The 57,671-nt window shown below is 72.9% G+C and carries 41 protein-coding genes; 24 read left to right on the forward strand and 17 right to left on the reverse strand.

All coding sequences use genetic code 11. From position 1 onward, the window contains the following. Window positions 1-208: 208 nt before the first annotated feature. Window positions 209-718 (reverse strand): GbsR/MarR family transcriptional regulator, encoded by a 510-nt coding sequence (locus ACIQMU_RS20230; RefSeq protein ID WP_402689353.1) that lies wholly within the window; start codon window positions 716-718, stop codon window positions 209-211. Window positions 719-842: 124 nt separating this feature from the next. Here ACIQMU_RS20230 and ACIQMU_RS20235 point away from each other — a divergent pair, with 124 nt between their 5' ends. The 7 genes from ACIQMU_RS20235 (at window position 843) to kdpC (ending at window position 8,299) form a co-directional block, all read left to right on the forward strand. Next, window positions 843-1,805 (forward strand): ATP-binding cassette domain-containing protein, encoded by a 963-nt coding sequence (locus ACIQMU_RS20235; RefSeq protein WP_402689354.1) that lies wholly within the window; start codon window positions 843-845, stop codon window positions 1,803-1,805. Beyond that, window positions 1,802-3,463: an ABC transporter permease gene (locus ACIQMU_RS20240; RefSeq protein ID WP_402689355.1), complete on the forward strand. Its 1,662-nt coding sequence runs from the start codon at window positions 1,802-1,804 to the stop codon at window positions 3,461-3,463. The genes ACIQMU_RS20235 and ACIQMU_RS20240 overlap by 4 nt, the downstream gene beginning before the upstream one ends. A gap of 135 nt (window positions 3,464-3,598) precedes the next feature. After that, window positions 3,599-3,772, forward strand: a complete 174-nt coding sequence (locus ACIQMU_RS20245) for a hypothetical protein (protein WP_402689356.1) — start codon at window positions 3,599-3,601, stop codon at window positions 3,770-3,772. Further along, window positions 3,769-3,858 carry a K(+)-transporting ATPase subunit F gene (kdpF, locus tag ACIQMU_RS20250; RefSeq protein ID WP_352240858.1) on the forward strand — a complete coding sequence of 30 codons (90 nt, stop codon included), beginning with the start codon at window positions 3,769-3,771 and terminating at the stop codon, window positions 3,856-3,858. Before ACIQMU_RS20245 ends, kdpF begins: the two co-directional genes overlap by 4 nt. An 8-nt stretch (window positions 3,859-3,866) precedes the next feature. After that, the gene (gene kdpA / locus ACIQMU_RS20255; RefSeq protein WP_402689357.1) at window positions 3,867-5,531 is read left to right on the forward strand and encodes a potassium-transporting ATPase subunit KdpA; all 1,665 of its coding nucleotides are present in this window, start codon (window positions 3,867-3,869) and stop codon (window positions 5,529-5,531) included. After that, window positions 5,528-7,681 (forward strand): potassium-transporting ATPase subunit KdpB, encoded by a 2,154-nt coding sequence (gene kdpB, locus ACIQMU_RS20260; RefSeq protein WP_352240856.1) that lies wholly within the window; start codon window positions 5,528-5,530, stop codon window positions 7,679-7,681. The genes kdpA and kdpB overlap by 4 nt, the downstream gene beginning before the upstream one ends. A gap of 6 nt (window positions 7,682-7,687) precedes the next feature. Then, window positions 7,688-8,299 (forward strand): potassium-transporting ATPase subunit KdpC, encoded by a 612-nt coding sequence (gene kdpC / locus ACIQMU_RS20265; protein WP_352240855.1) that lies wholly within the window; start codon window positions 7,688-7,690, stop codon window positions 8,297-8,299. Between the two features lie 57 nt (window positions 8,300-8,356). Here kdpC and ACIQMU_RS20270 read toward each other — a convergent pair whose 3' ends face one another. Further along, a complete protein-coding gene (locus ACIQMU_RS20270; protein WP_352240854.1) occupies window positions 8,357-9,796 on the reverse strand; it encodes a hypothetical protein in 1,440 nt (479 codons plus the stop codon). A 152-nt stretch (window positions 9,797-9,948) separates the two neighbouring features. Here ACIQMU_RS20270 and ACIQMU_RS20275 point away from each other — a divergent pair, with 152 nt between their 5' ends. Beyond that, entirely contained in the window at window positions 9,949-11,220 is a 1,272-nt protein-coding gene (locus ACIQMU_RS20275) for a molybdopterin-dependent oxidoreductase (RefSeq protein ID WP_352240853.1), read from the forward strand. Window positions 11,221-11,611: 391 nt separating this feature from the next. Here the strand turns inward: ACIQMU_RS20275 and ACIQMU_RS20280 are convergent, their stop codons facing one another. The 3 genes from ACIQMU_RS20280 to ACIQMU_RS20290 are packed head-to-tail and all read right to left on the reverse strand — an operon-like array spanning window position 11,612 to window position 13,916. Beyond that, window positions 11,612-12,496 carry a class I SAM-dependent methyltransferase gene (locus tag ACIQMU_RS20280; RefSeq protein ID WP_402689358.1) on the reverse strand — a complete coding sequence of 295 codons (885 nt, stop codon included), beginning with the start codon at window positions 12,494-12,496 and terminating at the stop codon, window positions 11,612-11,614. After that, window positions 12,493-13,170 carry a DUF2064 domain-containing protein gene (locus ACIQMU_RS20285; protein WP_352240851.1) on the reverse strand — a complete coding sequence of 226 codons (678 nt, stop codon included), beginning with the start codon at window positions 13,168-13,170 and terminating at the stop codon, window positions 12,493-12,495. Before ACIQMU_RS20285 ends, ACIQMU_RS20280 begins: the two co-directional genes overlap by 4 nt. Further along, window positions 13,167-13,916, reverse strand: coding sequence for a glycosyltransferase family 2 protein (locus ACIQMU_RS20290; RefSeq protein WP_402689359.1), 750 nt, complete (start codon window positions 13,914-13,916; stop codon window positions 13,167-13,169). Before ACIQMU_RS20290 ends, ACIQMU_RS20285 begins: the two co-directional genes overlap by 4 nt. 124 nt (window positions 13,917-14,040) lie before the next feature. On the opposite strand from ACIQMU_RS20290, the gene ACIQMU_RS20295 reads away from it, so the two are divergent. Both ACIQMU_RS20295 and ACIQMU_RS20300 read left to right on the forward strand, forming a co-directional pair. Beyond that, window positions 14,041-14,862, forward strand: coding sequence for a response regulator transcription factor (locus ACIQMU_RS20295; RefSeq protein WP_402689360.1), 822 nt, complete (start codon window positions 14,041-14,043; stop codon window positions 14,860-14,862). Next, window positions 14,859-15,965 carry a HAMP domain-containing sensor histidine kinase gene (locus ACIQMU_RS20300; RefSeq protein WP_352240848.1) on the forward strand — a complete coding sequence of 369 codons (1,107 nt, stop codon included), beginning with the start codon at window positions 14,859-14,861 and terminating at the stop codon, window positions 15,963-15,965. The genes ACIQMU_RS20295 and ACIQMU_RS20300 overlap by 4 nt, the downstream gene beginning before the upstream one ends. Here the strand turns inward: ACIQMU_RS20300 and ACIQMU_RS20305 are convergent. Beyond that, entirely contained in the window at window positions 15,946-17,043 is a 1,098-nt protein-coding gene (locus ACIQMU_RS20305; RefSeq protein WP_402689361.1) for an NAD-dependent epimerase/dehydratase family protein, read from the reverse strand. The two genes, ACIQMU_RS20300 and ACIQMU_RS20305, sit on opposite strands and share 20 nt — an antisense overlap. An 86-nt stretch (window positions 17,044-17,129) precedes the next feature. Next, window positions 17,130-17,645, reverse strand: coding sequence for a nitroreductase family deazaflavin-dependent oxidoreductase (locus tag ACIQMU_RS20310; RefSeq protein WP_352240846.1), 516 nt, complete (start codon window positions 17,643-17,645; stop codon window positions 17,130-17,132). A gap of 215 nt (window positions 17,646-17,860) precedes the next feature. Here ACIQMU_RS20310 and ACIQMU_RS20315 point away from each other — a divergent pair, with 215 nt between their 5' ends. From ACIQMU_RS20315 to ACIQMU_RS20355, 9 genes are all read left to right on the forward strand, one after another. Then, window positions 17,861-18,364 (forward strand): MarR family winged helix-turn-helix transcriptional regulator, encoded by a 504-nt coding sequence (locus tag ACIQMU_RS20315; RefSeq protein ID WP_402689387.1) that lies wholly within the window; start codon window positions 17,861-17,863, stop codon window positions 18,362-18,364. A 225-nt stretch (window positions 18,365-18,589) separates the two neighbouring features. Further along, on the forward strand, window positions 18,590-19,936 hold the full coding sequence (locus ACIQMU_RS20320; RefSeq protein WP_352240845.1) for a lysine N(6)-hydroxylase/L-ornithine N(5)-oxygenase family protein: 1,347 nt from the start codon (window positions 18,590-18,592) through the stop codon (window positions 19,934-19,936). Between the two features lie 132 nt (window positions 19,937-20,068). Then, window positions 20,069-21,127 carry a FecCD family ABC transporter permease gene (locus ACIQMU_RS20325; RefSeq protein ID WP_402689362.1) on the forward strand — a complete coding sequence of 353 codons (1,059 nt, stop codon included), beginning with the start codon at window positions 20,069-20,071 and terminating at the stop codon, window positions 21,125-21,127. After that, window positions 21,124-22,185 carry a FecCD family ABC transporter permease gene (locus ACIQMU_RS20330; RefSeq protein WP_402689363.1) on the forward strand — a complete coding sequence of 354 codons (1,062 nt, stop codon included), beginning with the start codon at window positions 21,124-21,126 and terminating at the stop codon, window positions 22,183-22,185. Before ACIQMU_RS20325 ends, ACIQMU_RS20330 begins: the two co-directional genes overlap by 4 nt. A 37-nt stretch (window positions 22,186-22,222) precedes the next feature. Beyond that, window positions 22,223-23,065 (forward strand): ABC transporter ATP-binding protein, encoded by an 843-nt coding sequence (locus tag ACIQMU_RS20335; RefSeq protein ID WP_352240842.1) that lies wholly within the window; start codon window positions 22,223-22,225, stop codon window positions 23,063-23,065. A 222-nt stretch (window positions 23,066-23,287) separates the two neighbouring features. After that, complete coding sequence (locus ACIQMU_RS20340; protein WP_402689364.1) at window positions 23,288-24,337, forward strand: iron-siderophore ABC transporter substrate-binding protein; 1,050 nt, start codon at window positions 23,288-23,290, stop codon at window positions 24,335-24,337. A gap of 46 nt (window positions 24,338-24,383) precedes the next feature. Further along, on the forward strand, window positions 24,384-26,171 hold the full coding sequence (locus ACIQMU_RS20345; protein WP_352240840.1) for an ABC transporter ATP-binding protein: 1,788 nt from the start codon (window positions 24,384-24,386) through the stop codon (window positions 26,169-26,171). A 57-nt stretch (window positions 26,172-26,228) separates the two neighbouring features. Next, window positions 26,229-37,157, forward strand: a complete 10,929-nt coding sequence (locus ACIQMU_RS20350; protein ID WP_402689365.1) for an amino acid adenylation domain-containing protein — start codon at window positions 26,229-26,231, stop codon at window positions 37,155-37,157. 5 nt (window positions 37,158-37,162) lie between these two features. Further along, window positions 37,163-38,866, forward strand: a complete 1,704-nt coding sequence (locus ACIQMU_RS20355) for an ABC transporter ATP-binding protein (protein ID WP_402689366.1) — start codon at window positions 37,163-37,165, stop codon at window positions 38,864-38,866. Window positions 38,867-38,926: 60 nt separating this feature from the next. On the opposite strand, the gene ACIQMU_RS20360 is transcribed toward ACIQMU_RS20355, so the two are convergent. The 5 genes from ACIQMU_RS20360 to ACIQMU_RS20380 form a co-directional block, all read right to left on the reverse strand. Beyond that, window positions 38,927-39,808, reverse strand: a complete 882-nt coding sequence (locus ACIQMU_RS20360; RefSeq protein WP_352240837.1) for an SDR family NAD(P)-dependent oxidoreductase — start codon at window positions 39,806-39,808, stop codon at window positions 38,927-38,929. Continuing rightward, window positions 39,805-40,278, reverse strand: a complete 474-nt coding sequence (locus ACIQMU_RS20365) for a MarR family transcriptional regulator (protein ID WP_352240836.1) — start codon at window positions 40,276-40,278, stop codon at window positions 39,805-39,807. The genes ACIQMU_RS20360 and ACIQMU_RS20365 overlap by 4 nt, the downstream gene beginning before the upstream one ends. A 142-nt stretch (window positions 40,279-40,420) precedes the next feature. Beyond that, entirely contained in the window at window positions 40,421-41,530 is a 1,110-nt protein-coding gene (locus ACIQMU_RS20370) for an alpha/beta hydrolase-fold protein (protein WP_402689367.1), read from the reverse strand. A 223-nt stretch (window positions 41,531-41,753) separates the two neighbouring features. Further along, complete coding sequence (locus tag ACIQMU_RS20375) at window positions 41,754-42,281, reverse strand: DinB family protein (protein ID WP_352240834.1); 528 nt, start codon at window positions 42,279-42,281, stop codon at window positions 41,754-41,756. A 138-nt stretch (window positions 42,282-42,419) separates the two neighbouring features. Then, window positions 42,420-42,842 (reverse strand): MarR family transcriptional regulator, encoded by a 423-nt coding sequence (locus ACIQMU_RS20380; RefSeq protein WP_352240833.1) that lies wholly within the window; start codon window positions 42,840-42,842, stop codon window positions 42,420-42,422. A 213-nt stretch (window positions 42,843-43,055) separates the two neighbouring features. Between ACIQMU_RS20380 and eno the strand changes: the two genes are divergently transcribed. Then, window positions 43,056-44,357 (forward strand): phosphopyruvate hydratase, encoded by a 1,302-nt coding sequence (gene eno, locus ACIQMU_RS20385; RefSeq protein WP_402689368.1) that lies wholly within the window; start codon window positions 43,056-43,058, stop codon window positions 44,355-44,357. Window positions 44,358-44,572: 215 nt separating this feature from the next. Here eno and ACIQMU_RS20390 read toward each other — a convergent pair whose 3' ends face one another. Further along, entirely contained in the window at window positions 44,573-45,550 is a 978-nt protein-coding gene (locus ACIQMU_RS20390) for a DUF3048 domain-containing protein (RefSeq protein WP_352240831.1), read from the reverse strand. A 298-nt stretch (window positions 45,551-45,848) separates the two neighbouring features. Here ACIQMU_RS20390 and ACIQMU_RS20395 point away from each other — a divergent pair, with 298 nt between their 5' ends. From ACIQMU_RS20395 to ACIQMU_RS20405, 3 genes are all read left to right on the forward strand, one after another. Further along, a complete protein-coding gene (locus ACIQMU_RS20395; RefSeq protein WP_402689369.1) occupies window positions 45,849-46,928 on the forward strand; it encodes a chitinase in 1,080 nt (359 codons plus the stop codon). 219 nt (window positions 46,929-47,147) lie between these two features. Next, a complete protein-coding gene (gene pgm, locus ACIQMU_RS20400; RefSeq protein WP_352240828.1) occupies window positions 47,148-48,791 on the forward strand; it encodes a phosphoglucomutase (alpha-D-glucose-1,6-bisphosphate-dependent) in 1,644 nt (547 codons plus the stop codon). 170 nt (window positions 48,792-48,961) lie between these two features. Next, a complete protein-coding gene (locus ACIQMU_RS20405; protein WP_352240827.1) occupies window positions 48,962-50,092 on the forward strand; it encodes a mannose-binding protein in 1,131 nt (376 codons plus the stop codon). Between the two features lie 42 nt (window positions 50,093-50,134). Here ACIQMU_RS20405 and rho read toward each other — a convergent pair whose 3' ends face one another. The 4 genes from rho to ACIQMU_RS20425 form a co-directional block, all read right to left on the reverse strand. After that, window positions 50,135-51,274: a transcription termination factor Rho gene (gene rho / locus ACIQMU_RS20410; RefSeq protein ID WP_352240826.1), complete on the reverse strand. Its 1,140-nt coding sequence runs from the start codon at window positions 51,272-51,274 to the stop codon at window positions 50,135-50,137. Window positions 51,275-51,730: 456 nt separating this feature from the next. Further along, window positions 51,731-52,765, reverse strand: a complete 1,035-nt coding sequence (meaB, locus tag ACIQMU_RS20415; protein ID WP_352240825.1) for a methylmalonyl Co-A mutase-associated GTPase MeaB — start codon at window positions 52,763-52,765, stop codon at window positions 51,731-51,733. A gap of 12 nt (window positions 52,766-52,777) precedes the next feature. Next, window positions 52,778-55,003 (reverse strand): methylmalonyl-CoA mutase, encoded by a 2,226-nt coding sequence (scpA, locus tag ACIQMU_RS20420; protein WP_402689370.1) that lies wholly within the window; start codon window positions 55,001-55,003, stop codon window positions 52,778-52,780. After that, a complete protein-coding gene (locus ACIQMU_RS20425; RefSeq protein WP_402689371.1) occupies window positions 55,003-56,865 on the reverse strand; it encodes a methylmalonyl-CoA mutase family protein in 1,863 nt (620 codons plus the stop codon). The genes scpA and ACIQMU_RS20425 overlap by 1 nt, the downstream gene beginning before the upstream one ends. Window positions 56,866-57,132: 267 nt before the next feature. Between ACIQMU_RS20425 and ACIQMU_RS20430 the strand changes: the two genes are divergently transcribed. Continuing rightward, window positions 57,133-57,669 (forward strand): DUF6325 family protein, encoded by a 537-nt coding sequence (locus ACIQMU_RS20430; protein ID WP_402689372.1) that lies wholly within the window; start codon window positions 57,133-57,135, stop codon window positions 57,667-57,669. The last annotated feature ends 2 nt before the right edge of the window (window positions 57,670-57,671 follow it).

Consider the following 57,671-nt stretch of genomic DNA (forward strand, 5'->3'; position numbering starts at 1 on the left):
CCACGCCGGGGGGGGGGCCGGGCCCCCGCCGGGCGGGGGGGCGCATGGCCCCCCGCGGGGGGGCCGCCCCCCCCCCCCCGGGCCGGGGCCCGGGGGGGGGGGCGGGGGGGGCCCCCCCCCCCCGCCCCCGTGTCCCCAGCCCCCTCGTCACCGGCCGGGAAACGGCGGCGCACGTCGTAGCGGCTGTGGAGCGGATGCCCGCGCCGCCTCAGTGGCCGAGGTGTTCGTCCCGGTGCGCGGCCCAGCGCTGCATCAGCGACCCGAACTCCTTGTCCAGGAACCGGAAGAACTCCAGGCTGGTGTTGATCCGGCGTCCCTGCGGGGTGTCGAGGCCGAAGTGGTCCACCCCTTCCCGCATCGTGGCCTGCCAGTTCTTGAGGATGGCGTCCCGTTCGAGCAGCGCGTTGTACCACTGCTCGCTCTGCACGCGGTAGCGCTCACGCCGTGACCCCGGCTCACGCTCGCGGCTGACCATGTTGACCTGGGCGAGGTAGCGAACGGCGCCCGATACGGCCGCCGGGCTGATCTTCAGCCGTTCGCCCAGTTCGGCGGAGGTGAGGGCGCCCCGCTCCGAGACGAGCAGGGCGGCGAAGACCCTGGAGGGCATACGCGGCATACCCGCCTGGACCAGCTGGGCGGCGAAGCGCTCCACGAACCGGGAGGCGGCCGCCTCGTCGTCGCTGCCGTCCGCGCGGCTCTCTTCCTGCCGCTCATCCATGTTCCGACTCCGGTATCCGTGGTGTCCGACGCCCGCGTGCCGCCCGCGCCCCGGGTCAGCCTATCGAGCGATTCATACGCTTTCTTAACTTCACAAGTTTCTGAAATGAGCGTACGTTCGGAATATGAAGAAGGCAATCACAGTCGCCGGACTGCACAAGTCGTTCGGTGCGACGCGCGCGCTGGACGGGCTCGACCTCGCGGTCGAGGCCGGCGAGGTCCATGGCTTCCTCGGGCCCAACGGGGCGGGCAAGTCCACGACGATCCGCGTCCTGCTCGGGCTGCTGCGCGCCGACTCCGGCGCCGTCCAGCTCCTGGGCAAGGATCCGTGGAACGACGCGGTCGAGCTGCACCGGCGGCTCGCCTACGTCCCCGGGGACGTCGAACTGTGGCCGGGCCTCACCGGAGGAGAGGCCATCGACCTGCTGGCGAAGCTGCGCGGCGGCATCGACCGGCGGCGGCGCGACGAGCTCATCGAACGGTTCGACCTCGATCCGGTCAAGAAGGGCCGCGCCTACTCCAAGGGCAACCGGCAGAAGGTCGCCATCGTCGCCGCGCTCGCCTCCGACGCCGAACTGCTGCTCCTGGACGAACCCACGGCCGGCCTCGACCCGTTGATGGAGGTCGTCTTCCAGGACGTCATCCTCCAGGCGAAGGCCGCGGGGAAGACCGTGCTGCTCTCCAGCCACATCCTGGCCCAGGTCGAGAAGCTCTGCGACCGCGTCAGCATCGTCCGGCAGGGACGCACCGTGCAGTCGGGCACGCTCGGCGAGATGCGCCACCTCACGCGCACGACGGTCGAGGCCGAGATCGATCGCCCGGCCACCGGACTCGACGCCATGCCCGGCGTCCACGAACTGCGGGTGACGGGCCGGAGGGTGAACTTCGCCGTGGACGGGGGCCACCTCGACGCGGCGATCCGCGGGCTCGGCGAGTTCGGCATCCGGAGCCTGACCAGCCATCCGCCGACCCTCGAAGAACTGATGCTCCGTCACTACGGCGACGAACTCGCGTCCAACGGCCGTACGGACGACGCCGGAAACACCTCATCCGGCTCCTCGGGCGGAAACGGCGGCGTGGCCCGATGACCAGCACCACCGCCGGGCCCGACGCCCCCGAGAAGTCCGCGCCCGCCAGGACCGTCGCCGACGCCCTGACCGGCACCGGCACCCTGATCCGGTTCGGCCTGCGCCGGGACCGTGTCCGCCTGTCCCTGTGGCTGCTCGCCCTCACCCTGGGCACGCTGGTGACAGCGGCCCAGTACAAGGCGCTCTACTCCACGCCCGCGGAACGCGCCGCCGCCGTCAGCTCCATGGACAGTCCCGCCGCGCTCGCCATGACCGGCCCCCGCCACTATCTCTCCGACTACACCGTCGGGGCGATCCTCGGCCACCAGCTGCTCGGCTTCATGGCCGTCCTGGTCGGCCTGATGAGCGTCCTGATCGTCACCCGGCACACCCGCGACGAGGAAGAGACCGGCCGCGCCGAACTGGTCCGCTCCACCGTCGTCGGACGCCACGCGCAACTCGCCTCCGCGCTGGCGATCGCCGCCGTCGCCAACCTCGTGCTCGCCCTCCTGCTGGCCCTGGGGCTCACCGCCGTGGGCATCGACCGAAGCGGCCCGGGCGGGGCGCTGCTCTACGGCCTCGCGCACGCCGCCATCGGGCTCGCCTTCGCCGGGGTCGCCGCCGTCACGGCGCAGATCACGGCGCACACCCGGGGCGCCACGGGCATGGCGCTCGCCGTGATCGGCGTCGCCTATGTCCTGCGGGTCGCCGGCGACGTGGGCAACGGCGTCCTTTCGTGGCTGAGCCCGATCGGCTGGACCCAGCGCAGTTACGTCTTCGTCGACAACCGGTGGTGGCCGCCGGCCCTCTGCCTGCTCCTCGCCGCGCTGACCGCGGCCTACGGCTTCGTGCTGAGCACCCGGCGCGACGTCGGCGCGGGCCTGCGCTCCGAGCGGATCGGCCGGCGCACGGCCTCCGACGCGCTCGTCCGGCCCTTGGGTCTCGCTCTGCGTCTGCACCGGGCGACCCTGCTGGGCTTCGGGGCCGGACTGTGCCTGATGGGCGTCATGTACGGCTCGATCCTCGGCGAGGCCGCCGACATGGTGAAGGACATCGATCAGGTCCAGGAGGCGCTGGCGGAGATCGGCGGCAGCACGGTGGCCGAGTCGTTCGCGTCCATGGTGATGGTGATCGTCGCGGTCGTCGCCGCCGTGTACGTGGTGATGGCCACGCTGCGTCCGCGGGCCGAGGAGAGCGCCGGCCGTGCCGAACCGCTCCTGGCCACCGGCCTCTCCCGGGACCGCTGGCTCGGGGCCCACGTCGCGGTCGCGCTGGCCGGCGGCACGGTGCTGATGGTCCTCGCCGGACTGGGCTTCGGCCTCGCGGGCGCGGGGCCGGCGGGCGACGGAGACCTGGTGCTCGAACTGGTCGGAGCGGCCGCCGCCTACGCCCCGGCGCTGTGGGTGACCGTCGGCGTGGCCGTCCTGCTCTTCGGCTGGGCCCCCCGGGCGGGGGCTGCCGCCTGGATCGTGCCCGTGTACGCGTTTCTCGTCGGGTACCTGGGGCCGATCCTCCAGCTCCCGGACTGGACGACGAACCTGTCGCCCTTCGGCCATGTGCCCCGGCTTCCGGCCGCCGGGATGAACTGGACCCCGCTGCTCGTGCTGACCGCCGTCGCGGCCGGACTGATCCTGCTCGGGCTGGCCGGCTTCCGCCGCCGGGACCTCGACACCAAGTGACGCACGCCCGAGAACGGCGACAGCAGGTGTGAGCGCGCGCTCCCGCCCCCGCAGGGGGCCGGGAGCGCGCCCCGTTCCGCCACGCCCCGGCGCCTCATTTCGTATGGGCGGCGTCAAGGATGCGGCGTGCCGCGTATGGGCGCTGTCAAAGGGGATCCGCCTTTCGCCGGGTGTGGGCTTTCCTCGTGGAGTCCGTTCGTTTCCGAACTTTTCCAGGAGTATGCGATGGCCGATCTGGCCTTCGTCGTCACCACCGTCGCGATATTCGCGCTCGTGGCCCTCATCGCCAAGGGGGTGGCGAAGCTGTGACTGCCGAGAACATCGTGGGGCTGGCCGTCGCCACCGCCCTGCTGGGATATCTCGTCCTCGCCCTCCTCTACCCGGAGAGGTTCTGAGTACGGATATGAGTCCCGTTCTTGCTGATGTGCTCCAGGTGTCCGTCCTGGTCGCCGCGCTGGCGCTGGTGCACAAGCCTCTCGGCGACCACATGGCCGCCGTCTTCTCCTCCGAAAAGCATCTGCGGGTGGAGAAGTGGATCTACCGCGCGGTCGGGGCGAACCCGGACGCCCAGATGCGCTGGCCCGCCTATATGCGGGGGGTGCTCGCGTTCTCCGCGGTGAGCGTCCTCTTCCTTTACCTGCTCATGCGGGTACAGGACCACGCACCGTTGTCACTCGGATTCGACGCGATCTCGCCCGACCAGGCTTTCAACACGGCCGTTTCCTTCACGTCCAATACCAACTGGCAGTCGTACGCGGGCGAGTCGGCGATGAGCCACATCACCCAGACCGGCGGCCTGGCCGTGCAGAACTTCGTCTCGGCCGCCGTCGGCATCGCCGTGGCCGTCGCGCTCGTACGCGGCTTCGCCAGGTCCCGTACCGGTGAACTGGGCAACTTCTGGGCCGACCTGGTGCGCGGAGTGGTCCGCGTGCTGGTCCCGGTATCCGTGGTGGCGGCGGTGCTGCTGGTCGCCGCGGGCGCGATCCAGAACTTCGCGGGCGTGCACGAACTGACCACGGTCACCGGGCAGACCCAGAGCATCTCGCCGGGAGCGGTGGCCTCGCAGGAGGCCATCAAGAACCTGGGAACGAACGGCGGCGGCTACTTCAACGCCAACGCGGCGCACCCCTTCGAGAACCCCAACGGCTTCTCCAACCTGCTGACGATCTTCCTGCTGCTGGTGATCCCGTTCTCGCTGCCGCGCACCTTCGGCACGATGACGGGCTCGGCCAGGCAGGGCTACGCCATCGTCGCGGCCATGGGCGCGATCTGGTTCGTCGGCGTGCTGCTGGTCACCTGGATCGAGTACGCCCACCCCGGGACCGCCTCGCAGCTCGCGGGCGGCGCGATGGAGGGCAAGGAACAGCGGTTCGGTGAGGGCTCCTCCTCGCTGTTCGCGGTCTCCACCACCATGACCTCCACCGGTTCGGTCAATTCGTTCCACGACTCCTACAGCGGGCTCTCGGGAGGCGTCCTGCTGCTCGGCATGATGCTCGGCGAGATCGCGCCCGGCGGCGTCGGCTCCGGCCTCTACGGCATGCTGATCATGGCGGTCATCTCGGTGTTCATCGCCGGACTGATGGTCGGCCGCACCCCCGAGTACCTCGGCAGGAAGATCGGCACCCGCGAGATCAAGCTCGCCGCGTGCTCCCTCCTCGTCACCCCGGCGCTCGTCCTGACCGGCACCGCTCTGGCGATGGCCACCGGAAACGGCGAGTCGTCCATGACCAACACCGGCGCGCACGGCTTCTCCGAGGTCCTCTACGCGTACACCTCCACGTCCAACAACAACGGCTCCGCGTTCGCCGGCTTCGCCGCCGACACCGGGTACCACAACACCGCGCTCGGGCTGTGCATGGCCCTGGGCCGGTTCCTGCCGATGGTGTTCGTCCTGGCGCTGGCCGGCTCGCTCGCCGAGCAGAAGCCGGTCCCCGTCACCGCGGGCACGCTGCGGACCGAGAAACCCCTGTTCACCGGCCTCCTGGTCGGCACCATCATGATCATCACCGGTCTGACGTTCTTCCCCGCACTCGCGCTGGGGCCGCTCGCCGAAGGGCTCGCGGCATGACCACCGACGTAACGAAGCAGGATGCTGTGTCCCAGACGACGACGGCCGTATCCGCCATCGCACCCGACCCGGAGGCGCCTTCCGGGGCCCTGCCGGCCGGGCGGGTCGGAGGAGGACTCTTCGACCCGGGACAGCTGGTCAGGTCCTTCCCCGAGGCCCTGCGCAAGCTCTCCCCCCGGGTGATGATCACCTCGCCCGTCATGTTCGTGGTCCTCGTCGGCTCGGTGGTCACCACCGTGCTCGCGGTCAAGGACCCGACCGACCTCTTCGGCTGGGCCATCGCCGGCTGGCTCTGGCTCACCACGATCTTCGCCAACCTGGCCGAGGCGGTGGCCGAGGGCCGGGGCAAGGCCCAGGCCGACACCCTCCGCAAGGCCAAGACCGACACGGTCGCCCGCCGCCTCGCCGGAGGCGTCGAGGAGCGGGTCCCCGGCACCGACCTGCGGATCGACGACCTCGTCGTGTGCGAGGCCGGCGACGTCATCCCCGGCGACGGCGATGTCGTCGAAGGCGTCGCCAGCGTCGACGAATCCGCGATCACCGGCGAATCGGCCCCCGTCATCCGCGAGTCGGGCGGTGACCGCTCGGCCGTGACCGGCGGCACGAAGGTGCTGTCCGACCGCGTCGTCATCAGGATCACGACGAAGCCCGGAGAGACCTTCATCGACCGGATGATCAACCTGGTCGAGGGTGCGGCCCGGCAGAAGACCCCCAACGAGATCGCCCTCAACATCCTGCTGGCGGCCCTCACCGTCGTCTTCCTGCTCGCGGTCGTGACGCTGAAGCCCTTCGCGATCCACGCGGGCGCCGACCAGCAGACCTCGATGATCGTCCTGACGGCGCTCCTCGTCTGTCTGATCCCGACGACGATCGGCGCACTCCTCTCCGCGATCGGCATCGCCGGCATGGACCGCCTGGTCCAGCGCAACGTGCTGGCCATGTCGGGCCGTGCGGTGGAGGCCGCCGGCGACGTGTCGACCCTGCTCCTGGACAAGACCGGCACCATCACCCTCGGCAACCGGCAGGCCGCCGAGTTCGTCCCGGTCAGGGGTACGACGGAGGCCGAGCTGGCCGACGCCGCGCAGCTGTCCTCGCTGGCCGACGAGACGCCCGAGGGGCGCTCCGTCGTGGTCCTGGCCAAGGAGAAGTACGGTCTGCGCGAGCGCCGCCAGGGCGAACCGGCCCACGCCCAGTGGGTCGCCTTCACGGCGCAGACCCGGATGTCCGGCGTCGACGTCGTGGAGCGAGGCGCCGGGCGCAAGGTCCGCAAAGGCGCGGCCGGATCCGTCGCCGCCTGGGTGCAGGAGCGGGGCGGGGTCGTCCGTGAGGACACGCGGGCGCTCACCGACCGCATCTCCTCGGCCGGCGGGACCCCGCTGCTGGTGGCCGTCGAGGACGCTCTCGGCGCCCGGGTCCTCGGTGTCATCCACCTCAAGGACGTGGTGAAGGAGGGTATGCGGGAGCGGTTCGACGAGCTGCGCCGCATGGGCATCCGTACGGTCATGATCACGGGCGACAACCAGCTGACCGCCCGGGCCATCGCCGAGGAGGCCGGGGTCGACGACTTCCTGGCCGAGGCGACCCCCGAGGACAAGATGGCCCTCATCAAGCGGGAGCAGGCGGGAGGCAAGCTCGTCGCGATGACCGGCGACGGCACGAACGACGCCCCGGCACTGGCCCAGGCGGACGTCGGCGTGGCGATGAACACCGGCACCTCGGCCGCCAAGGAGGCCGGGAACATGGTGGACCTCGACTCCGACCCCACCAAGCTGATCGAGATCGTGGAGATCGGCAAGCAACTCCTCATCACCCGGGGAGCCCTGACCACCTTCTCCATCGCCAACGACGTCGCGAAGTACTTCGCGATCATCCCCGCCATGTTCGCGGTGGCGTACCCGTCGCTGGACAAGCTGAACATCATGGGCCTGGCCTCGCCCCAGTCCGCGATCCTGTCGGCCGTCGTCTTCAACGCGCTGATCATCGTCGCGCTGGTCCCCCTCGCGCTGCGAGGCGTGCGGTACCGGCCGGCGAGCGCGGACCGGATGCTGCGCCGCAACCTCGCCGTCTACGGGCTCGGCGGTCTGATCGCCCCGTTCGCCGGCATCAAGATCATCGACCTGCTCATCTCCCTCATCCCCGGAATCGGCTGACTGATCATGAACAACTCCGTAGGGAACACGGGCCGTCTGGTCTGGGCCGCGCTGCGCATGCTGCTGGTGCTCACGGCCGTCACCGGCGTCGCCTACCCGCTGGCCGTCACCGGCGTCGCGCAGGGACTCTTCCACGACCGGGCCAACGGCTCGATCGTGCGTGCCGAGGGGAGGGACGTCGGGTCCGCCCTCATCGGACAGACCTGGAACATCGAAGGGACCGGCGAACCCGACCCCGTGTGGTTCCAGCCGAGGCCGTCGAACAGCGACTACGACCCGCTGGCCACGGGCTCCGGCCAGCTCGGAGCCTCCGACGCCACCCTGACCAGGACGGTCGGGGAGACGAGGAGGGCCGTCGCCGCCTTCAACGGGGTGCCCGTGTCGGAGGTCCCCAAGGACGCGGTCACCGGATCGGCCTCCGCGATCGACCCGCACATCTCACCGGCGTACGCGGACCTCCAGGTGAAGCGGGTCGCCAGGGCCAACGGACTGACCGCCCGGCAGGTCGCCGCGCTGGTGGACCGGCACACCGAGGGCCGCACCGCCGGATTCCTCGGACAGCCCCACGTCAACGTCCTCCGGCTCAACCTCGCGCTGAAGGACCTGGCCGCCGGCTGAGATCCGCGGAGGCGGCGCACCGCGCGGGAGACCCGGACGGCCCCCGTGTTGCGCCGCTCACCAGCCCGTCCACAGGAGGTGGTTGATCAGCAGGGCCGGAACGGCCGACGCCACCAGCCAGTACCGCACACCCCGTCGCGGGAGCAGCGCCGCCGCCGGCAGCAGCCACAGCAGGAACGGCTGCCAGATGCGCTCGGTCTCCGCCTTGCTCATGCCGGAGAGGTCCGCCGCGAGCAGCGCCGCCAGCGCCGCCAGGACGAGCAGCGCCAGCCTCCCTTCCGGGGAGGCCGCCGCGGGGCCGCCCACGAGGGCTCGTACGGCACCGGGAGCGGCCGCCGCGCTCCGGCGCAGCCCGGCGACGGCGGCGAGCCCGGCCGCGAGGGTCGCACAGGCCAGGTTGGCCCAGACCCAGTAGCCGTACGGGCGGACGCCGCCCGCGCCCTGGTAGTAGCGCTCGACCAGCAGGTGGTAGGCCGTCCACCAGTTGAACCCGGTGAGCGTGAAGGCCACGGGGACCACCAGGGCGCCGAGGAGGAACAACGGCACCGGGCGGGCGGTCCGGGCGAGCACCAGCACGGCCAGTAGCACGGCCGCCATCAGCCCCAGCCCGTAACTGAGGTAGCAGGTCCACCCGAACAGCAGACCCCCGCCGGCCGCGGCGGCGGCGGGGAAACGGACCCGGCGGGTGGCGGCCAGGGCGAGCAGCGCCACCGACCAGGCGGCGACGGCCGTGAAGTAGCCGTCGGCGGAGACGCCCGCCCAGACGGCGGCCGGGGCCAGGACGAGGAAGGGCGCGGCACGCCGGGCCAGGCGCTCACCGGCCAGCACCCGCACGGTGATCAGGGCGGCCAGCACCGCCGAACTGCCCGCCACGACACACCAGAGCGCCGCCCAGGCCCCGCCGCCGAGACCGATGCGGTCCAGCCACACGAAGGACAGCGTCGCGCCCGGCGGGTGCCCCGCGACATGGGCCGGCCAGTTGCCCGGCTCGCCGATCACGATGTGGTTCGTGAAGTCGCGCAGGGTCGCGGGGATGTCCTCGAAGCGGTCGATGACCCGCAGGTACTCGTGCTTCGTGGTGAGCCGCTTGGCGACGCCCCGGTGCCAGCCGTCGATCAGCGCCATCGAGAAGACCCAGGCCATGGACCCGGCCCAGGCCGCCGCCAGCAGACGCCGCCAGGGCAGCCGGGCGGCGAGCGGCGGGCCGTAGCAGACCACCAGGACCGCCATGACCAGGGCGGCCGGAGTCCCCGGGCCCAGGTGCGGGTCCCAGGAGGCCAGCAGCGGAGGCCACTGGGCGCGCAGGCTCCCGTCCCGGTTCTGGATGACATGGCCGATCACGACCGCGGCCGCGATCAGCAGTACGCCCGCGGCGGCGGCGATCAGGTCGGCCCGCCCCGCGCGCCGGGCAGGTTCGTGGGTGCGGTCCGGCGGTGCGGGCGGGCCGTGCCCCGTGCCGCCGGCGGTGTCCGTGGGGGTGGCGTCCTCGGTCTTCACGTTGGCACGCTATGCACATCGGGCGGCGATCGGGCGGTACGGCGGGGCCGCGTCACCGAACCGTCAGATGTGCCGTCGGCCGTCCGGACGTCAGAAATTCGTCAGGAGTCGCAGCCGCCCGCCGACGGGGTCTCCCGCTTAGCGTCGGCCTCATGCCCGAACGCCGCCGGACCCTCTCCCTCCCCGCCTCCCTCCGCACTCCGCGTACGCCCGCCGACCCGGGATTCTGGCGCAGCCCCGTGCGCGGCGCCCGTTTCACCGCCGTGCTCGGCGTCGTCCTCCTCGCGGGGCTCACGCTGCTGTTCGTCACCGGGCTGCTCTCGTACGCCGCCTACAACCCGGACCTGAACCGGGTCAACGACAAGACCCCGGGCAAGGGGTGGCTCGGCTTCTACCTGTTCGCCTGGCCGACCGGTCCGCACTGGCTCTACCGGCTGACCCAGGGCCTCCACGTCACCGTCGGCATCGTGCTCGTGCCCGTGCTGCTCGCCAAGCTCTGGTCGGTGGTCCCCCGGCTCTTCGCGCTGCCGCCCGCCCGTTCCGTGGGCCACGCACTGGAGCGGATCTCGCTGCTGCTGCTCGTGGGCGGGGCGCTGTTCGAGTTCCTCACCGGACTGCTCAACATCCAGCTGGACTACCTCTTCCCCGGGTCGTTCTACACCCTGCACTTCTACGGGGCCTGGGTCTTCCTCGCCGGTTTCGTCACCCATGTCGCGCTCAAGACGCCCCGGGCCGTACGGGTGTTGCGCAACGGCGTCCCGCGCGGCGAACCGGACACCCTGGCCGCCCCCGACCCGCTGCCCGCCACCCTGTCCCGACGCGGCGCGCTGGCCATGGTCGGGGCCGGTTCGCTCCTTCTGCTGGTCACCTCGGCCGGTCGCAGCTTCGACGGGCCGCTGCGCAGCGTCGCGCTCCTCACTCCGCGCGGCGGCACCGACCCGGGGCCGGGGCCCAACGCCTTCCAGATCAACAAGACCGCCGCCGCCGTACGGATCAGGCCCGCCGACACCGGTGAGCGCTGGCGGCTGACGGTACGGGGGCCGGCCGGGGAGTTCCGCCTCTCCCGGGACGAGCTGCTGGCCATGGAACAGCACACCGCGGCGCTCCCGATCGCCTGCGTGGAGGGCTGGTCGACCTCGGACCAGCTCTGGCGCGGCGTCCGGCTCTCCGACCTCGCCACGCTCGCCGGACACCCGGACCACCCACCGGGCGTCTTCGTCGAGTCGCTCCAGCGCAGCGGTTCCTTCCGCAGGGCCGCACTGCGCGACAACCAGGTGCGCGACGGCCGCTCGCTGCTCGCGCTGGAGGTGAACGGCGCGCCGCTGTCGCCCGACCACGGCTACCCGGCCCGGATCATCGTCCCCGCCGCGCCCGGGGTGCTGAACACCAAGTGGGTCGAGTCCCTGACGTTCGGAGAGCTGTGATGTCCACCCGAGCCGTGCCGCCGCCCGCCGCGCCCCGTCGCCCGCGCTTCTCGCCGCGCCGCTCCTACGGCCAGGGGCCGCTCCAGCTCCTCCTGCTCGCCGCCACGTTCTGCCTGGCGGGCTACGCGGGCGTACGGCTGCTGGACGGGGACACCGTCGGCGTGCTGCTCTGGTTCGCCGGGTCGGCCGTCCTGCACGACCTGGTGCTGCTGCCGGTGTACGCCGGGGCCGACCGCGCGCTGCGCGCCGCGCTCGGCTCCCGGCCCGCCCTGGTGAACTTCGTCCGGGTGCCGGCGTTCCTCTCCGGGCTGCTCCTGCTGATCTGGTTCCCGCTGATCTCCCGGCGGACCGAACGGCGGTACGAGGCCGCCGCCGGCGCCTCCCCGGACGTCTACTTCGGCAACTGGCTGCTGATCACCGGTGCGCTGTTCGCGCTCTCCGCGCTCTGGCTGTCGGCCCGGGCCCTCCGCTCCCGTACGGGACGGCGCAGCGAGACGAAGGTCCGCCCCTCCGCCCCCCACTGATCGCCCGCACGCCAGCCGGCCGCACCGGCGTGCCGCAGCAGGGCGGGCGTCCCCATCCGGGCCCAGGGGAACGGCTCGGCGGCGGCGTCGCGCGCGGAGGCGGGGGCGGCCGGCCCGCCCCGGCCGTCGTCGAGGCGGACCCGGAGCCGTTCGTCCACATCGACGGGAGCGGTCTCGGCGATCAGCAGCCCGCCTGCGCCGAGCAGCTCGGCCGCCCGGTCCAGCAGGGCGGCGGGGTCGCCCCCGATGCCGATGTTGCCGTCGAGGAGCAGGAGGGTCCCCCAACGGCCCTCCCCGGGCAGCGGGTCGAACACGCTGCGCAGCAGAGCCGCGCCGCCCAGCCCGCGCGTACGGGCCACCGCCGCCTCGCTGACGTCGATGCCCAGGACCCGGTGCCCCAGCGAGGTCAGCTCGGCGACCAGCCGCCCCGGCCCGCAGCCGATGTCCAGCACCGGCCCCTCGCACCGGCGCAGGGCCGACAGATCGGCGGAGCCCGCCCCCGAGCACCAGCGCTCCACGTCCAGGGGCAGCAGCCAGCCGTCGCCGCGGCGCAGGAAGAGCGGACCGCGCCCGGCGCGCAGGGCGTCGGCGTACGGGTCGGCACCCCACGGAGCGGTGCGGACCGGTCCCGGCCGGGTCGGCGTGTCCCCGGGATACGTCCCGCCGGAGGCGGCCTCATGGGTGTCGGGTGCTCCGGTGGCGCCGGAGGACGCTGCCGCGGCCAGTTCGGACGAGGGCACGGTCGTGCTCATCGGACCCCCGCCCCGGTCAGCCCGCCGAGCGCCGCGGCGAACCGGCCGCCCGGCGCGGCCGACGCGACCCGGTGGGCGTCGGCCGCGGTGTCCACGTCGACCAGCACCGGCAGATCGCGCACGGTCAGCCCGGCCTCCACCAGCCTGCGCCGCTGCACCGCACCGGTCTCCGGGACGGACATCGGCACTCCGCGCAGCAGTGCGGGATCCGGGTCCGCCAGGCCGAGGGCCCAGAAGCCGCCGTCCTCGGCCGGCCCGAACCAGGCCCCGACGCCCTCCCAGGCGTCGGGGGCGAGGGCCGGAGCCAGCAGCGCGGCGGTGATCTGCGGGGTGTCCATGCCGACCAGGAGGGCCGGCCCCGCGCACCCGCCGAAGGCCGCCGCGAGGCGCTCGTCGAGACCGCCCGCGCTCTGCGGCACCACCTCGAACCCCGGAGGCACCCAGGGGCCCGGCCGCCCGTCGAGGACCAGGACGCGCCGCCGGGCGGGGAGGGCGAGCACGGCCTCCAGGGTGTCCGCCAGAGCGGCGGCGGCCAGCTCGGCGGCCTCGGCGGGGGAGAAGGGCGGGCAGAGCCGGGTCTTGACCCGCCCGGCCACCGGTTCCTTCGCGATGACCAGCAGCTCGGTGGGTCCGCCCCTGTTCGTCGGACGGTTCCCGTCTCCGTACGCGGTCATCGGACGGCCTCCGTCTCCGCCCGCGCGGTCCGGTCCGCCGGTGGCTCCCGAAGAACGCCCCGCATGTCGCGCACCGCCTGCCAGGTCCCGCGCCAGGTGCCGGTCACCTTCGACTTCCCCGTGCGCGGCCGGTAGGGGACATCGCTCTCGGCGACCCGCAGCCCGTTGTCGGAGGCGCGGACCACCATCTGGAGCGGATAGCCGCTGCGCCGGTCGGTGAGGTCCAGGGCGAGCAGGTCCTCACGGCGGGCCGCCCGCAGCGGGCCGAGGTCGTGCAGACGCAGGCCGGTGCGGCGGCGCAGCATCCGGGCCAGCGCCAGATTGCCGGCGCGCGCGTGCGGCGGCCAGGCGCCCCGCCCCTCGGGGCGGCGGCGGCCGAGCAGCAGGTCGCACTCGCCGTCCGCGATCCGCCGCACGAAGCCGGTCAGCAGCGCGGGATCGAGCGAGCCGTCGCAGTCGCAGAAGCAGACGAACTCCGCCTCGGCGGCGAGCAGTCCGGCGTGGCTTGCCGCGCCGAACCCGCGTCGCTCCTCCGTGACGACGCTCGCGCCGAGGGAGCGGGCGAGTTCGGCCGAGCCGTCGGTCGAGCCGTTGTCGACCACGATCGCGCGCCAGCCGTCGGGAATGCGATCGAGCACCCAGGGCAGTGCGGCCGCCTCGTCGAGGCAGGGCAGAACGATGTCGGCCTTCGGGAGGCCGGTGTGCGGGGCGGGAGGGAACGGGAGAGCGGCAGAGGAATCGGTCACCCGCCTCACCCTACGGAGACAACTCCGGCATTTAGGTCATCAGGTTCTTACGAAACATGGACATCGGCCGGATGGGGGTGATCGGCCCCCGACGCGCCGGGACGGGGGTGCCACAGTGGGCGCCATGGAGAACACCCCGCCCGCCGGGCATCCGGCGCCCGAGTTCCGGGAGGCGCGCGGCCGGGTCCTCGTCGTGGACGACGACCCGACCGTCGCCGAGGTCGTCGTCGGCTATCTGCGCCGCGCCGGTTACGCCGTCGAGCAGGCCGGCGACGGGCCCGCCGCGCTGGGACGGTTCGCGGCGCTCCGGCCCGACCTCGTCGTCCTGGACCTGATGCTCCCCGCCATGGACGGGTTCGAGGTCTGCCGCCGGATGCGCGAACAAGGACCCGTCCCCGTCATCATGCTCACCGCCCGCGGCGACGAGGAGGACCGCATCCTCGGACTGGAGACCGGCGCCGACGACTACGTCACCAAGCCCTTCAGTCCGCGCGAACTGGTCCTGCGGGTCGATTCCGTGCTGCGCCGCGCCCGGGCCGCCGTCCCGGCGCACGAGGCCGGCCCGCTGTCCGGAGGCGGACTGCGCCTCGACCCGGCGGCCCGACAGGTCTTCCGCGACGGACGCGGACTCTCGCTGACGGTGCGGGAGTTCGACCTTCTCGCCTTCCTCCTCCGGAACCCCGGAAAGGCGTTCGGGCGGGAGGAGCTGATGCGGGAGGTCTGGGGGTGGGACTTCGGGGACCTCTCGACGGTCACCGTCCACATCCGCAGGCTGCGCGGCAAGGTCGAGACGGACCCGGCCAGCCCCCGGCTGATCCGCACCGTGTGGGGCGTGGGGTACCGGCTGGACCTGGACGCGGGCGCGAGCGGCGGGGGAGCGGACCCGGACCGCTCGGGAGCCGGGCCGGCGGCCGCCCCGACGCCGCCCGGAGGGCGGTCGCTGTGAACGACGTCCTGCTCATCGCGCTCTTCGCCTTCCTGGGAGCGGCGGCGGCCGGGCTCTGCGGCGCGGGCGTCCTGCGTCTGCTGCGGCACCGTTCGCTGGTGGTCTCGTTGAGCGTCGTCGCCGGGGTGGCCGTCACGGCGATGCTCGCCGGGACGCTGTCGGTCGCCTGGGCGATGTTCCTCTCCTCCCACGATCTCTACGTCGTCACGACCGTCGTCGCCATGGCCGCCCTGGTCTCCCTGGCCACCGCCGTCGTGCTGGGCCGCTGGGTCGCCGCCCGGAGTCATGAACTGACCCTCGCCACGAGGTCGTTCGGCGACGGCGGCACCTTCGCCGCACCGAGCGGCCAGCCCACCGCCGAGCTGGCCGCGCTCGCCCGTGAACTGGCCGCCACCAGCGCCAAACTGGACAGCTCCCGGGAGCGGGAACGCGCTCTGGAGACCTCGCGGCGCGAACTCGTCGCCTGGATCTCGCACGATCTGCGCACCCCGCTCGCCGGACTGCGGGCGATGGCCGAGGCGCTGGAGGACGGCATGGCCGCCGACTCCGGGCGCTATCTGCGGCAGATCAGGACCGAGGTCGAGCGGATGAACGCAATGGTCGGCGACCTCTTCGAACTCTCCCGCATCCAGGCCGGTTCACTCACCCTGACGCCGGCCCGGATCTCCCTCTACGACCTGGTCGGCGACGCGCTGGCCGGGGCGGACCCGCTGGCCCGCGAGAACGGGGTGCGGCTGGTCGGCGACCGGATCGACGAGGTGCCGGTGGAGGTCGACGGCAAGGAGATGAGCCGGGTCCTGGGCAATCTCCTGATCAACGCCATCCGCCGCACCCCGCCCGACGGCACCGTGGCCGTCGCGGCGCACCGCTCGGACGGCGGCGTCGTACTGTCGGTGACCGACGGCTGCGGCGGAATTCCGGAGGAGGACCTGCCCCGGGTCTTCGACACCGGCTGGCGCGGCAGCCACGCCCGCACCCCGCCCGCCGGGGCGGGCCTCGGGCTCGCCATCGTGCGCGGCATCGTCGAGGCGCACGCCGGGCGGGCCGAGGTCCGCAACGTACAGGGCGGCTGCTGCTTCTCGGTCACGCTCCCGTCAGCGTGACGGCGCTCTCCTCCCGGCGGCCCCCCGAACCGCGCAGCGGCGCCGCCGCGAAGTCCTCCATGCCCTCGGCGAAGGAGACCCGGGGCCGCCAGCCCAGCTCCTCGCGCAGCGCCCGCGAGTCCGCCGTGACATGGCGTACGTCGCCGAGGCGGTACTCCCCGGTCACCACCGGGTCCGGCCCGCCGTGCGCGGCGGCCAGCGCGGCGGCCATCTCGCCGATGGTGTGCGGCTCCCCGCTGCCGGTGTTGTACGCGGCGAAGGAGGCGGCCCGCCGCTCCCGTACCGCCTCCAGGGCCACCGCGTTCGCCGCCGCCACGTCGTGGACGTGGACGAAGTCGCGCCGCTGGCCCCCGTCCTCGTAGACCCGGGGGGCCTCGCCGCGCGCCAGGGCGGAGCGGAAGAACGAGGCGACACCAGCGTACGGGGTGTCGCGCGGCATCCCCGGCCCGTACACGTTGTGATAGCGCAGCGACACCGCCCGGCCGCCCGTCGCCCGCGCCCACGCGGCGGCCAGGTGCTCCTGGGCCAGCTTGGTCGACGCGTACACGTTGCGCGGGTCCACCGGCGCGTCCTCGGCCACCAGGCCCGGTGAGAGCGCCGCTGCGCAGTCCGGGCAGCGCGGCTCGAAGCGTCCCGCCCGCAGATCGGCCTCCGCACGCGGCCCGGGACGGACCGTGCCGTGCCGGGGGCAGTCGTAGCGCCCCTCGCCGTAGACCACCATCGACCCGGCCAGCACCAGGTCGCGGACCCCGGCCGCGGCCATCTCCGCCAGCAGCACCGCCGTACCGAGGTCGTTGCATCCCACGTACAGCGGGGCGTCCGCGAAGTCCTTGCCGAGGCCCACCATGGCCGCCTGGTGGCACACCGCGTCCACCCCGGCCAGGGCGTCCGCCACCGTCTCCCGGTCCCGGACGTCCCCGACGATCACCCGGTCGCCCGGCGGCTCCGGGGGAGTGCCGCCGGGGTGGGCGGAGGGCAACAGGGCGTCCAGCACCACGCTCTCGTGCCCGGCCGCGGCGAGGGCGGCGACGACGTGTGACCCGATGAACCCGGCTCCGCCGGTGACCAGTACGCGCATGACCGCCACGCTAGGGCCCGGCGGGCCCTGGGCCCGGGCGCGGCTCGCACATGTCACGGGTCTGTAAGGACGCGCGGCGGGGCCCGTCAGCGCACGTGCTGGCCGGGCGCCGCGTCGAGGCGTACGAACGGGATGTGACGGCCGGCCCGCCGGTAGGAGTCCGCGCTCCCGTCGGCGACGTCGAAACCCATGAAGGAGCACAGCCGACGGGCCGTGCGGGGGCGGGTACGGGCGTAGCGGGCCATGATCTCGGCGCCCTCGTCGGCGCTCGGGAAGTGGGCGGTGACGGCGTAGTGGCGGGTGCCGACCTGGATCGTGGTCTTCGGTGCGGCCCGCAGATTGCGGTACCAGGCGGCCTTGGGGCCGAAACCGGAGGCCAGGGTCCAGCTCCCCTCCCCGGCGTCGTGGGCCACGACCTCCAGGGCCACCCGCCGGTCCAGCCCGCTGTTCCGGCCGGTGTGGTGCAGGAGCAGCAGACGTCGGCCGAAGACCGGGCCGAGGCCCACGCGGTAGAAGGCTATGGGCAGACGGGCCAGCCGCCGCCGCCAGCCGCGTGGCAGGGGCGGGCGGCCGCGCCCGGCGTGTGGTTGTGACCTCGTCACAGCACCTCCTCGGGACGCGAACGGGAGTCGACGGCACAGCGCGGACCGGCTCGACTCTTAGTTTGTGCAATCTTTGCACAGTCTAAATCTTTCGGGCGGTCGGGCGGGCGCGGCCGGTCGGCGGCGGGACGGGGAGAGCGGGGTGGGCGGGGGGCGCCGTACCGGCGGCAGGGTAGAAAGGTGGCATGGCCAGGAAGGTGGCTCCTGCGGAGCGAATGGACGATGTGGACGCGGTGACCGGGGCAGTGCTGACGGCCTCCCGGTTGCTGGTCGCGGTGTCGGCGCGCTCGCTGGCGGAGGTCGAGGAGCGGGTGACACTGCCGCAGTTCCGGATGCTGGTGGTCCTCTCCTCGCGTGGAGCGACGAAGCTCGTCACGCTGGCGGAGTTGCTGGGGGTGGCGCCCTCGACGGCGATGCGCATGGTCGACCGGCTGATCGCGGCGGGGCTCGCCGACCGGCAGACGAACCCGTACAACCGCAGGGAGACGCTGCTCCGGCTCACCGAGGAGGGCCGGAGCACGGTGGAGGACGTCACCGCGCGCCGACGCCAGGAGATCGCGTCGATCGTCGAGCGCCTCGCCCCGCGTCAGCGCACGGCGCTCATCGACGCGCTCACCGACTTCAACGAGGCGGGTGGCGAGCCGCCGGCCCCGCCGCTGGACGAGGGCGCCGGACCGCACCCACTGGGCTGGGGCGACGCGTCGACGACGACGGCCTGACCGGCCGGAGGCGCCGCCGGGCGGCCCGCAGCGGGGCAACCCTGCTTGTTTTCGGCCATGGTTGACGGGTCATCAAGGACGGGCCGCCCCATCTTCCCTATCGACAAGGCGGGTTAGTGAGCTTAGGCTCGCCTAAGTTAGGGCGGGCGGCCTCGTCGGCGTGCGCGCCCTCCCCGCCCTTCCCCGCACGCCTGACAGGCGGCTTTCCCAGACGACGGGAGTGACATGTCACAGGTTCTTCCTGGCGACACACCACTGGTCCATGACCTCATCGGCATAGGCTTCGGCCCGTCCAATGTGGCCATGGCGATCGCGCTCCGCGAGCACAACAGCAAAGTCGACAGGCAGGATTCGGTCACCGCCCACTTCTTCGAGCAGCAGCCGAGCTTCGGCTGGCACCGCGGCATGCTCATCGACGACGCCACCATGCAGGTGTCCTTCCTCAAGGACCTGGTGACGCTCCGCAACCCGGCCAGTGAATTCAGCTTCCTCTGCTATCTGCAGAGCAGGGGACGACTGGTCGACTTCATCAACCACAAGAACCTCTTCCCGCTGCGGGTGGAGTTCCACGACTACTTCGAGTGGGCTGCGGCCCAGGTCGAGGACCAGGTCTCCTACGGTCACGAAGTCGTCGCCGTCACGCCGTTCGTCCACGAGGGGACCGTGGAGTACCTGGACGTGACCGTCCGGTCCGGGGAGGGGCTCTCGGTCCACCGCGCCCGCAACCTCGTCATCGGAACGGGGCTGCGGCCCCTCATGCCGGAAGGCGTGGAACGCGGCGACCGCGTCTGGCACAACTCCGACCTGCTGCGGAAGGTCGACGGACCGCAGAGCGCCTCGCCGTCCCGGTTCGTCGTCGTCGGCGCCGGTCAGAGCGCCGCCGAGAACGTCGCCTACCTGCACCGCCGGTTCCCCGGCGCCGAGGTCTGCGCGGTCTTCTCCCGCTACGGCTACAGCCCCGCCGACGACAGCGGCTTCGCCAACCGGATCTTCGACCCCGGTGCGGTCGACGAGTACTTCGCCGCCCCCGAGGAGGTCAAGACCCGGCTGATGGCCTACCACGGCAACACCAACTACTCCGTGGTGGACATCGAGCTCATCGACGACCTCTACCGGCAGATGTACCGGGAGAAGGTCCTCGGCACCGAACGGCTGCGCTTCCTCAACGTCTCCCGGGTGACCGGGGTGGAGGAGGAGCCCGACGGCGTCCGCGTCGCCGTGAAATCCCTGGTGACCGACGAGGAGTCGGAACTGGACGCCGACGTCGTGGTGTTCGCCACCGGCTACAGTCCCGCCGATCCGCTCGGCCTCCTCGGCGAGGTCGCCGGGAGCTGCCTGCGCGACGGTGCGGGCCGCGTCCGCGTGGAGCGCGACTACCGCATCGCGACCGACCCCGGCCTGCGCTGCGGCATCTACCTCCAGGGCGGTACGGAGCACACGCACGGCATCACCACGTCGCTCCTCTCCAACACCGCGGTACGGGTCGGCGAGATCCTTGACTCGCTGCTCGACCGCCGGGTCAAGTCCACCTCCGACGCATCCCGCCCGGCCGCCGGGGGAGCCGTCGGCTGAGGGTTGTCCCGTCGGCGCCGCCGGGGCGGCGCCCACCGCTGGCACGCCGCGAGTTCAGGCGCCCGGCCCGCCCGGCGCCCGCCGGACGGGCCGAGCGCGACCGATTCGATCACAGGGATATCGTTCGTCGACATGTTCACCACCGCAGTGGAGCGTCCCGCGCCAGGGGGGACGACGGACACCCGCCGACGCAGGGTCGTGGGGCTGGGCGTCCTCACGGTGATCCTGGTGTTCGCGGCGACGGTGTCGTTGGCCGTCGGGGCGCGTGCGTTGAGCCCCGGTGAGGTCTGGCACGGGCTGTTCGCGGAGCCCGAGCCGGACCAGAGACTCACCGAGATCCGGCTCATCGTGCAGACCGTGCGCGTGCCCCGGACGGTCCTCGCGATCGTGGCGGGCCTGGCCCTGGGGGTGGGCGGGGCGCTGATCCAGGGCTACACGCGCAATCCCGTGGCCGACACCGGGCTGTTGGGGGTGAACGCCGGGGCGTCCTTCGCCGTGGTGTCGGTCATCGCCCTGTTCGGGCTCACCGACCCCTTCCAGTACGTCTGGTTCGCCTTCGTGGGCGCCGGCGCCGCCGGCGTCGTCGTCTTCGGTCTGGCGAGCATCGGCAGGGGCGCCGGCAATCCCCTGACCCTCGCCCTGGCCGGGCAGGGCGTCACGGTGTTCCTCGCGGCGATGACCACGGCCGTGGCGCTGTCCGACCAGAAGTCGCTCAACGCCCTGCGGTTCTGGAACGCGGGCTCCGTGGCGGGCGTCGGATTCGACGTGATCTGGCCGGTGACGGCGTTCATGGCCGTCGGCCTGCTCCTGGCGCTGCTCACCCTGCCCGCCCTCAACCTGCTCAACCTGGGCGACGACGTGGCGCGGGGGCTGGGAGTGAACATCGCGGCGAGCCGCACGATCGGCATCGTGGCCATCACCCTGCTGGCGGGGGCCGCTACGGCGGCCTGCGGCCCCATCGCCTTCCTCGGGCTCATGGTGGCCCACGTGGCCCGCTATCTGACCGGCCCCGACTACCGCTGGCTGGTTCCGTACGCGGGCCTGCTCGGATCCGGTGTCCTGCTGGTCTGCGACATCGTGGGCCGGCTGGTCGTGCGGCCGGGCGAGCTGGAGTCGGGCGTGGTGGTGGCCCTCCTCGGGGCCCCCTTCTTCGCGGTCCTGGTGTGGCGAGGGAAGTTCAGGAGCGCATGAACGGGACCGAAGTGAGAGCGTCCATGGCGCCGGGCGTGCGACTCGGCCGGCTGTCGTTCGTCTGGCGGCCCTGGCTCGTGCTGGTCACCCTGGTGCTCGCGGCCTCCGCCTTCCTGGTCTTCTGCCTCTCCATCAGCGTCGGGGACTTCCCCATCGGCCTCTCCCGGGTGGTCGCCACGATCTTCGGCCGGGGCGAACAGGTCGACGTGTTCGTGGTCATGGACCTCCGGATGCCCCGGGCGCTGGCCGGTCTGGTCGTGGGGATCGCCCTGGGCGTGTCCGGGGCGATCACCCAGTCCGTGGCACGCAACCCCCTCGCCAGTCCGGACATCCTGGGGATCACCGCCGGCGCCGGAGCCGTCGCGGTGCTCCTGGTGACGGCGACGGGCGGGACCGCCGCGGCGGTCGCCGGCTCGGTCGGGCTGCCCGCGGCGGCCCTCCTGGGCGGACTGGGCACGGGGCTGCTGGTCTACTTCCTCGCCTGGCGGCGCGGTGTCGACGGCTTCCGCCTCATCCTCATCGGCATCTCCGTGACGGCCATGATGCAGGCGATCACGACCTGGCTGCTGGTCTCCGCCGACATCCGGGACGTGGCGCGTGCCCAGGTGTGGCTGGTCGGCTCACTGGACAACCGGTCCTGGGACGAGGTCCGGGTGGCGTTCTGGTGCACCCTCGTCCTGCTGGCCGTCGTGGCCGCCGTGGCCTTCCCGTTCAAGCCGATGCACCTCGGTGACGACATCGCCGCCGGGCTCGGCGTACGGTTCGGCCGGGTGCGGGCCGTCCTGCTGCTCTGCGCGGTCCTGCTGGCCGCCGTGGGGGTGAGCGCGGCGGGCCCGGTCCCCTTCGTCGCCCTGGTGGCGCCCCAGGTGGCGATGCGCCTGGCGCGGTGGCCGACGCCGCCGGTCGTCGCCTCCGGGCTGGTGGGCGCGCTGCTGCTGATCGGCTCGGACCTCGTGGCCCGCGCGGCCCTGCCGATCGGTCTGCCGGTCGGCGTGGTCACCGCCGCGATCGGCGGCCCGTTCCTCGTCTACCTGCTGGTACGGGCGAACCTCCGGTAAGTGGTAGAAGTAAGGCTGACCTCAACAAGGGGGGCTCGTGGCCGCTCAGTTCACCGCCCGGACCGATGCGGACGTCCAGGACGTCCCACGGCTGGCCGCCAGGGACATCACCGTCGGATACGGCGACCGGACGGTCATCGACCAGCTCGACGTGGCCATCCCGTCCGGGGTGATCACCACGATCATCGGCCCCAACGGCTGTGGGAAGTCCACCCTGTTGCGCACCCTGACCCGGCTGCTCAAGCCCACCGGCGGCACGGTCGTGCTGGACGGCGAGGACATCGGCAGGCTCCGGACGAGGGACGTGGCGAAGAAGCTCGGACTGCTGCCGCAGGCGCCGGTCGCCCCGGAGGGACTGACCGTCGCCGACCTGGTCGCCCGCGGACGCCATCCGCACCAGAGCTGGCTGCGGCAGTGGTCCTCGGACGACGCCGACGTGGTGCGGCGCGCGCTGGCCATGACCGGGGTGGCGGACCTGGCCGACCGGCCGGTCGACTCGCTGTCCGGCGGGCAGCGCCAGCGCGTGTGGATATCGATGACCCTGGCTCAGGGCACCGACCTGCTGCTGCTGGACGAACCGACCACCTATCTCGACCTGGCCCACGCCATCGACGTACTCGACCTGGTGGACGATCTGCACGAGTCCGGCCGCACCGTCGTCATGGTGCTGCACGACCTCAACCTGGCCACCCGCTACAGCGACAACCTCGTCGTCATGCGGGCCGGAGCCGTCCTGGCGCAGGGGCACCCCCGGGACGTGATCACCCCCGAGCTGCTGCACGAGGCGTTCGGGCTGCGGGCCCGGGTGATCGACGACCCGGTGGGCGACCGGCCGCTCATCGTGCCGATCGGCCGGGCGCATGTCCGGTCCCACCCGTAGCGGCGGCAGGAACGTCCGGCCGTCGGGGCCGGCACGCCGGACAGGCCCGTCCGGCGTGGACACACATCGAACTGACGACGCGTCGGCTCCTTCGGCCGGTCAACTCGTACTGACAGGTGGAAAGTTATTAAGTTAGGCTAGGCTGACCTCACTTGCCCACGGTACGGTCTGGCTGCCCTTGTACCGGGGCGCCGTGGACAGCGCGACAGCAAGGGATTCCGGATGCCTCTCCATCGAAAGACGCTCGTGAAGCCGTGGCGGCGGCTGGCCGCGGCGATGTCCGCCGCCGCCCTCGGTGTCGGTCTCCTCGCGGGATGCGGTAGCGACTCGGCGGACGAGCGGAACGACGATGCCCCGGCCGCGGCCGGCGGCGCTTTCCCGGTCACCGTGGAGCACGTGTTCGGAACCACCGAGGTCGCCAAGGCCCCCCGGCGGGTCGTCACCGTCGGCTACACCGACGACCAGGCCGCCCTCGCGTTCGGCGTGAAACCGGTCGGCATGGTCGACCAGTACCCGAATCCGGCCGGACGGACGCCCGACATCAACACGCAGTGGCCCTGGGTGAAGGACCAGTGGGGCGACACCCGCCCCGAGGTCGTCATGAAGAACGGCGACGCGGGCCCCAACTACGAGAAGATCGCCTCCCTGCGCCCCGACCTCATCATCGCGGTCTACTCCGAGGTCGACGAGGCGGCCTACGAGAAGCTCTCCCGGATCGCCCCGACCGTGGGCCGCACCAAGGGCGAGAAGGAACTCTTCAGCGCCCCGTGGCAGGACAACGCGGTGCACATCGCCAAGGCGCTCGGCAAGGAGAAGGAGGGCGCCGCACTGGTGAAGGGCATCCAGAGCAAGCTGGACGCCGCCAAGAAGGCCCACCCCGAGTTCGGCGGCAAGACCGCGGTCGCGGTGTCCTGGTACAAGGACTCGATCTCGGCGTTCACCTCCACCGACGTGCGCGGCAGACTCCTCACGGGCACCGGCTTCACCTACTCGACCGAGATCGACAAGATCGCGGACGGTGGCTTCTCCACCGAACTCTCGCCCGAGCGCATCGACCTGATCGACGTCGACCGCATCTTCGTCATCAACGACAAGGCGGACACGGAAGCGCTCAAGAAGTCCGAGCTGTTCAACAACCTGCCCGCCGTCAAGAACGGCCAGGTCTCCTACCTGCTGGACAGCGAGGGCCCGGCGGTCGGGGCGGCCATGTCCCAGGGCACCCTGCTCTCCCTGCCGTACGCGATCGACGAGCTCGTCGCGTCGGTCGAGTAGAGATGACGACCCACCGCCCCGTACCCCGACGGGATGTGGCCTCCCCGTGACCGCCGCCGACACACGCGTCACCCCGACGACCCTGCACACGGCCACCGGGGGCGAGGCCGCCCGCTGGGTGGCCGGACACTGCCGAAGGGCCCCGTGGCTGACGGCCTCCACCGTCCTCACCACGGTCGCCGGGGCCGCGCTCCAGGTGCTCCCGGTGCTCCTGCTCGGCCGGGTCGTCGACGGGGTGGTCGGGGGCGAATCGCGCTCGATCCTGCTCACGGTCGGGGTACTGATGGTGGCCGCCGCCCTGTTCGGCGCGGCGGCCACCGCGGCCTCCACCTACCTGATCGGGAAGCTCGGGGCCGAACTGCTCGCACGGCTCCGCGAGGAAGCCGTCCGCGCCGTGCTGGGGATGCCCAGCACGCGCGTCGAGGAGGTCGGCCGGGGCGACGTCCTCTCCCGCGTCGGCGACGACGTGGCCGTGATCTCCAAGGGCATCCGGACGGCCATCCCCACCGTGTTCTCGGCGGGCGTCCTGGTCGTCATCGCGACGATCGGGATGTTCGGCCTCGACTGGCGGCTCGGCCTGGCCGGAGCCTGCGCCCTGCCCGCCTACGCGCTGGCACTGCGCTGGTACCTGCCCCGTTCGGCCCCCCTCTACCGGAAGCAGCGGGTGGCCCAGGCCGACCGGGCCCAGGCGCTGATCAGCGGACTGAACGGCATCGACACCGTCCGCGCGTACCGCCTGGAGGACGCCGTACGCGAGAAGGTCACCGCCGAGTCCTGGCGGGTGCGTGACCTCGGCGTCGAGGTGTTCCGCTTCTTCGGACGCTTCGTCGGCAGGGAGAACCGGGCCGAGTTCATCGGCCTCGTCCTCATCCTGCTCGTCGGCTACGCCCTGCTGGAGGCGGACGCCGCCACCCTGGGCGAGGTGTCGGCCGCCCCGCTGATGTTCCACCGCCTGTTCACCCCGCTGGGCGCCATCATGTTCACCTTCGACGAGGCGCAGAAGTCCGGCGCGAGCCTCACCCGCCTGGTCGGCGTGTTCCAGGAGCCCTCCGAGGCGCGGCTGGTGGGCGACGGATCCGTCCTGCCCGCCGACGTCGCTCCGCACCCCGTCACGGTGGAGGGGCTGACCTTCAGCTATCCGGGGGCCGAGGAACCGGTGCTGCGGGAGGTGTCCCTGTCCATCCCGGCCGGCGGGTCGCTCGCCCTGGTCGGGGCCACCGGCGCCGGCAAATCGACCTTGGCCGCGCTCATCGCCGGCATCGGGAGGCCGCAGACCGGGTCGGTGCGCATCGGGACGCACGACCTCGCGGACCTCGACGAGGCCGGGGCGCGAGCCCTGGTCAGCATCCTGACCCAGGAGACCCACGTGTTCTCCGGTCCGCTCGCCGACGACCTGCGGCTCGCCGCGCCCGACGCGAGCGACGACGAGCTGAGGGACGCGCTGCGCACGGTCGGCGCCGGAGGATGGGCCGAACTGCTTCCCGACGGGCTGAACACCGGGGTCGGCGAGGGCGGCGAGCGCCTCGACACCACCAAGGTCGCCCAGATCGCCCTCGCCCGGCTGGTGCTGAGCCGCTCCCCGGTCGTCGTGCTCGACGAGTCGACCGCGGAGGCCGGAAGCGAGGGCGCCGCGGAACTGGAACGCGCGGTACTGGCCGCCTGCTCCGGACGGACCACGCTGTTCGTGGCCCACCGTCTGACCCAGGCGATGACCGCGGACCGGATCGCCGTGCTGTCCGCGGGACGCGTGGTGGAGGAGGGGACACACCGCGAACTGGTCGAGCTGAAAGGCCAGTACGCCCGGCTGTGGCGGGCGTGGCGGGAAGGCAGTTGAGCACACCGGAGCAGGGCCAGGCCGACTCGCCTACCTCGGAAGGATGCTGAGACGTCGATGACGGAACCGAGCGTTACCCGCGTACTGCTGTCGCCCGCCCGGCTGGCCGCCATGCTCCGGCGGACCGGCGACCACAGCGACCGCACCATCATCGGGGCGTGCGCCGTCGGCCTCGCCTACTGGGCGACCGGCACCGGACCGGACGGCATGGACCTCACTCCCGCCACGCCCTTCCCCGACGTCCTCGGACAGCTCGACAACGGTACGGGCGGCCCCGCCGGATGGGAGATCGACGCGGACGGCCTCGGCATCACCGTGCCGCCCGGCGTCGACCACGCCGACGCCCAGCGGACGCTGGACGACCTGGCCGACTTCCCCGACCGGCCCGTCGGCACCATCGGCCCGGCCGGCCCCCGGAGCAGGGCCGAGGACCTCGCCCGGTGGAACGACACCCGGGCCGACCGCGCCCGCCCGACCATCATGGAGCTGTTCCGCGAGCAGGCGCGGCTGCGGCCGGACGCCGTCGCCGTCGTCGACGAGCACCGCGCCCTGACCTACCGTGAGACGGCGGTGCTCTCCGCCCAGTTGGCGCACCACCTCATCGAACGCGGGCTGCGCCCCGAACAGCTCGTCGGGATCTCCCTCGACCGTTCCGCCGAGATGGTCGTCGGCCTCCTCGCGGTGCTCCAGGCCAAGGGTGCGTTCGTCCCCCTCGACCCCCAGTGGCCCGCCGCCCGCCGGGCCGTCGTCGCCGAGGACGCCGGGGTCGTGGTGCAGCTCAACTCCACCGGCAAGGCGGAGGCCGGAGAGCCGGACGCCGTCGCCGTCGACCTCGGCGACTGGAAGTACGCCGCGCACCCCCAGGACGCTCCCGACGCGGCCGTCCCCGGGAACTCCCTCGCCTACGTCATCTTCACATCCGGCTCCACCGGACGGCCCAAGGGCGCCATGATCCGGCACGAGGCGATCAGCGAACGCCTGCTGTGGCAGTCCGGCGAGATCCTCCGGTTCGGCCACGACGACGCCTCGATCTTCAAGGCCCCGCTCTCCTTCGACATCTCCGTCAACGAGATCTTCCTGCCGCTGGTCACCGGCGCCAGGCTCGTGATCCTGCGACCCGGCGGCGAACGCGACCCGCACCACCTCCTCGCCGTCATCGCCGAGCACCGCGTCACCTTCGCCTACCTCGTGTCCTCCATGATGGACGTCCTTCTGGAGATCGCGGGCGACTCCGGCCGCCTCGACAGCCTGCGCCACGTCTGGTGCGGCGGCGAGGTGCTCACCCCGGAGCTGTACGAGCGGTTCCGCGACCGCCTCGACATCCCGCTCTACCACGGCTACGGCCCCGCCGAGACGACCATCGGCGTCTCCCACGTCATCTACCGCGGCGCCGCCGAACGCCTGTCGACATCGATCGGCCGGGCCAACCCCAACACCCAGCTGTACGTCCTCGACGACGAACTGCGCCCCGTCCCGGTCGGCGTCGGCGGCGAACTGTACGTCGGCGGGCTCCTGCTGGGACGCGGGTACGTGGGCGCGCCCGGTCTCACCGCCACCCGCTTCGTGGCCAACCCCTTCGCCTCGGACGGGTCCCGGCTGTACCGGACCGGCGACCTGGCGCGGTACGCCCCGGACGGATCACTGGACTTCCTGGGCCGGGCCGACAACCAGATCAAGATCCGCGGCATGCGGCTGGAGATCGAGGACGTCGAGGCCGGCCTCGCGGAGCATCCCGGCGTACGGCACACCTGTGTCGTGGCGAAGAAGAACACGGCGGGCGGCACCTACCTCGTCGGCTACGTCATCCCCTCCAGCGACACCCCGAAGCTGAGCGCGGACGAGGTCAGGACGTGGGCCGCCGCCCACCTGGTCGCGTACATGGTGCCCACCCACCTGGTCGTGCTGACGGAGTTCCCGCTCACCGCGAACGGCAAGATCGACCGGAACGCGCTCCCGGAGCCCTCGGTGGGGGCCGGAGCCGTCGTGGCGCCCGTCACCGAGAAGGAGCGTCTGGTGTGCGAGGCCGTCGCGGCGGTACTGCGGCTGGACGAGGTCGGCGTGGACCAGGACTTCTTCCAGCTCGGCGGGGACAGCATCCTGGCGATCTCCCTGCTCGGCGCCCTGCGCGACGTGGGCCTCCACGTGAGCGCACGCCAGATCTTCACCCACACCGTCGTGGGGGCCCTGGCGGCGGTGGCGAGCCGGGAGTCCGTCGCCGCCGTGGACCACGGGGACGTCGGCACCGGCGCCGTCGCGGGGTCGCCCATCCTGCGGTGGCTCGGCGAGACCACCGACGCGATCGACGGATTCGTGCAGTCGGTCGTCCTCACCACCCCGGCGGAGCTTACCGCCGACGCCCTCGACGCCGTCCTCGACGCCGTCCTCGACCGCCACGACATGCTGCGAGCCAGGCTGGTGCGCGGCGAGCGATGGGGCTTCGACATCCCGCCGGCCGGGCGGACCGCCCGCTGCTGGAAGGAGAGCGACGCCCCGCCGGCGGAGTGCGTCGCCCTGGCCACCGAAGCCCTCGACCCCGACAACGGCGTCATGCTGCGCGCCGTCTGGCGCCGTGCGGCCCGGCAACTGGTCCTGGTCGCCCACCACGTGGTGATCGACGGCGTGTCCTGGCGCATCCTGATGGACGACCTGGCCACCGCCTGGCGTCAGCGCGCCGCCGGCGCACCCGTCGACCTGCCCCCGGTCGGCACGTCCTTCAGGCGCTGGACCCAGCTGCTGGGCCGGGCGCCGTTCGACGCGGACCGGGCGCACTACGCGACGCCGCTGCCCGCCGCCGACGCGCCGATCGGCAGGCGCGCCCTCACCGCGGCCGACACCGTGGCCCGGGAGCGGACCCGAACGGTCTCCGTCGGAGCCGAGGCCACGGCCGCGCTGCTCGGCGAGATCCCCGCGAAGTTCCACACGGGCGTCAACGACGTCCTGCTGACCGCCCTCGCCGTCGCCCTGGCCCGGTGGCGACGGGCCCGGGGACAGGATCAGACGTTCGCCCACATCGAGCTGGAGGGACACGGCCGCGAGGGCCGCTTCCTGGCGGACGCCCTCGGCTTCGAACCCGAACTCTCGCGCACCGTGGGCTGGTTCACCACCCTCTTCCCGGTCACCGTCGACCCCGGCCCGGCGACCGACCTCACCGCGCCCGATTACCTCGCCGCCGCCCTCAAGGCGGTCAAGGAGGACCTCGCCCGCGTACCGGGCAACGGTCTCTCCTACGGCGCCCTGCGCTACCTGACCGGCGACGGAACGGCCGACGGCCCCGCGCCCCAGGTGCTCTTCAACTACCTCGGCCGCTTCGACGCCGGCGGCCCGGGCGACTGGAAGCTCGCCGGGACGACAGGGCAGTTGGGCGAGAAGCGCGACCCGCGGATGAGGCTGCCGCGCGCCCTGGAGTTCAACGCGATCGCCGAACCGGGCGCCGGCGGCTCCTACGAACTGGTCACCACCATCTCCTGGCCCGAAGGGGTGTTCACCGAGGAGGACATCACCATCCTCGGCGACTGCTTCCGCTCGGCCCTGACCGCACTCGCCGCGCTCGAAGAGGGCGGGCACACGCCCAGCGACTTCCCCCTCGTGCCGCTGACCCAGGCCGACGTCGACGCCCTGGACGGGCCGGCGCTGCGCGACATCCTGCCGCTGACCCCGCTGCAGGAGGGCCTCTACTTCCACTCCGTCTTCGACGGCGACGCCACCGGCAGCTACGTCGAGCAGCAGCTGCTGACGCTGGACGGCGACGTGGACCCCGACCGGCTCGCTGCCGCGGCGACCCGGCTGCTGACACTCTGTCCCAGCCTGGCCGCCCGGTTCACGGCCCTCGCGGACGGACGCGTCGTCTCCGTCGTCGAGAGCGGCAGGAGCGCGCCCTTCACCACCCTGGACGACCCCTCCCTCACCGACGAGGACATCCGCGACCTCGCCGAGCGGGACCGCCGGGCCGGATTCGACCTCGCCACCGGGCCCCTGACGCGCTACACGCTCGTCCGCGCCGGCGAAGGCCGCACCGTCCTCGTGCAGACCGTGCACCACATCATCGCGGACGGCTGGTCGGTGCCGCCGATGCTCCGCACACTGCTGGCCGAGTACCACGCGCCGGGGTCCGTGTACCCGCTCGGCGGCTACCGCGACTACCTGGACTGGCTCGCCGGACGCGACCAGGACGAGAGCGACCGGGTGTGGCGCGAGGAACTCGCGGAACTGCCCGGCCCCTCCCTGGTCGCCGAGGGCCACATCCCCTCCGAACGGTTCGCCGACGTCTCGGCCGAACCCGCGGACGACATCGACGTGGCCGCACGCTCGGCGGGCGTGTCCCTGAGCGTGGCCGTGCACAGCGCGTGGGCGGTGACCCTGGCCGGTCTCCTGCACCGCAGGGACGTCGTCTTCGGCTCCACCGTGTCCGGACGCGACGCCCCGGTTCCGGGCATCGGCGACATGGTGGGCCTCTTCATCAACACCGTGCCGGTGCGTGTTCGCTGGTCCCCGGACGGTACCGCGCGCGAGCTGCTCGACGCCGTGCGGCGGCACCAGGAGACGGTGCTGGAGCACCAGCACGTCTCCCTGGCGCGCATCGGCCGGCAGAACGGCACCGGCCCCCTCTTCGACACCCTGGTGGTGTTCGACGTCGCCACCGACGTGGACGCCCTGCGGGGACCGGACGACACCCTAACGATCACCGGCATCGTCAACGAGGGCGCCCCGCACTACCCGTTGACGCTCGTGGTCGAGCGCGCCGAGGACGGCCGCCTACGCTTCACCCTGATCCACGACGGCGGACTTCTGCGCCCGGCGAGCGCCGAGGCGATCCTGCACACGTTCACCCGGACCCTCACCGAACTGCTCGGCCGCCCGGACGCCCCGGTCGACGCGCTGCTCCCCGCCGCCGGCACGGCCCCGGCGGCGACGGAGTCCTCGACCCTGGGCGGGCTGTTCGACGCCGCCGCGCACCGCGACCCGGCGGCCACCGCCGTCACCCAGTGCGCGCTGGACGGCCGCGCCCGCTCCCTCACCTACGGCGAACTCTCCGACGCGAAGCACACGTTGGCTGCCGCACTGCGCGCGGCGGGGGTCGGCCCCGGACAGCGGGTGGCCGTCGCCGTACCGCGCTCCCTGGAGCAGGTCGTCGCCCTGGTCGCCGTCGTCACCGCCGCGGGCGCGTACGTACCGCTGGACCCCGCCTACCCGGACGAGCGGCTGGAGTACATCCTCGCCGACGCCGCCCCGCAGGTCCTCCTCGTGGACCGGGAACAGCGCGACCGCTTCGCCCGCCTGCTGGACCGGGCGGGAGTGGCGGCACGGGTGCTCGTCCAGGGCGACGAACACCCGCTGGACACCGACCTCCCCGTCGCCCGCCCGGCGGACCCCGCCTACGTGATCTACACCTCCGGCTCCACCGGCCGGCCCAAGGGAGTCGTCGTCCCGCACTCCGCCGTGGCGACGCTCCTCGCCAACACCCGGCCGGACATGGGCTTCGGCCCGGACGACGTCTGGGTCCAGTTCCACTCCTTCTCCTTCGACTTCGCCGTCTGGGAGCTGTGGGGCGCCCTGGCGCACGGCGGCGAACTCGTGGTACCCGACTACGGGCTGACCCGCTCACCGGTCGACTTCCACCGGCTGGTCCGGGAACGCGGTGTGACCGTGCTCAACCAGACCCCGTCCGCCTTCCACCGGTTCGTCGAGGCCGACCTGCACGCCGACCGGCCGGTCACGGCGCTGCGCCGCATCATCTTCGGCGGGGAGGCGCTCGACCTCGGGCGGCTGCGCGGCTGGGTCGAGCGGCACGGCACCGCGACGCCCGAACTGGTCAACATGTACGGCATCACCGAGACCACCGTCCACGTCGCCCACCGGGTGCTGACGGACGACGACTTCGCCCGCGGCGACAGCGCCGGGCCCATCGGCACTCCGGTCCCCGGCCTGACCGTCCACCTGCTCGACGACCGGCTGCGGCCGGTGCCGCCGGGCCGGGTGGGCGCCATCTACGTCGCGGGCGACCAGGTGTCCCTCGGCTACCTGGGCCGGCCCGGGCTCACGGCCGGACGGTTCGTGGCGGACCCGTTCGCGGCCGACGGCTCCCGGATGTACCACACGGGCGACCTCGCCCGCCGGACGCTCGACGGTGAGCTGGAGTTCGCCGGCCGCGCCGACGACCAGGTGCAGCTCAAGGGCTTCCGCATCGAACCGGGCGAAGTCGAGTCCGCGATAAGGGAGCTGGACGGGGTCGCGGACGCGGCCGTCACCGTGGCGGCGAGCGGCGACCACCTCGTCGCCCATGTCGTCGGCACGACGCCCGCCGACTTCACCGCCCGGCTCTCCGCCAAGCTCCCCGCACACATGGTCCCGGGCCTGGTGCTGCCGGTCGACGCGCTGCCCCTGACGGTCAACGGCAAGCTGGACCGCCAGGCCCTCACCGAGCGCGCCGCACAGCGGGACGCCGCACGGGGGCCCGAGCGGGCCGCCGGCGGCTCCCCGCTCGACGCCCTGACCGGCATCTTCGCCGAGACCCTGCCCGGTGTGACCGTGGACGCCGACACCGACTTCTTCGGCGCGGGCGGGGACAGCATCGTCGCCATCACGGTGATCAACCGGGCCCGGGCACTCGGCCTGCCGATCGCGCCCCGGGACGTCTTCCTGTTCAAGACGCCGCGAGCCCTCGCCGGGCACCTCGCGACACGCCTCCCGGGCACGCCGGAGCCGACGCCCTCCCGCCGCGAGGACGGCCCCCTGCCCCTCACTCCGATCATCCTGCGCCAGCGGGAGCTGGGCGCCCCGCTCGCCCGGTTCGCCCAGGCCAGGACACTCACCGTCGCCGAAGGCGCCGGCCTCGCCGACATCCGCCGCGCGGCCGGCGCCGTCCTGGCCGCACACCCGGCCCTGCGCCTGCGCCTGAGCGTCGAGCGCGGCGTCTGGGCCCTGCGCACCGAGCCCGCCCGCGTCGCAGTCGTCGAGGAGAGCGCCTCCGACGCGACGGCCGCGGCGAACGAAGCGGCCGGGCGGCTCGACCCCCGGACCGGGGACGTCATCGCGTTCTCCTGGCTCGCGGCGAGCCGCACCCTGGTCGTCACCGCCCACCACCTCGCCGTGGACGCGGTGTCCTGGCTGATCCTCCTCGACGACCTGGCCACGGCCCTGAGCGGGGCGGCCCTGCCACCGCCGACCACCTCCTACGCGGCGTACGCGGAGGCACTGGCCGTACGGTCCGCCGAGTCCGCCGACGGCCTCGGTCACTGGATCACCACCCTCCGGGCCCCGGCCCTGCTCCCCACGGTCCGGGGCCTCCGCGAGAGGACGGCCGTCCTGCCGCCCGGGGCGAGCGACCGGGTGACCCGCGATGCTCCCGCCGCACTCGGCCTCGGCCTCACCGAGCTGCTGTGCGGGGCCCTGCGCGCCGCGTTGACCCGCATCCAGCCCGCCCCCGCCGACCTCGCCGTCGAACTGGAACGGCACGGCCGGGTCCCGGCCGCGGAGCACCACGACTACTCCCGGACCGTGGGCTGGTTCACCTCCATCGCCCCCGTACGCCTCACCGCCCACACCGATCCCGTGGCCGCCGCGCGCGAGATCGCCGAACGCCAGCCGGACGAGGACGGGCACGTCGCCTACGGCCGGCTCAGGTACCTCAACCCGCAGACGGCACCGTTGCTGACCGCCCGGCCACAGGTCCTGTTCAACTACCTGGGCCGGGGCGCCGAATCGGACGCACCCCGGATCACCGGCGGCGACCCCGACAGCAGCCCGTACGCCGTCGAGGTCAACGCCTGGACCGACGAGGCCACCGGCTCGCTCCACGCGGCCTTCACCCTCGCCGAGGGCATACCCGACGCGATCGCCGGACACTGGCTGGCGGCCCTGGAACAGCTCGCGGACGCGGCCACGACGGCCGAGCGCACGGCACCGGTCACCCCGCTCCAACGAGGGCTGTTCTTCCAGGCCCAGCTGGCGAGCACGGGGACGGCCGCCCCGGACGCGTCCGGCACGGCCGGGCACTACGTCGCACAGAGCTGGTTCACCTTCGACCGGCGTCTGGACGCCGACGCGCTGGCCGAGGCGATGGCGTACGTCATCGCCCGCCACCCCGTCGTCGGCGCGGGCTTCACCACCGACGACGACGGAAACCCGGTCCAGGTCCTCAAGGCGGGCCGACGGGTCCCCGTCCGCACCGTCGGCCTGGCCACCGACGCCGAGGTCGAAGCCCTGCGCGCCCGGGACCGCGAGCGCGGCTTCGACCCGGGGGAGCCGCCGCTCGTGAGGATGACCGTGGTGCGGCTCCCCGCCGGACACGACGGCCTGCTGCTCAGCTACCACCTGCTGCTCTGGGACGGCTGGTCCCGCGAGATCCTGCTGCGCGACCTGTTCGACGCGTACGAGGACGTCCTCGCCGGCCGGCCGTGGGACGCGACGCCCGCCGTGCCCGGTTTCGAGGAGTACGCCCGGACGCTCGCGGCCAAGGACTCCGCCGCCGCCGAGCGCTTCTGGGCGGAACACCTGGCGGGCCTGCCGGGGCCGACGCTGCTCGCCGGACCGGCCCCCGACCTCATGGAGGAGCTGCCGCGGCCCCTCACGCACACCCTGTCGGCCGAACTGTCGCAACTGCTGCGCGAAACGGCGCGGGAGCGGGGTGTCACGCTGAACTCCGTGCTGACCGGCGCCTTCGGCCTCTTCCTCGGAGCCCGTACGGGCCGCGGCGACGCCGTCTTCGGCGTCACCGTCTCGGGCCGCGAGGGCGAAGGGCACGGCGGTATCGTCGGCGTCCTGCTCAACACCGTGCCGATGTGGACGCGGGCCCGGCCCGACGAGTCGGTCGGCGCGTATCTGTCGGGCGTACAGGCGGCGCGGGTGGCGGCGATGGACCACGAGCACCTGGGGCTCGGCGAGATCCAGCGGGCCGGCGGACACGACACCCTGTTCGACAATCTGTTCGTGCTCCAGAACTTCCTGGACCCGGACGCCTTCGCCGAGATGAACACCCGCCACGGCATCACCTCCGTGCGGGCCGACGACTCCACCCACTACCCCTACACCTGGGTCGTCACGCCCGGCGACCGGCTCACGGTCAAGCTGGAGCACCGCCACGGCGACCCCGACAGCGCCCGCCGCCTCCTCGACGACTACCTGCGCGTCCTCGAGGACGTGGCGACGGCGACCGGCCCGGTGGGCGCGCTGCGCGGCCCGGCGCCGGACCCCGAGCCCGCCGTGCGGACCGAGATCGGCACCGACACCGTCGTCGACCGCTTCGACCTCGCGGCCGACCGCGATCCGCAACGCGTCGCACTCGTCGCCGAGGGCGCGACCATGACCTTCGCCGAGCTGCGGGACCGCAGCCGGGCCGTCGCGGGCGTCCTCGCCCGGCGGGGCATCGGCCCCGGGGCGACCGTGGGCCTGGCGATCCCGCGTTCCCCCGACTGGATCGCCGCCCTGTTCGCGGTGCTGCGCGTCGGAGCCGCCTATGTGCCGCTGGAACTCGATCACCCCGACGAGCGGATCGCCGCGATCGTGGCGGACGCCCGGCCCGGGGTCATCCTCACCGTGAGCGCGGTGGCGCCCCGGCTGGACGGCGAACTCATCGAACTGGACCGGCCGTTGCCGGAGGCGGAGCCGTACACGACGTTCGCGCCGGACGACCCGGACCGCCTGCGCCACCCCGCGTACACGATCTACACCTCCGGATCGACCGGAAAGCCGAAGGGCGTGGTGACCGAGTACGCCGGGCTCACCAACATGCTGATCAACCATCAGCGCCGTATCTTCGAGCCGGTCCTCGCCGAGCACGACCACCGGGTCTTCCGCATCGCGCACACCGTGTCCTTCGCGTTCGACATGTCGTGGGAGGAGCTGCTGTGGCTCGCCGACGGCCACGAAGTGCACATCTGCGACGAGGAGTTGCGCCGGGACGCACCACGGCTGGTGGAGTACTGCGTCGGGCACGGCATCGACGTCGTCAACGTGACGCCCACCTACGCCCAGCAGCTGGTGGCCGAAGGGCTGCTGGAGGACCCCGAGCGGCGGCCCGCACTGGTGCTGCTGGGCGGGGAGGCCGTCACCCCGACGCTGTGGCAGCTGCTCGCGGAGACCGAGGGCACGGTCGGCTACAACCTGTACGGACCCACCGAGTACACCATCAACACCCTCGGAGTCGGCACCTTCGAATGCCAGGACCCGGTCGTCGGAGTGGCGATCGACAACACCGACGTGTACGTCCTGGACCCGTGGCTGCGGCCGTCGCCCGACGGGGTACCCGGCGAACTGTACGTGGCGGGCATCGGCATCGCCCGCGGCTACCTCGGGCGGAGCGCCCAGACCGCGCACCGCTTCGTCGCCTGCCCCTTCGGCGCACCCGGGACACGCATGTACCGCACCGGGGACCTGGTGATCCGCCGGCCCGACGGGAACATCGCCTATCTCGGCCGCACCGACCAGCAGGTCAAGATCCGCGGCCACCGGGTCGAACCGGGCGAGGTCGAGGCCGTGTTCGCGGCCCACCCGGCGGTCCGCTTCGTCGCCGCCGTGGCCCAGCCCGACCCCGGGGTCGACGGCGCGTACCGGCTGGCCGCCTACCTCGTCCTGGCGGACTCCGCCGACCTCGCACAGGTCGCCGCCGAGGCGGGCGCCGGGCTGCCGGACTTCCTGCGCCCGACGCACTTCGCCCAGGTCGACGGCATCCCGCTGACCGTGAACGGGAAGGCCGACACCAAGGCACTGCCCGAGGCCAGGCCGCTCGGGGCGCTGACCACGGCCGGTGAGCGCGGCCCGGACACCGAGACCGAGGCCGTGGTCTGCGCCTTCTTCGCCGAGGCGCTCGACCTCGACGACGACGAGGTGAGCGCGGTCAGCGACTTCGTCTCCCTCGGCGGGCACTCCATGCTGGCGGTACGGCTGATCGGGCTGCTCCGCCGCGAGTACGGTCCTGTCATCACCATCCGCGATCTGTTCACCCTGCGGACCCCCGAAGCGATCGCCCGCCACCTCGAAGAAGACTCCTGACCCTGATGAGAACTCCTGACACCGAGCAGCGGCCCCGCCCCGGGGCCGCGATCCTGCGCACGGCACTGCGCCGCAACATCGGCGCCATGGTCGCGGGCACCGTCCTGATGGGCCTCTACCAGGCGGCCGAGACCGCGTTCCCCATCGCGCTCGGACTCATCGTCGAGCACACGATGCGGGACCGGAGCCTCGGCTCCCTCGGCGTCTCGATCGGCGCGCTGGCCGTGATCATCACGACGGTCTCCCTGTCGTGGCGGTTCGGCATGCGGGTGCTGCAGAAGGCCAACACGACCGAGGCGCACCGCTGGCGGGTGCGGGTGGCCGCCTGCGGGCTCCAGCCGGTGGCCAGGGACGTGGACCTCAAGTCCGGCGAGATCCTGACCATCGCCACCGAGGACGCCGACCAGACCGCCGACATCATCGAGGTGGTGCCGCTGCTGGTCAGTTCGCTGGTCGCGGTGGTCGTCGCGGCCGTCGCGCTGAGCCTCGCCGACTTCCGCCTCGGCATGCTGGTCATCGTGGGCACCGTCGCGATCCTGTCGGTCCTCGCCGTGATGTCCCAGCGGATCGGGGCCGGCACGCAGGAACAGCAGGCCCGGGTGGCCCGGGCGGGCGCGAAGGTCGCCGACCTGATCATCGGGCTGCGCCCGCTGCACGGCTTCGGAGGCAACCACGCCGCCTTCGGGGCCTACCGCGCGGTCAGCACGGACGCGAAACGCCAGGCGATCACCGTGGCCCGGGTGAACGGCCGCTACGCGGGCACCGCGCTGGCCCTCAACGCGGTCCTCGCGGCGGCGGTCTCCCTGACGGCGGGCTGGCTGGCGTTCGAAGGGCGGATCACCATCGGGGAACTGGTCATGTCGGTGGGCCTCGCGCAGTTCATCATGGAACCGCTCAAGATGTTCTCCGAGATGCCCAAGTACGTGATGATCGCCCGGGCCTCGGCCGAGCGGATGGCCCTGGTCCTGTCCGCACCGCCCGTGACGACGCCGGGGGCCGGGCGCCCGGAGCCCGGTGGCAGGCTGGAGGTCGACGGCGTACGCCACGGCACGCTCCGGGGGGTCACGTTCTCGGTGGCGGCCGGTGAGTTGGTGGCGGTCGCCGCCTACCAGCCGCGCGCGGCGGCCGACCTCGCCTCCGTCCTCGCGGTGAACGTCGCGCCGGACGCGTACGGGGGAGCGGTGCGGGTCGGCGGCCGGGAGATCGCGGACCTGTCGGTCGAGGCGGTCCGCGAACACCTGCTGGTGAACCCGTACGACGCGGAGATCTTCGCCGGCACCCTCCGTACGAACATCGACCCCTCGGGCACCGGCCGGACGATCGCGGAGGCCGTCGAGGCGTCCCTGCTCACCGACGTCGTGGCCCTCCACCGGGAGGGGCTCGACCACCCGGTCCGGGACCGGGGCGCGAACCTCTCCGGCGGCCAGCGCCAACGGCTTTCCCTGGCCCGCGCCCTGGCCGCCGACAGTGAGGTGCTCGTCCTGCACAACCCGACGACGGCCGTGGACGCGGTCACCGAACAGCTCATCGCGCGCAACATCGCGAAGCTGCGCCGGGGCCGCACCACGCTCGTGCTGACCAGCAGTCCGGCGCTCCTGGACGCGGCGGACCGGGTCCTCGTCCTGGACCGGGGCGTCATCACCGCCGAGGACACCCACCGCAATCTCCTCGCCGCCGACGAGACGTACTGCCTGGCCGTGGCCCGGTGAACGGTCCCGTCGCCGTACGGCTGCCGCGGCCCCGGCGTGACAACCGGCCCCGGGCCGGTCCTACCGTGTGAGGGGTTCCACCCCGAGGAGGGCCGCGGTCCTCGTGTAGACCGTCCGGGCGAGTGCGTCGTCCAGGGCCCGGCCCGAAGGAGTGTCCGGCCGGGACTCGCTGAAGAAGCCGCCGCTGGGGCTCGGTGCGGGCGAGGCGGTGGCGAGCCAGACGGGGGTCCGCACGCCCTCGTCCGGGGTGATGGCGAACGGACGGAACAGCGGGGCGGTCAGCCGCATCAGACCGCCGGCGTTGCTGTTCATCGCCGTTCCCCTGACCATGCCGGGATTGGCGTTGTAGAGGCTCATGCCCTCGGGCAGGCGGCGTGCCAGTTCTCGTGCGGCCAGGAGGCTGACGAGTTTGCTCGTCGCGTAGACGTTGACCTGGTGGTAGAAACGCTTGCCCCACGACGTTCCCGCGACATCCGGATCGGCGGCGTCGAGCCTGCCGCGCTTCTCCACGAACGAGGACATGTTGATGATCCGCGCTTCGCGGGCGAGCACTCCCTCGGCCAGGAGGGCGTGGGTCAGCAGGAACGGGGCGTGGTGGTTGAGCGCGTAGGTGCGTTCCACACCGTCCGGCGTCCGCTCGTACCGGGGGAACGCGGCTCCCGCGTTGTTGAGGAGAATGTCCACCGGGCGCCCGGCGGCGGCCAGCTCCGCTGCCAGCGCCCGTACCTGCGACCACTGTTCCAGGTCCGCGGTGTACGTCGTCGGCGGCGCGGCGTCACCGCCCGCGGGGGCCGGGCCGCGCAGGCTGTCGGCGGCGGCCCGGGTGCGCGTCGCGTCCCGGCCGACGAGGACGACGCTCCGGCCCGTCCCGACCAGCCGGCGCGCCGTCACCAGGCCCAGGCCGGAGGATCCGCCGGTGACGACCGCTGTTCCGCTGCTCATCGCCGCTCCTCCGTCCCGGTGCCGTCGACGCCGGCCGCCTCGTCCGTCGGGCGGGGGCCGTCGATCACTTCGCGGAGAAGTGCGTACAGGCGCAGCTTGCTCTCGTGGCCGAGGTGGGCGAAGGGCGAGTGCTCGGTGGTGTGCTGGACGACGCGATCGCGCAGCGCGCATCCCTCCGGGGTGAGCTGGATGACTTTCGCGCGGCGGTCGACGGGGTGCGGCACCCGGCGGACGAGGCCGCGCCTCTCCAGCCGGTCGATCATCGACGTGGCGGTCGAGGCGTCGCACTGCAAGAGGTCGGCCAGGCGGCGCGCGGTCATCTCCCGTCCGCGGCTCAGCCTCCACAGCGCATCGGCCTGCGTGTCGGTCAGGCCCGCTTCCCGGGCCAGTTCCTTGAGCTCGGTATGCACCCGGGCGCGGACGGCGAACAGGCTGTCGTAGAGCTCTTCGGTCAGATGCTGATCATCCATGACTCCCACATTACATGGATAATCCAATCATGGGATATTCCATGTATTGCTGCCGCTCCATCGGCGCCCGCCGCACGGGACCGGGAACGCCGGCCGGCCCCGGGGTGCCGCGCGCGCCCCGGCGCCGGAGCGGCGGGGCGCCTCAGCCGAGTGCCCAGGCGACGTCCCTGAGCAGGGCGTGCCGCCAGCCGGCCCGGTCGTGCCCCGCCGCCGAACGCGACACCCGCACCGCCGCCCCGGCCTGCTCGGTCAGCGCCTCGGTCAGTTCGCAGTGGGGCAGCATCGGCTGTTCGTGCTCCCCCACGTCGAACGCGCACCGCAGGCCGGACAGGTCGGCGCCCCGGCGCAGACGCTCGGCGATCGCGCCGCCGACCGGTCCACCCAGGGGGTCCGCCGCCGCCTCCGCGCCGGGCGCCCACCAGAAGGACCCCGACTGGCAGGCGACCCGCGAGACCAGCTCCGGGAACTCCAGCGCCGCGTACAGCGCGCTCAGCCCGCCCAGGCTCTGCCCGGCTACCACGAGCCTGCCCGGATCCGCCGGCACGCCGCACTCGCCCACCAGCGGCAGCAGTTCGTCCCGGACCGCCTCCCACAGCCCGGGGCGGCAGGTGAACTCGGCCGTCCGGTCCTTGGCCGGCAGGAAGACGAGGGTGACCGGGGGAAGGGCGCCCGCGTCGAAGGCGGCGTCGAAGGCGGTCATGGCCGGGTGCAGATACAGCCAGTCGTCCCCGTCGAGCAGTAGGACCACCGGACCGCCGCCGCCCACCGGGTGGACGCGCACGGTGCGCCGTCCACCGAGCCGGTCGCTGCTCCAGCGGATCCGGGTGCGGGGGAGGGGCAGCACCGCGTCCGCGCCGAGGGCGGGCCAGTAGGGCTGGGGCGGTGCGTCCGGTGTCGCGGCGATGGAACGGTCCCCGCCGGCGCCGGCCGGGTTGAACGGATCGGCGTGGGGCGCGTTCGCCACGAGGACGCGGTACGTCACCCGCAGCCGGGCGGGCATGGGCACTTCGGCGTACCAGCAGTCCGAGCCCTCCCAGCGGCGCATCGGGGCGGGCGGCGACCAGCTTTCGAAGTCGAGCACCGCCTCGGCGCCGCGCCAGAGGAAGAGGGTCAGCCAGCCGTTGTCGGCGGGGATCGGCGCGGGTGTCCGCGCCGCCGCCCAGAACGCTTCGCTGCCGGGGCGGCCCGGCAGCCCGAAGGCCGAGAAGGGGCTCTCGTCCTCGGCCACGACCTCGTGCCGGGGGGCCGTCATGCGCGCGTGCCAGGGCGGTCGTCGACGGTCCGGGAGGACGGGCCCGGAGGCGCTGTCGCCGCGTCCTCGCGGCAGGCCCGCTCGATCACCGGACACATGGGCGTCTCCTTCCGGGAGGGGCGGGAGAGCGGTGGGCTCCACCTGTCAGGTGAGCCTAACCTAACCACCCGGAAGGGCTGTTGGCGATATCCGGGGCGCCGTGCCCCCGGCCCCTGTCGCCCTGTCAGCCCGACGATGCCGCGCGCAGCATGCGGAGTTGCCCGATCTCCGCCACGTTCTTCATCAGCTCGGCGTTCACCCACGCGGCCATGTGAGCGACGGTGTGGTCCGTTCCCCGCCCCCAGGGGAACGGGGCGGGGGCGTCCAGGCCCCCGTCGCCGAGGCCCTCCAGTACCCGCAGCCACTCCTCCCGGAGTTCCCGCAGCCGGCCGACGGCGCTCTCGGCGTCGCCGGGCCACGCCACGTCCTCCCGGTCCTGCGGCTTTTGACCCAGGGCGTGTGCCACCGCTGTGCTCCACCACCAGTCGATGTGCCAGCTGAGCCAGCCGATGGTCGGCACCGGGACGGGATCGGGCTCCGTCTCCGCCCAGTCCGGCAGCCATCGGCCGTCGGCCTGCCGGTGCACCGTCCAGCACAGGGGCGTCGGCTGCCACAGGAAGTCCTCGGTGCCGAGCCGCTCCAAGTGGTACTCGAACAGTGACCAGGTCAGATCGAACTGGCGGCGCAGAAGGTCACATCGCGAAGCGTTCACCGGGCGACCCTGGCACACCGGTTACGCCCCCGGCAACGAGGATTCTCGCGAACCGCCCTCGGTGCCGCCGCGGGGCGCGGGCCGACCGCGCTCGGGCTCGACGGTTTCTCCTCGTCGCGGGCGGGGGCAGGGCCTCTCTCAGTACGCGGCGAGCCGTTCCATCAGGGCGGCGCTGCGCGCGAGGGTCTCCTGCTCCTCCTCGCTGAGTTCGAGGTCGATGGCCCGGGCCAGCCAGTCGGCCCGGCGGTCTCGCTCCGCCTTGAGCGCCGCCCGTCCCACCTCGGAGAGGCCGACGAGCGACTTGCGGCCGTCCGTCGGGTGCGCCCGGCGGACGACGAGGCCCTGGTCCATGAGGAGTCCGACCGCGCGGGCCATCGACTGGGGGCGCACGCGCTGGTCCGCCGCGAGGTCGCTGGTGGTCATGGCCCCCTCCCGGTCGAGGACGCCGAGAACCGCGACCTGGCCGTGCGGGATCCGGTCCTCCTGCTTGACGCGCCGCGCGAGTCTGCCCATGGCGACGCGCAGGTCGGCGGCGACGTCGGCGGGCTCCGGGGTGGGCATAGGGAACTTTAACCCGCGATCGCCGATGAGCCCGCCCGGGTGGACCGTGCGGCGACCGGGACAGTGAAACCGAGCAGCGCGGCTGATCAACAGAGCTGAACAGTCAATCTGTACAGGTTATCTGCGCAGCCGTGCTGTAGAGTTTGGTCTGTCGCGGCTCGCGCCGGCGTTGTCGCAAGAGTGCCGCGGCATGTGACTTCGGAAGGACCTCGCATGGCCCTCAGAGCAGTTGAGCCCACCCTCATCCAGTCCGTCACCGCCCGCCGGATTCTCGACAGCCGGGGCAATCCCACCGTCGAGGCCGACGTGCGCCTCGCCGACGGGTCTCTCGGCCGCGCGGCAGTCCCGTCCGGCGCCTCCACCGGTGCGCGGGAGGCCGTGGAGCTGCGCGACGGAGACGCCGGACAGTGGCACGGCAAGGGGGTCGACCGCGCGGTCGCGCACGTCAACGGGGAACTCGCGGCCGCGGTCGTGGGCCGCGACGCGGACGACCAGACGGGCCTGGACGCCGCGCTCGTCGCGCTCGACGGCACGCCCGACAAGTCGCGGCTCGGCGCGAACGCGATCCTCGGAGTCTCCCTCGCCGCCGCGAAGGCCGCCGCGGCGGCCCACCGCCAGCCGCTCTACCGCTATCTCGGCGGCGCCGACGCCCGCCTGCTCCCGTTGCCGATGATGAACATCATCAACGGCGGGGCGCACGCCGACAATCCACTGGATTTCCAGGAGTTCATGATCGCGCCGGTCGGTGCGAAGACCTTCGCGGAGGCCGTCCGCATGGGCTCCGAGATCTTCCACACCCTGCGACGCGACCTGCTCGCCGCCGGACACGCCACCGGCGTCGGGGACGAAGGCGGCTTCGCGCCCGCGCTGCGCACGGCCGAGGAGGCGCTCGATTTCGTCATGAGCGCCGTCGAACGCACCGGCTACCGTCCCGGCGCCGACATCGGCCTGATCATGGACCCGGCCTCGTCGGAGTTCTTCCACGACGGTGCGTACGTGTACGCGGGTGAGGGTGTGCGTCGTACGCCCTCCGAACAGGTCGCCTACCTGGCCCGGTTGGTCGACGCGTACCCGATCGTCTCCATCGAGGACCCGATGGCCGAGGACGACATGGACGGCTGGCGCGAGCTGACCGCCCGCGTCGGTCACCGCTGCCAGCTCACCGGCGACGACGTGTTCTGCACCGACGAGGCGCAGGTGCGCGAGGGCATCCGCACGGGCGTCGGCAACTCGGTGCTGGTGAAGGTCAACCAGATCGGCACTCTGACCGAGGCCCTCGCCACGGTCGCCACCGCGCGCCGTGCGGGCTGGAGTGCCGTGATGTCCCACCGCTCCGGCGAGACGGAGGACACCACGATCGCGGACCTGGCGGTGGCGACCGGCTGCGGCCAGATCAAGACCGGTTCGCTGTCGCGCTCCGACCGCACGGCCAAGTACAACCAACTGATCCGCATTGAAGAGGAGTTGGGCGAGTCGGCTCGGTACGCGGGCGGGGAGCTGCTGTCCCGCTCCTGACCTGCGGGCCCCGAGCCGGCCCCAAGGGTGTGTCCGGCGGATCTTGACCGGCCCCCTCGTCCCGGCCCCCTCGTCCCGGCCGTCACGCGCCGGCCGGGACAAGGGGGCGACGAGCGTCGGCCCGGAGGGGCGCGGCCCGACGACGGCGGGCGCCGGCCGACGGGAAGAGACCGGAGCGGAGCCGGGGTACCGCGCCGCGGGCCCCTTCCGGCGCTTCAGCGAGCCGTCGCGGAACCGGCGCCCCCGCGTGGCGCGTACAGAATCCAGAGCGGTCCGTCCGCGAGATCGACGCGCTGTCCGTCGGGGGTGCTGAACACCGTGTCCGCGGCGGCCGTGCCCCGCGCCCACCGGGCCTCGTGCGCCCGGCCGTCCCGCAGGACGACCGCGCTTCCCGACCCCACGGTCTCGGTGAAAGGGCTGATGCTCCCGGACCGGTCGCGGAGGTCCGACGGCCGTACGGTCACGTCCTGGACGACGACCGTACCGGCCGTGAGCCGCCCGCCCTCGGCGGTGCGGGCGGGCGAGCCATCGAGTGAGACGAGCCACCGCTCCCGTTCGGCCGACCAGGTGAAGGTCACGGACGCGGACGGGTAGCGCACCGTGCGGCTGCTCTCCGGTGTCCCGCCGGGAGGCGGTGCGCCGACCTCGAGCCCCAGTTCCTCGACGGCGTGCGCGCCGGAGGCCGTGAAGGGGATCCTCTCCGGTCGCAGGTAGAGGTTGTGCGGCGCGGTCCGGTCCGGCTCGCGGAAGTACGCCTTCGGAGCCTTCGAGGGCGGCACGGCGTCGAGCGGCGCGCGGTCGATGGCCGGCAGCAGCCTGCCCTGGGCTCCCGAGAAGGCCAGCGTGGGCCGGTCGAACTGGCGCAGCAGTTCCAGGTCCGTCTCCCGTGCGCTGCGCACCGGGCCGACGACCGGCGGCAGGGCGGAGGAGAAGACGGCGAGGATCCGGCTGAGGCCCGCCTCCACCTGCTCGACGTAGACGATGTCGGCACGCTCCAGGCCGGTGTGGGGGCGTGCGGGCGCCACGTTGTCGATCTTCACGGCCAGGACGTCCGCGGGCCCGCCCGCCCCGGAAGGCGAGCTGCTTCGGGGCGAGGGCGACGAACCGTCCCCGCCGGTGCAGGCCGCGGCCACGGCCAGCACGAGCGCCATGAGCAGCGCCCCGGCCGACGTCCTCACTCCGGCTGCCGACATGACGAACGCCCTTCCGGGAACGTCGGCCGGCGGTGTCGGTGGAACACCGTCGTGTCGCGGCCCCGGTCCATCATCCATCATCACGGGTCCGCAGGCCCCGTGGCGGCGGGGGCGGCCGCGTCGGACGGAGGCGGCCCGGGACGCTCCGAGTGGCGCGGAACCGGCCCGAGCGGTCCAGACCTCTTGACCGAAGGTCTGGACCATTCTACGGTTTGACAGGGTCACGACACAAAGGGCGGGTCGGGGCGAACCCTTCGCACCGTCGGCGGCGGGCCCGGGCAGGAAGGACACACGGATCATGGGGCGTACATCACGACTGCTGGGCCTCGGCCTGGCCGCGGCGCTCGTCGTACCGATGCTGGTCGGAGCCGCTCCGCCGAAGGCTCCCGGCACGGGCGCCGCCGCCGCGGCCGCGGCCGACGAGACCTGCGCGGTCAAGTCGAAGCCCACGGGCAAGGTCCTCCAGGGGTACTGGGAGAACTGGGACGGGGCGGCCAACGGCGTGCACCCGCCGCTCGGCTGGATCCCGATCACCGACCCCCGCATCACGCGGCACGGCTACAACGTCGTCAACGCGGCCTTCCCCGTCATCCGCTCCGACGGCACCGTCCTGTGGGAGGACGGCATGGACAACACCGTCAAGGTCGCCACACCCGCCGAGATGTGCCGGGCCAAGGCGTCCGGGCTCACCACCCTCATGTCGATCGGCGGAGCCGCGGCGGGGATCGACCTCAGCTCCGGCGCGGTGGCCGACCGGTTCGTCGAGACGATCGTCCCGATCCTGAAGAAGTACAACTTCGACGGCATCGACATCGACATCGAGACCGGCCTCATCGGCTCCGGCGACATCAACCGGTTGTCCGCGTCACAGGCCAACCTCATCCGCGTCATCGACGGCGTCCTCGCCGCGATGCCGCCGAACTTCGGCCTCACCATGGCCCCCGAGACGGCGTACGTCACCGGCGGCAGCGTGGTCTACGGCTCGATCTGGGGCGCGTACCTGCCCGTCATCAAGAAGTACGCCGACAACGGCCGCCTGTGGTGGCTGAACATGCAGTACTACAACGGCAGCATGTACGGCTGCTCCGGCGACTCCTACTCCGCCGGCACCGTCGCGGGCTTCATCGCCCAGACCGACTGCCTCGCCCAGGGGCTCGTCATCCAGGGCACCACCATCAAGGTGCCCTACGACAAGCAGGTCCCCGGGCTTCCCGCCCAGCCCGGCGCCGGCGGCGGGCATCTGTCTCCCGCACGCGTCTCACAGGCGTGGAACCACTACAACGGTTCCCTCAAGGGCCTGATGACCTGGTCCCTGAACTGGGACGGCTCCAAGGGCTGGACCTTCGGCGACAACGTGAGGTCCCTCCAGGGCCGTTGAACCCCCGCCCGTACGGCGTCCGCGCCCCCGGTCCGCTCCGGACCGGGGGCGCGGCGCCGCTCCGGCCGTGGCGCGACACGAGGAAGGCGCGAACCGGTCGCGCGCCGGCGCGGTCGAGAGGACAGAATCGGGTACGGACCGGGGTGATCCTTTCCCCGGTGCGCCGGGCTCGTCCCGCCGCGGGCCGGCCGACGACGAAGACGTATACGAGGAGACCCGATGGCGCACGAACGGGCCGGGCAGCCGGCACAGTCCGCAGACCTGGTCGACGTGGCACGGCTGGTGACGGCCTACTACGCCCTCCACCCCGACCCGGCGGAACCCTCCCAGCGGGTGGCCTTCGGCACCTCCGGCCACCGCGGCTCCGCGTTCGCCGCCGCGTTCAACGAGGACCACATCGCCGCCACCACCCAGGCGATCTGCGACTACCGCGCCCGCCAGGGCACCGACGGGCCCCTCTTCCTCGGTGCGGACACCCACGCGCTGTCCGAACCCGCCCGGGTCACCGCTCTGGAAGTGCTCGCCGCCAACAGGGCCACCGTCCTCATCGACAGCGAGGACGGCTACACCCCCACCCCCGCCGTCTCGCACGCCATCCTCACGTACAACCAGGGGCGCACCGAGCACCTGGCCGACGGCATCGTGGTCACCCCCTCGCACAACCCGCCCGCCGACGGCGGCTTCAAGTACAACCCGCCGAACGGGGGGCCCGCCGCCTCCGACGCCACCTCCTGGATCCAGGACCGGGCGAACGCCCTGATCGAGGCCGGACTGGGAGAGGTCCGCCGGATCCCGTACGCCCGCGCCCTGGCCGCCGCCACCACCCGTCGGCACGACTTCCTGACCGCGTACGTCGACGACCTGCCCTCCGTCCTCGACCTGGACGCCGTACGGGACGCGGGGATCCGCATCGGCGCCGACCCGCTCGGCGGGGCGTCCGTCGCCTACTGGGGGCGGATCGCGGAGCGGCACCGGATCGACCTCACCGTCGTCAACCCGCTCGCCGACCCCACCTGGCGGTTCATGACGCTGGACTGGGACGGCAAAATCCGGATGGACTGCTCGTCCCCGCACGCCATGGCGTCGCTGATCGAACAGAGCGACGCCTACGCCATCGCCACCGGGAACGACGCCGACGCCGACCGGCACGGCATCGTCACCCCCGACGGCGGCCTGATGAACCCGAACCACTACCTGGCCGTCGCCATCGACTACCTCTACACCCACCGCGACGGCTGGGCCGCCGGAACCGGCATCGGCAAGACCCTGGTCTCCTCGTCCATGATCGACCGGGTCGCGCAGGATCTCGGCCGCCCCCTGGTGGAGGTCCCGGTCGGTTTCAAGTGGTTCGTCGACGGCCTGTTCGACGGCAGCCTCGGCTTCGGCGGCGAGGAGTCCGCAGGGGCGTCCTTCCTGCGTCGCGACGGCCGGGTCTGGACCACGGACAAGGACGGCATCCTGCTGGCCCTCCTCGCCTCCGAGATGACCGCCGTCACGGGGTCCACCCCCTCCCAGCACTACACGCGGCTCACGGCCCGCTTCGGCGATCCTGCCTACGCCCGCGTCGACGCGCCCGCCACCCGCGAGGAGAAGGCCGTGCTGGCGCGGCTCTCCCCGCAGCAGGTGAAGGCCGACACCCTGGCCGGAGAACCCGTCACCGCCGTGCTCACCGAGGCCCCCGGCAACGGCGCGGCGATCGGCGGCCTCAAGGTCTGCACGGACAGCGCGTGGTTCGCGGCCCGCCCCTCGGGCACCGAGGACGTCTACAAGGTGTACGCGGAGAGCTTCCAGGGCCCCGGCCACCTCGCCCGCGTCCAGGAGGAGGCCCGGGCGCTCGTCTCCGAAGCGCTGGGCGAAGCGTAGGAGTTGACCAGGGGCCGGGGCGGCGGCGGGCCGGGCGGGCGCAGTAGTATCCGTAACGCCCGGCCCGCCCCACGGCGGTTGAAGCCTCCGCTGGGGCGCCGGCGGGCCCGTCGGGCGGCAGCGCCGGCAATCCGCCGCCCCAGCGCCCCCACTGATCAAGGAGCGACCGGATGGTCCCTCAGCAGAAGCCGGACGAGGGCGGCGGGCCCATAGCCGCCCGTGCCACGACGGAGCCGACCACTCCCGAGGCGGAGGCCGAGTCCCCCGCCACCGGCGCTCCCGCCGCCGCGAAGGGCGGGACGGCCACGCTGCCGGAAGCGGAGGGGCCGTCGCCGGAAAGGACAGCTGATCCGGCCCCGGAGCGAAACGCCTCTTCGGCCCCGGCCGGGGAAGGCGAGAGGGCTGCGCTCGCGGCAGGCGAGAGGGCGGTGGTCGCCGAAGCCGGCCCGACCCCCGACGGTGCGGCCGGCCCGGTACCGGACAGCGGCGGTGGCGAGAGTACGGCTGCCGCGGCGGGCGCCCCGGCCGCCGCCGCAGACACGCTCCCGGCGGCGGCCGCCGCGGCGAGTGCCGCGCAGACCCGCCCCGTCGGCCGCACGGCGACCGACGGCCGGCTCCGGCCACCGGCCCTCGCCGCCGCGGGAATCGTCGGCGCGGCGCTCGTCGCCGTGCCGTTCCTGCTGGCCGGGATGGGTTCGGACGGCCGCGACGGGCCGGCGCCCAAGCCCGCGGCCGCCGGAGCGGACACGGTCCTCGGAGCCGCCGTGTCCGGTGAGGCGCCCGCCGACTACGCCACCGAGAAGCCCGCGCCCGCGCCCACCGAGAAGAAGGAGCGGAAGCGGGAGGAGCCGGAGCGGAAGGAGCCGAAGCAGCAGGCGGCCCCGCCGCCCGCTCCGGCCCCGAAGCCCAGCCCGCCCGCCGCCGAGAAGGCGCCCGAGCCGCCCGAGCCCGAGAAGGCGAAGGCCCCCGCGCCGCCGGCGTGGTCGTCCAGCACCGTGTCGGTTGGGAGCGAACTGGCCGTCGGCGCGTCGTGGAGCACCAACCGCATCCGCATGGTGATGCAGCAGGACGGCAACCTCGTCGTCTACAACGAGCACGCCAAGCCCGTCTGGGCGGCCATGACCTTCGGCCCGCGGCACCGGGCGATCTTCCAGCCGGACGGAAACCTCGTGGTCCACAACGGCGACGGCCGCGCCATCTGGGGAGCCGGCAGCCATGGCCACCCGGGCGCGCGGCTCGTCCTGCGCGAGGACGGCAAGGTGGTCGTGATGGACGGCGGCACGGTGCTCTGGTCGACCTGATCGCGACTGGCCGGGACTGGCCGGAAGGCGGGCGGAGGCGGCTCAGGCGTCCGGCACCGTCGGCCGCACCTGCCGCAGGAAGGCGGCATTGTCCGGGGTGCGCCGGATCCTGTCGAGCAGGACCTGAAGCCCGCCCTGGCCGTCCTGTGTGCTCAGGGCGCGGTGCAGTGCCCGTACGGCCGCCGACTCACCGGGACCGAAGAGGAGTTCCTCGCGTCGGGTACCGGAGCGGGCGATGTCGACGGCCGGGAAGATCCGGGCTTCCGCGGCGGAGCGGTCCAGGCGCAGCTCCATGTTGCCGGTGCCCTTCAGCTCCTCGAAGAAGAACTCGTCGGCCCGTGAGCCCGTCTCCACGAGGGCTGTCGCCAGGATGGTGAGCGAGCCGCCCTCCTCGGCGCAACGGGCCGCGCCGAACAGCTTCTTGGGGCCGGTCAGGGCCGCGGCGTCGACGCCGCCGCTCAGCGTCCGGCCGCCGGCACGGGCCGCGTTGTTGTGGGCGCGGCAGAGCCGGGTGAGGGAGTCCAGCAGGATCATCACGTCCCGGCCCTGTTCGACGAGGCGACGGCCGCGCTCGACCACGAGTTCGGCCAGCGCGATGTGCTCCCGCGCGGGCCGGTCGAAGGTCGACGCGTAGACCTCGCCGCGTACCGAGCGGCGCATGTCCGTGACCTCCTCCGGCCGTTCGTCGAGCAGCACCACCATCAGGTGTGCCTCGGGATGGTTGGTGGCGACGGCCGCGGCCAACTGCTGGAGCAGTACCGTCTTTCCCGTCCGGGGCGGTGCGACGATGAGGCCGCGCTGCCCCTTGCCGATCGGTGAGACGAGATCGACGACGCGCGGTGCGGGTCCACCGCGGGGCGTTTCCAGCCGCAGCCGCTCGTGCGGGTGGACCGGCGTCAGGTCGTGGAAGCGGGCACGGCCCCGCAGGGCTTCCGGGGCGAGTCCGTTCACCCGGTCGACCGAGGACAGGGCACGCGGCCGGTCGCAGTCGCCCTCGACGGCGTCGCCCGCGCGCAGCCCATGGCGGCGGATCAGGGCGGACGGCACCTGGACATCGTCGGGGGAGGGGTGTCCGCCGTGGACACGGAGCGTGCCGTGTCCGCTGTCGGCGATGTCGAGGAGGCCGGCGACCTGGACGGGGCGCCGCTCCCCGGCCACGGGGCGTTCGAGTGTGGTGGTCATGGGAGGGGTCCTTTCGCGGACAGGCGAGTGAGGGGACCGGCGTACGGAGGGGCGGTGGGAAACACACCACGCACCGGGGGCAAAGAAGCCCTGGGCCGGAGAGACAGCGAAAACGCTGGGAAGAAGCTGGATCGCCGGTCGGATGAGGACGGGCGCGACAGCGGTGGAAAGAAGCCAGCATCGGTGCCCCATGAGAAGGGGCATACGCGCATGCTCATCGCACTGTACCACTCTGCGCGGGAAATGCGCCGAGGGCGGTGAGAACCCGGACGTCGGGGTCCTCACCGCCCTCGGCGTCCCGGCGACGCGGGGCAGGGCCGCAGGAGGCGGCGGAAGCGTTTGAGGAGAGCGGCGGACGGGCCGCGGACAGGCGGGAGGAAAAGGGCGGGCGCGGAAGGCCGGAGGGCCGGGCCGGTCACGCCCGGCGGAGAAGGGCTCGCTCCGGTGCCGACGCGTTCAGCCGGACGTTTCCCTGCCGCCCTCGCCCGGCCGGCCGCCATGGTCCTCGTCTCCGCGGAAGACGCCGAGGATCTTCTCGGCGGCCAGCGTCGCCGTCAACCTGCCGTCCCGGACCCGCTGTTCGAGCTCCGGGGTGAGCTTCCGCACCTCCGGATGGCTGTGCAGGCTGCCCAGCAGTTCGTCGCGGACCATCGTCCAGGTCCAGTCCACCTGCTGGTCGCGGCGCTTGGCCGCCAGCCGCCCGGTCGACTCCAGGACCGTACGGTGCTGCTCCAGCCGCTCCCACAAGGTGTCGAGGCCGAGCGACTCGCGTGCGCTGCACGTGAGCACCGGGGGCGTCCACGCCGCGTCCGCCGGATGCATCAGCCGGAGTGCGCCCGACAGTTCGCGGGCCGCCGAACGGGCGTCGCGTTCGTGCGGGCCGTCGGCCTTGTTCACCGCGATGGCGTCCGCCAGCTCCAGGACGCCCTTCTTGATGCCCTGCAACTGGTCGCCGGTGCGGGCCAGCGTCAGCAGCAGGAACGTGTCGACCATGTTGGCCACCGCCGTCTCCGACTGACCGACGCCCACCGTCTCCACCAGCACCACGTCGTAACCCGCCGCCTCCATCACCACGATGGACTCCCGGGTCGCCTTGGCCACCCCGCCCAGCGTGCCCGCCGTGGGGGAGGGGCGGACGAAGGCGGCCGGGTCCACCGCGAGGCGCTCCATCCGGGTCTTGTCGCCGAGGATGGAACCGCCCGTACGGGTGGAGGACGGGTCGACCGCCAGCACCGCCACCCGGTGGCCGAGCCCCGTGAGCATCGTGCCGAGCGCGTCGATGAACGTGGACTTGCCCACGCCCGGCACCCCGCTGACGCCGATCCGCCGGGCCGCCCCCGCGTGCGGCAGCAGCCGGCTCAGCAACTGCTGGGCCAGCACCCGGTGTTCGGCCCTCGTCGACTCGACGAGCGTGATCGCGCGGGCCACGAACGCCCGCTTGCCGTCGAGCACTCCCTGGACATAACCGTCGATGTCGATCTTCGCAGCCATCCGGTCAGCGGCTCACAGCTCGTGGCCGAGCGCGGCGCCGAGCCGCGTCACCAGGTCGTGGGCCGCGTCCGGGATCACCGTCCCCGGCGGGAAGACCGAGGCCGCGCCCGCCTCGTGCAGGGCCTCGATGTCCTGCGGCGGAATCACCCCGCCCACCACGATCATGATGTCCTCGCGGCCCTCGGCGGCCAGCTCCTCGCGCAGCGCCGGCACCAGGGTCAGGTGGCCCGCCGCCAGCGAGGAGACGCCCACGATGTGCACGTCGGCCTCGACGGCCTGCCGCGCCACCTCGCCGGGCGTCTGGAACAGCGGGCCGACGTCCACGTCGAAGCCCAGGTCGGCGAAGGCCGTGGCGATCACCTTCTGGCCCCGGTCGTGGCCGTCCTGCCCCATCTTGGCGACCAGGATGCGCGGGCGGCGGCCCTCCGCCTCCTCGAAGGCATCGACCAGTGCTCGGGTGCGGTCCACCGAAGGGGACTCTCCTGCCTCTTTGCGGTACACACCGGAGATCGTACGGATCTGCCCGGCGTGCCGCCCGTACACCTTCTCCAGCGCGTCCGAGATCTCCCCGACCGTGGCCATCGCCCGCGCCGCGTCGACCGCCAGCGCCAGGAGGTTGCCCTCCAGGTCCGGTCCCGGGTCGCGTCCGGCGGCGGCCGTCAGCGCGCTCAGCGCCTCCTGGCAGGCCACCTCGTCGCGCTCCTCGCGCAGCCGGCGCAGCTTCTCGATCTGCTGGGTCCGCACCGAGGAGTTGTCGACCTTGAGGACGTCGATCTTCTCGTCGGTCTCCACCCGGTACTTGTTCACCCCGATCACCGGCTGCCGCCCGGAGTCGATCCGCGCCTGCGTGCGCGCGGCGGCCTCCTCCACCCGGAGCTTGGGGATGCCCGCGTCGATGGCCTTCGCCATCCCGCCGGCCGCCTCCACCTCCTCGATGTGCTGCCAGGCCCGGTCCGCCAGGTCCCGCGTCAGCTTCTCCACGTACGCGCTGCCGCCCCACGGGTCGATGACCCGGCAGGTGCCGGACTCCTGCTGGAGCAGCAGCTGCGTGTTACGGGCGATCCGCGCCGAGAAGTCGGTGGGCAGCGCCAGCGCCTCGTCCAGCGCGTTGGTGTGCAGCGACTGGGTGTGCCCCTGGGTCGCGGCCATCGCCTCCACACATGTGCGCGTCACGTTGTTGAACACGTCCTGCGCGGTCAGCGACCAGCCGGAAGTCTGCGAATGGGTGCGCAGGGAGAGGGACTTGGGGTTCTTCGGGTCGAACTGCTGCACCAGACGCGCCCACAGGAGCCGGGCCGCCCGCAGCTTCGCGACCTCCATGAAGAAGTTCATGCCGATCGCCCAGAAGAACGACAGCCGCGGGGCGAACGCGTCGACGTCCAGCCCGGCCTCACGGCCGGCGCGCAGATACTCCACCCCGTCGGCCAGCGTGTACGCCAGCTCCAGATCGGCCGTCGCCCCGGCCTCCTGGATGTGATACCCGGAGATCGAGATCGAGTTGTAGCGCGGCATCTTCCGCGAGGTGAACGCGAAGATGTCGGAGATGATCCGCATCGAGGGGGTCGGCGGATAGATGTAGGTGTTGCGGACCATGAACTCCTTCAGAATGTCGTTCTGAATGGTCCCGGCCAGCTTCTCGGGCGGTACGCCCTGTTCCTCGGCGGCCACGATGTACAGCGCCAGCACGGGGAGCACCGCGCCGTTCATCGTCATCGACACCGACATCCGGTCCAGCGGAATGCCGTCGAACAACTGGCGCATGTCGTAGATCGAGTCGATCGCCACCCCGGCCATGCCGACGTCGCCGGTCACCCGGGGGTGGTCGCTGTCGTAGCCCCGGTGGGTGGGCAGGTCGAAGGCGACGGAGAGGCCCTTCTGCCCGGCCGCGAGGTTGCGCCGGTAGAAGGCGTTGGACTCCTCGGCCGTGGAGAACCCGGCGTACTGACGGATCGTCCAGGGCTGGTTGACGTACATCGTCGGGTAGGGCCCGCGCAGATACGGGGCGATGCCCGGGTAGCTGTGCAGCGCGTCCAGGCCCTCCAGGTCCTCACCGGTGTAGAGCGGCTTGACCGTGATGCCCTCGGGCGTCTCCCAGAGCGGGGCCTCGGCGCCGTCGGCCGCCTTGGTCACCGCCGCCTGCCACTCACCGGCGGAACCGGCGGGCGGTGCGGCGGACCGGAGAGGCACGTCGGAGAAGTCGGGAACGGAGGGTTTCCGATCCGTGGGCGGTGTCGGCATCACGCCACTCCCATGCGGTCGAGTACGGAGGTGAGAACGGCGACCGCGTCGCAGCCCGCGAAGATGTAGCTGTCGACACCGGCGTACTCGCCGGGCCGGCCGGCGAGGAACACCCGCACCGCCCCCGCGGACTTCAGCGCACCGGCCACCGGCTCCGCCTGCTCGGCGTACAGCGCGTCCGACGAGCACAGCACGGCGACGGGCGCCCCGGAGGCGGCCAGTGCGTCGGCGGCGGTGCTCGCGTCCACGGACACCGGATCGTGCACCGCCTCGATCCCGCCCGCCCCGAAGAGGTTGACGGCGAACGAGACCCGCGCGGTGTGCGCGGCGGCCGGACCCAGCGCGGCGACGAACACCTTCGGGCGGCTCCCGGTCGCCGCGAGGTGCGCGTCCGACCGGGCGCGCAGCGCCTCGAACGCCTCGTCCCGCCGGACCCGGGGCAGACCGCCCGGAGCCCCGGCGTACGCGTCGGCCGCCGGCTCGCGCTCCACCGGACGCTCGCCGGGCATCGGGAACTCGCTGACCCCGGTGATCGGCTCCTTGCGGCGGGCCAGCTTCGCGCTGCGCGCCGCCCAGGTGGCCGCGAGCCGCTCCGCGACCACCCCGGAGCGCAGGGCGGCGAGCAGGCCGCCCGCCCGCTCGGTCTCCTGGAAGAACGCCCAGGCGGCCGCCGCGAGCTCGTCGGTGAGCCGCTCCACGTACCAGGAGCCGCCCGCCGGGTCGACGACCCGCGCCAGATGCGACTCCGCCATGAGGATCGTCGAGGTGTTACGGGCGATCCGCCGCGCGAACGCGTCGGGCAGGCCCAGCGCGTGATCGAACGGCAGCACGGTCACGGAGTCCGCGCCGCCCACGCCCGCGCCGAGTGTCGCCAGCGTGGTGCGCAGCATGTTCACCCAGGGGTCGCGGCGCGTCATCATCACCGGCGAGGTGACGGCGTGCTGCCGCTGGGCCCCGGCCGCGGGAGCACCGGACGCCTCGGCGACCCGTGCCCACAGCCGGCGCGCCGCGCGCAGCTTGGCGATGGTCAGGAACTGGTCGGCGGTGGCCGCGTAACGGAACTCCAGCTGGCCGCAGGCCGCTTCCACGCTCATTCCGGCACCGGTCAGAGCCCGCAGATAGGCCACGCCGGTGGCCAGGGAGAGCCCCAGCTCCTCGCCGGCCGAACCGCCCGCCTCGTGGTACGGCAGCGCGTCCACGGCCAGGGCCCGCAGCCCCGGGTACTCCGCGTCGCACCGCTGCGCCCAGCGCACGGCGGGGGCGAGGTCCGCCTCGACGCCCGTCCGGGCCTCATGGCCCAGCGGGTCGGCGCCCAGCGTGCCGCGCACCTCGCCCTCGGCGACGCCCCGCTCCTCGCACAGCCGGAGCAGCTCCGTCGCCGCGGCGTCCAGGTCGGCCGGGGCGTCGAGGGCGATGGGCGCGAGATCGAGGTACACGCCCTCCAGCGCCCGGGCGAGCGCGTCGACGGGGACGCCCGCCGGACCGCCGACCGTGAGCCAGAGCGAGGTGACCCCGTTCTCCAGGTCGCCGAGCACCGCCTCGTTCAGCCGGGCGGGATCGGTCAGGCAGTGGCGTTGGCGCACGTCCCAGCCGCCCGCCGCGTTCCCCTCGGCCCTGCTGCCCCGGGTGAAGGGCGCGAAGCCGGGGAAACCGGTGTCCGGCGACTCGTCGTGCGCGGTGTAGAGGGGGCGGGTGGTGAGCCCGTCCTCCAGTGTGGTGGACAGCGCTTCCTCGGCGGCCGAGCCCGAGACTTCCTTGCCCGACTTGCGCAGTACGCCTTCGACGAGGCTCTGCCACTGGTCATGGGAAGGGTCGGGGAACACGGCGGCCGGAGAGAGCCCGTCAGCAGGCTGGACCGTCATGCTCAGATGCTAGGCCAGTGCGCTCAGACAGCAGCAGGGGCACGTGCTGTGACCTTGCCCTCCCGGAGATGTACTTGATCCTTTACGTACGGTCGCGTAACCGGCTGGGGCGGCGGGCGGCGGCAACACGGCGGCCCTCCACATCGGGATGAATCGGGACGGTGATGCATATTATGTGCGAAGTTTCCCGATTTCTTATGTCATCCCTGGAATGCCGTATCCATCCCGGCGCCCCTGCGGCCGCCGGGATACGGAGAGGACGCGACCGTGGCCGTCGGACCTGTGGAGTACCTCGTCATCGCCTTCCCCGGAAGCCGCTTCACCGGGTCGGTCGCCCCCGCCCTCGCCGACGCCGTGTCGTCAGGAAGCCTGCGGGCCGGAGACCTGGCCTTCGTCCGACGGGCCGGGGACGGCTCGCTGGCCCCGGTCGGACTGCGGGAGCTGGACAACGGGGGAGTGGTGCCCGCGGACACGGCGGAGGGCGGGGCCGCGGCGGTGCTGAGCGCGGAGGACGTCGACAGGCTCGACGGGAGTGTCCCGGCGGGCGACACCGCGGCGATCGTCGTGCGGGAAGACCTGTGGACCACTGAGCCGGCCCGTGCGGTCCGAGAGGCGGGCGGCACGTTCGTCGCCCACGAACGCCTCGGCGCCGGCGGGGCCGGTGGCGAGGGTGGTACGGGTGGGGAGGATGCCGAGGCGGACGACATCATCACCCGGCTGGAGCGGCTCGCCGAACTGTGGAAGCGGGACGTGCTCACCGACGCCGAGTTCGTGGAGCAGAAGACGAAGCTCTTGTCGGACTGATG

The organism is Streptomyces sp. NPDC091649, from assembly GCF_044756785.1.
Lineage (GTDB): Bacteria > Actinomycetota > Actinomycetes > Streptomycetales > Streptomycetaceae > Streptomyces.

Bases quoted from the DNA above. Each gene is read 5' to 3' on its own strand.
- ACIQMU_RS20230 (WP_402689353.1), bottom strand. From the start codon at position 718: ATGGATGAGCGGCAGGAAGAGAGCCGCGCGGACGGCAGCGACGACGAG.
- ACIQMU_RS20235 (WP_402689354.1), top strand. From the start codon at position 843: ATGAAGAAGGCAATCACAGTCGCCGGACTGCACAAGTCGTTCGGTGCG.
- ACIQMU_RS20240 (WP_402689355.1), top strand. From the start codon at position 1,802: ATGACCAGCACCACCGCCGGGCCCGACGCCCCCGAGAAGTCCGCGCCC.
- ACIQMU_RS20245 (WP_402689356.1), top strand. From the start codon at position 3,599: ATGGGCGCTGTCAAAGGGGATCCGCCTTTCGCCGGGTGTGGGCTTTCC.
- kdpA (WP_402689357.1), top strand. From the start codon at position 3,867: ATGAGTCCCGTTCTTGCTGATGTGCTCCAGGTGTCCGTCCTGGTCGCC.
- kdpB (WP_352240856.1), top strand. From the start codon at position 5,528: ATGACCACCGACGTAACGAAGCAGGATGCTGTGTCCCAGACGACGACG.
- kdpC (WP_352240855.1), top strand. From the start codon at position 7,688: ATGAACAACTCCGTAGGGAACACGGGCCGTCTGGTCTGGGCCGCGCTG.
- ACIQMU_RS20275 (WP_352240853.1), top strand. From the start codon at position 9,949: ATGCCCGAACGCCGCCGGACCCTCTCCCTCCCCGCCTCCCTCCGCACT.
- ACIQMU_RS20280 (WP_402689358.1), bottom strand. From the start codon at position 12,496: ATGAGCACGACCGTGCCCTCGTCCGAACTGGCCGCGGCAGCGTCCTCC.
- ACIQMU_RS20285 (WP_352240851.1), bottom strand. From the start codon at position 13,170: ATGACCGCGTACGGAGACGGGAACCGTCCGACGAACAGGGGCGGACCC.
- ACIQMU_RS20295 (WP_402689360.1), top strand. From the start codon at position 14,041: ATGGAGAACACCCCGCCCGCCGGGCATCCGGCGCCCGAGTTCCGGGAG.
- ACIQMU_RS20305 (WP_402689361.1), bottom strand. From the start codon at position 17,043: ATGCGCGTACTGGTCACCGGCGGAGCCGGGTTCATCGGGTCACACGTC.
- ACIQMU_RS20315 (WP_402689387.1), top strand. From the start codon at position 17,861: ATGGACGATGTGGACGCGGTGACCGGGGCAGTGCTGACGGCCTCCCGG.
- ACIQMU_RS20320 (WP_352240845.1), top strand. From the start codon at position 18,590: ATGTCACAGGTTCTTCCTGGCGACACACCACTGGTCCATGACCTCATC.
- ACIQMU_RS20325 (WP_402689362.1), top strand. From the start codon at position 20,069: ATGTTCACCACCGCAGTGGAGCGTCCCGCGCCAGGGGGGACGACGGAC.
- ACIQMU_RS20330 (WP_402689363.1), top strand. From the start codon at position 21,124: ATGAACGGGACCGAAGTGAGAGCGTCCATGGCGCCGGGCGTGCGACTC.
- ACIQMU_RS20340 (WP_402689364.1), top strand. From the start codon at position 23,288: ATGCCTCTCCATCGAAAGACGCTCGTGAAGCCGTGGCGGCGGCTGGCC.
- ACIQMU_RS20350 (WP_402689365.1), top strand. From the start codon at position 26,229: ATGACGGAACCGAGCGTTACCCGCGTACTGCTGTCGCCCGCCCGGCTG.
- ACIQMU_RS20355 (WP_402689366.1), top strand. From the start codon at position 37,163: ATGAGAACTCCTGACACCGAGCAGCGGCCCCGCCCCGGGGCCGCGATC.
- ACIQMU_RS20360 (WP_352240837.1), bottom strand. From the start codon at position 39,808: ATGAGCAGCGGAACAGCGGTCGTCACCGGCGGATCCTCCGGCCTGGGC.
- ACIQMU_RS20365 (WP_352240836.1), bottom strand. From the start codon at position 40,278: ATGGATGATCAGCATCTGACCGAAGAGCTCTACGACAGCCTGTTCGCC.
- ACIQMU_RS20370 (WP_402689367.1), bottom strand. From the start codon at position 41,530: ATGACGGCCCCCCGGCACGAGGTCGTGGCCGAGGACGAGAGCCCCTTC.
- ACIQMU_RS20380 (WP_352240833.1), bottom strand. From the start codon at position 42,842: ATGCCCACCCCGGAGCCCGCCGACGTCGCCGCCGACCTGCGCGTCGCC.
- eno (WP_402689368.1), top strand. From the start codon at position 43,056: ATGGCCCTCAGAGCAGTTGAGCCCACCCTCATCCAGTCCGTCACCGCC.
- ACIQMU_RS20390 (WP_352240831.1), bottom strand. From the start codon at position 45,550: ATGTCGGCAGCCGGAGTGAGGACGTCGGCCGGGGCGCTGCTCATGGCG.
- ACIQMU_RS20395 (WP_402689369.1), top strand. From the start codon at position 45,849: ATGGGGCGTACATCACGACTGCTGGGCCTCGGCCTGGCCGCGGCGCTC.
- pgm (WP_352240828.1), top strand. From the start codon at position 47,148: ATGGCGCACGAACGGGCCGGGCAGCCGGCACAGTCCGCAGACCTGGTC.
- ACIQMU_RS20405 (WP_352240827.1), top strand. From the start codon at position 48,962: ATGGTCCCTCAGCAGAAGCCGGACGAGGGCGGCGGGCCCATAGCCGCC.
- rho (WP_352240826.1), bottom strand. From the start codon at position 51,274: ATGACCACCACACTCGAACGCCCCGTGGCCGGGGAGCGGCGCCCCGTC.
- meaB (WP_352240825.1), bottom strand. From the start codon at position 52,765: ATGGCTGCGAAGATCGACATCGACGGTTATGTCCAGGGAGTGCTCGAC.
- scpA (WP_402689370.1), bottom strand. From the start codon at position 55,003: ATGCCGACACCGCCCACGGATCGGAAACCCTCCGTTCCCGACTTCTCC.
- ACIQMU_RS20425 (WP_402689371.1), bottom strand. From the start codon at position 56,865: ATGACGGTCCAGCCTGCTGACGGGCTCTCTCCGGCCGCCGTGTTCCCC.